45 protein-coding genes (2 of these 45 only partly in view) are annotated in these 57,671 nt (G+C 72.1%); 18 read left to right on the top strand and 27 right to left on the bottom strand.

Annotated elements, in window-relative coordinates:
• Positions 1 to 1,390 carry the 5' portion of an amidase gene (locus OG199_RS05970; RefSeq protein WP_405828395.1) on the bottom strand. The gene continues 62 nt to the left of window position 1, outside the view, so 1,390 of the gene's 1,452 nt are visible here — the first part of the coding sequence; the start codon lies at positions 1,388 to 1,390; its stop codon lies beyond the left edge, outside the window.
• A gap of 212 nt (positions 1,391 to 1,602) precedes the next feature.
• Between OG199_RS05970 and OG199_RS05965 the strand changes: the two genes are divergently transcribed.
• Positions 1,603 to 2,151 carry a flavoprotein gene (locus OG199_RS05965; protein WP_356800027.1) on the top strand — a complete coding sequence of 183 codons (549 nt, stop codon included), beginning with the start codon at positions 1,603 to 1,605 and terminating at the stop codon, positions 2,149 to 2,151.
• A gap of 32 nt (positions 2,152 to 2,183) precedes the next feature.
• On the opposite strand, the gene OG199_RS05960 is transcribed toward OG199_RS05965, so the two are convergent.
• From OG199_RS05960 to OG199_RS05930, 7 genes are all read right to left on the bottom strand, one after another.
• Positions 2,184 to 3,887, bottom strand: a complete 1,704-nt coding sequence (locus OG199_RS05960) for a glycosyltransferase family 39 protein (RefSeq protein WP_405828393.1) — start codon at positions 3,885 to 3,887, stop codon at positions 2,184 to 2,186.
• 113 nt (positions 3,888 to 4,000) lie between these two features.
• Positions 4,001 to 5,320 carry an alpha-glucosidase/alpha-galactosidase gene (locus tag OG199_RS05955; RefSeq protein ID WP_401808965.1) on the bottom strand — a complete coding sequence of 440 codons (1,320 nt, stop codon included), beginning with the start codon at positions 5,318 to 5,320 and terminating at the stop codon, positions 4,001 to 4,003.
• Positions 5,320 to 6,327: a carbohydrate kinase family protein gene (locus tag OG199_RS05950; RefSeq protein ID WP_405828392.1), complete on the bottom strand. Its 1,008-nt coding sequence runs from the start codon at positions 6,325 to 6,327 to the stop codon at positions 5,320 to 5,322. Before OG199_RS05950 ends, OG199_RS05955 begins: the two co-directional genes overlap by 1 nt.
• A 5-nt stretch (positions 6,328 to 6,332) precedes the next feature.
• Positions 6,333 to 7,151, bottom strand: coding sequence for a carbohydrate ABC transporter permease (locus OG199_RS05945; protein ID WP_356800021.1), 819 nt, complete (start codon positions 7,149 to 7,151; stop codon positions 6,333 to 6,335).
• The gene (locus OG199_RS05940) at positions 7,148 to 8,110 is read right to left on the bottom strand and encodes a carbohydrate ABC transporter permease (protein WP_405828390.1); all 963 of its coding nucleotides are present in this window, start codon (positions 8,108 to 8,110) and stop codon (positions 7,148 to 7,150) included. The genes OG199_RS05945 and OG199_RS05940 overlap by 4 nt, the downstream gene beginning before the upstream one ends.
• A gap of 117 nt (positions 8,111 to 8,227) precedes the next feature.
• Entirely contained in the window at positions 8,228 to 9,523 is a 1,296-nt protein-coding gene (locus tag OG199_RS05935) for an ABC transporter substrate-binding protein (protein ID WP_405828388.1), read from the bottom strand.
• 12 nt (positions 9,524 to 9,535) lie between these two features.
• Positions 9,536 to 10,390, bottom strand: a complete 855-nt coding sequence (locus OG199_RS05930) for an endo alpha-1,4 polygalactosaminidase (protein ID WP_401808972.1) — start codon at positions 10,388 to 10,390, stop codon at positions 9,536 to 9,538.
• Between the two features lie 253 nt (positions 10,391 to 10,643).
• Here OG199_RS05930 and OG199_RS05925 point away from each other — a divergent pair, with 253 nt between their 5' ends.
• A complete protein-coding gene (locus OG199_RS05925) occupies positions 10,644 to 11,594 on the top strand; it encodes an alpha/beta hydrolase (protein ID WP_356800015.1) in 951 nt (316 codons plus the stop codon).
• Between the two features lie 159 nt (positions 11,595 to 11,753).
• Positions 11,754 to 12,545: a class I SAM-dependent methyltransferase gene (locus tag OG199_RS05920; RefSeq protein WP_401809075.1), complete on the top strand. Its 792-nt coding sequence runs from the start codon at positions 11,754 to 11,756 to the stop codon at positions 12,543 to 12,545.
• A gap of 171 nt (positions 12,546 to 12,716) precedes the next feature.
• Here the strand turns inward: OG199_RS05920 and OG199_RS05915 are convergent, their stop codons facing one another.
• Positions 12,717 to 13,556 (bottom strand): phytanoyl-CoA dioxygenase family protein, encoded by an 840-nt coding sequence (locus tag OG199_RS05915; RefSeq protein ID WP_405828385.1) that lies wholly within the window; start codon positions 13,554 to 13,556, stop codon positions 12,717 to 12,719.
• 64 nt (positions 13,557 to 13,620) lie between these two features.
• Between OG199_RS05915 and OG199_RS05910 the strand changes: the two genes are divergently transcribed.
• Entirely contained in the window at positions 13,621 to 14,544 is a 924-nt protein-coding gene (locus tag OG199_RS05910; RefSeq protein WP_356800009.1) for a helix-turn-helix domain-containing protein, read from the top strand.
• Here OG199_RS05910 and OG199_RS05905 read toward each other — a convergent pair.
• Together OG199_RS05905 and OG199_RS05900 are read right to left on the bottom strand one after the other, a co-directional pair.
• A complete protein-coding gene (locus OG199_RS05905) occupies positions 14,507 to 14,998 on the bottom strand; it encodes a universal stress protein (protein ID WP_356800007.1) in 492 nt (163 codons plus the stop codon). The two genes, OG199_RS05910 and OG199_RS05905, sit on opposite strands and share 38 nt — an antisense overlap.
• A gap of 16 nt (positions 14,999 to 15,014) precedes the next feature.
• Positions 15,015 to 16,271, bottom strand: a complete 1,257-nt coding sequence (locus OG199_RS05900; RefSeq protein ID WP_356800083.1) for an arsenic transporter — start codon at positions 16,269 to 16,271, stop codon at positions 15,015 to 15,017.
• 965 nt (positions 16,272 to 17,236) lie between these two features.
• Between OG199_RS05900 and OG199_RS05895 the strand changes: the two genes are divergently transcribed.
• Positions 17,237 to 20,335: a glycoside hydrolase family 2 TIM barrel-domain containing protein gene (locus OG199_RS05895; RefSeq protein WP_405828382.1), complete on the top strand. Its 3,099-nt coding sequence runs from the start codon at positions 17,237 to 17,239 to the stop codon at positions 20,333 to 20,335.
• On the opposite strand, the gene OG199_RS05890 is transcribed toward OG199_RS05895, so the two are convergent.
• Positions 20,246 to 21,793, bottom strand: coding sequence for a cytochrome bc complex cytochrome b subunit (locus OG199_RS05890; protein ID WP_405828380.1), 1,548 nt, complete (start codon positions 21,791 to 21,793; stop codon positions 20,246 to 20,248). The genes OG199_RS05895 and OG199_RS05890 overlap by 90 nt on opposite strands.
• The gene (gene sigJ, locus OG199_RS05885) at positions 21,790 to 22,734 is read right to left on the bottom strand and encodes an RNA polymerase sigma factor SigJ (RefSeq protein WP_405828378.1); all 945 of its coding nucleotides are present in this window, start codon (positions 22,732 to 22,734) and stop codon (positions 21,790 to 21,792) included. The genes OG199_RS05890 and sigJ overlap by 4 nt, the downstream gene beginning before the upstream one ends.
• Positions 22,735 to 22,917: 183 nt before the next feature.
• Here sigJ and OG199_RS05880 point away from each other — a divergent pair, with 183 nt between their 5' ends.
• From OG199_RS05880 to OG199_RS05865, 4 genes are all read left to right on the top strand, one after another.
• Complete coding sequence (locus OG199_RS05880) at positions 22,918 to 24,531, top strand: MFS transporter (RefSeq protein WP_405828376.1); 1,614 nt, start codon at positions 22,918 to 22,920, stop codon at positions 24,529 to 24,531.
• Complete coding sequence (locus OG199_RS05875) at positions 24,528 to 24,938, top strand: hemerythrin domain-containing protein (protein ID WP_405828374.1); 411 nt, start codon at positions 24,528 to 24,530, stop codon at positions 24,936 to 24,938. The genes OG199_RS05880 and OG199_RS05875 overlap by 4 nt, the downstream gene beginning before the upstream one ends.
• Positions 24,854 to 25,144 (top strand): hypothetical protein, encoded by a 291-nt coding sequence (locus OG199_RS05870; RefSeq protein WP_405828372.1) that lies wholly within the window; start codon positions 24,854 to 24,856, stop codon positions 25,142 to 25,144. Before OG199_RS05875 ends, OG199_RS05870 begins: the two co-directional genes overlap by 85 nt.
• 562 nt (positions 25,145 to 25,706) lie before the next feature.
• Positions 25,707 to 27,686 carry a ricin-type beta-trefoil lectin domain protein gene (locus tag OG199_RS05865; protein ID WP_405828370.1) on the top strand — a complete coding sequence of 660 codons (1,980 nt, stop codon included), beginning with the start codon at positions 25,707 to 25,709 and terminating at the stop codon, positions 27,684 to 27,686.
• 721 nt (positions 27,687 to 28,407) lie between these two features.
• Here the strand turns inward: OG199_RS05865 and OG199_RS05860 are convergent.
• The gene (locus OG199_RS05860) at positions 28,408 to 29,376 is read right to left on the bottom strand and encodes an NAD(P)-dependent oxidoreductase (protein ID WP_356801134.1); all 969 of its coding nucleotides are present in this window, start codon (positions 29,374 to 29,376) and stop codon (positions 28,408 to 28,410) included.
• Positions 29,373 to 30,542, bottom strand: coding sequence for a lactate 2-monooxygenase (locus OG199_RS05855; RefSeq protein WP_401809080.1), 1,170 nt, complete (start codon positions 30,540 to 30,542; stop codon positions 29,373 to 29,375). The genes OG199_RS05860 and OG199_RS05855 overlap by 4 nt, the downstream gene beginning before the upstream one ends.
• A gap of 113 nt (positions 30,543 to 30,655) precedes the next feature.
• Here OG199_RS05855 and OG199_RS05850 point away from each other — a divergent pair, with 113 nt between their 5' ends.
• The gene (locus OG199_RS05850; protein WP_405828368.1) at positions 30,656 to 31,837 is read left to right on the top strand and encodes a PucR family transcriptional regulator; all 1,182 of its coding nucleotides are present in this window, start codon (positions 30,656 to 30,658) and stop codon (positions 31,835 to 31,837) included.
• A 43-nt stretch (positions 31,838 to 31,880) separates the two neighbouring features.
• Here the strand turns inward: OG199_RS05850 and OG199_RS05845 are convergent, their stop codons facing one another.
• From OG199_RS05845 to OG199_RS05835, 3 genes are all read right to left on the bottom strand, one after another.
• Positions 31,881 to 32,609: a cyclase family protein gene (locus tag OG199_RS05845; RefSeq protein WP_356801132.1), complete on the bottom strand. Its 729-nt coding sequence runs from the start codon at positions 32,607 to 32,609 to the stop codon at positions 31,881 to 31,883.
• Positions 32,610 to 34,205 carry a purine-cytosine permease family protein gene (locus OG199_RS05840; protein WP_405828366.1) on the bottom strand — a complete coding sequence of 532 codons (1,596 nt, stop codon included), beginning with the start codon at positions 34,203 to 34,205 and terminating at the stop codon, positions 32,610 to 32,612. It abuts the gene before it with no gap.
• Positions 34,206 to 34,487: 282 nt separating this feature from the next.
• Complete coding sequence (locus OG199_RS05835) at positions 34,488 to 35,060, bottom strand: hypothetical protein (protein WP_356801130.1); 573 nt, start codon at positions 35,058 to 35,060, stop codon at positions 34,488 to 34,490.
• A gap of 349 nt (positions 35,061 to 35,409) precedes the next feature.
• On the opposite strand from OG199_RS05835, the gene OG199_RS05830 reads away from it, so the two are divergent.
• The gene (locus tag OG199_RS05830; protein WP_405828364.1) at positions 35,410 to 35,856 is read left to right on the top strand and encodes a protease inhibitor; all 447 of its coding nucleotides are present in this window, start codon (positions 35,410 to 35,412) and stop codon (positions 35,854 to 35,856) included.
• A 459-nt stretch (positions 35,857 to 36,315) separates the two neighbouring features.
• Entirely contained in the window at positions 36,316 to 37,890 is a 1,575-nt protein-coding gene (locus OG199_RS05825) for a bifunctional phosphatase PAP2/diacylglycerol kinase family protein (RefSeq protein ID WP_405828362.1), read from the top strand.
• A gap of 11 nt (positions 37,891 to 37,901) precedes the next feature.
• Here the strand turns inward: OG199_RS05825 and OG199_RS05820 are convergent, their stop codons facing one another.
• Positions 37,902 to 39,401 (bottom strand): MFS transporter, encoded by a 1,500-nt coding sequence (locus OG199_RS05820; RefSeq protein WP_401809003.1) that lies wholly within the window; start codon positions 39,399 to 39,401, stop codon positions 37,902 to 37,904.
• Positions 39,402 to 39,613: 212 nt separating this feature from the next.
• Here OG199_RS05820 and OG199_RS05815 point away from each other — a divergent pair, with 212 nt between their 5' ends.
• Complete coding sequence (locus OG199_RS05815) at positions 39,614 to 39,967, top strand: metalloregulator ArsR/SmtB family transcription factor (protein ID WP_356801126.1); 354 nt, start codon at positions 39,614 to 39,616, stop codon at positions 39,965 to 39,967.
• 6 nt (positions 39,968 to 39,973) lie between these two features.
• A complete protein-coding gene (locus OG199_RS05810) occupies positions 39,974 to 40,510 on the top strand; it encodes an SRPBCC family protein (protein WP_356801125.1) in 537 nt (178 codons plus the stop codon).
• 25 nt (positions 40,511 to 40,535) lie between these two features.
• On the opposite strand, the gene OG199_RS05805 is transcribed toward OG199_RS05810, so the two are convergent.
• From OG199_RS05805 to OG199_RS05785, 5 genes are all read right to left on the bottom strand, one after another.
• Complete coding sequence (locus OG199_RS05805; RefSeq protein WP_405828359.1) at positions 40,536 to 43,349, bottom strand: NHLP bacteriocin export ABC transporter permease/ATPase subunit; 2,814 nt, start codon at positions 43,347 to 43,349, stop codon at positions 40,536 to 40,538.
• Position 43,350: 1 nt separating this feature from the next.
• Complete coding sequence (locus OG199_RS05800; RefSeq protein WP_356801123.1) at positions 43,351 to 45,573, bottom strand: NHLP family bacteriocin export ABC transporter peptidase/permease/ATPase subunit; 2,223 nt, start codon at positions 45,571 to 45,573, stop codon at positions 43,351 to 43,353.
• The gene (locus tag OG199_RS05795) at positions 45,570 to 46,379 is read right to left on the bottom strand and encodes a DUF2118 domain-containing protein (protein ID WP_356801122.1); all 810 of its coding nucleotides are present in this window, start codon (positions 46,377 to 46,379) and stop codon (positions 45,570 to 45,572) included. Before OG199_RS05795 ends, OG199_RS05800 begins: the two co-directional genes overlap by 4 nt.
• Before the next feature lie 90 nt (positions 46,380 to 46,469).
• On the bottom strand, positions 46,470 to 46,685 hold the full coding sequence (locus tag OG199_RS05790) for a type A2 lantipeptide (protein ID WP_356801121.1): 216 nt from the start codon (positions 46,683 to 46,685) through the stop codon (positions 46,470 to 46,472).
• Between the two features lie 478 nt (positions 46,686 to 47,163).
• Positions 47,164 to 47,577: a PaaI family thioesterase gene (locus OG199_RS05785; protein WP_356801120.1), complete on the bottom strand. Its 414-nt coding sequence runs from the start codon at positions 47,575 to 47,577 to the stop codon at positions 47,164 to 47,166.
• A gap of 195 nt (positions 47,578 to 47,772) precedes the next feature.
• Between OG199_RS05785 and OG199_RS05780 the strand changes: the two genes are divergently transcribed.
• Positions 47,773 to 49,110, top strand: coding sequence for a S1 family peptidase (locus OG199_RS05780; protein WP_401809011.1), 1,338 nt, complete (start codon positions 47,773 to 47,775; stop codon positions 49,108 to 49,110).
• A gap of 384 nt (positions 49,111 to 49,494) precedes the next feature.
• Here OG199_RS05780 and OG199_RS05775 read toward each other — a convergent pair whose 3' ends face one another.
• Entirely contained in the window at positions 49,495 to 51,666 is a 2,172-nt protein-coding gene (locus OG199_RS05775; RefSeq protein ID WP_356801118.1) for a SpoIIE family protein phosphatase, read from the bottom strand.
• Positions 51,667 to 51,978: 312 nt separating this feature from the next.
• Here OG199_RS05775 and OG199_RS05770 point away from each other — a divergent pair, with 312 nt between their 5' ends.
• A complete protein-coding gene (locus OG199_RS05770; protein WP_356801117.1) occupies positions 51,979 to 54,423 on the top strand; it encodes a SpoIIE family protein phosphatase in 2,445 nt (814 codons plus the stop codon).
• A 194-nt stretch (positions 54,424 to 54,617) separates the two neighbouring features.
• Here the strand turns inward: OG199_RS05770 and OG199_RS05765 are convergent, their stop codons facing one another.
• The gene (locus OG199_RS05765) at positions 54,618 to 55,235 is read right to left on the bottom strand and encodes a TetR/AcrR family transcriptional regulator (RefSeq protein ID WP_356801116.1); all 618 of its coding nucleotides are present in this window, start codon (positions 55,233 to 55,235) and stop codon (positions 54,618 to 54,620) included.
• Between the two features lie 155 nt (positions 55,236 to 55,390).
• Between OG199_RS05765 and OG199_RS05760 the strand changes: the two genes are divergently transcribed.
• Positions 55,391 to 56,251 (top strand): enoyl-CoA hydratase/isomerase family protein, encoded by an 861-nt coding sequence (locus tag OG199_RS05760; protein WP_401809016.1) that lies wholly within the window; start codon positions 55,391 to 55,393, stop codon positions 56,249 to 56,251.
• A gap of 345 nt (positions 56,252 to 56,596) precedes the next feature.
• Positions 56,597 to 57,124: a metallophosphoesterase gene (locus OG199_RS05755; RefSeq protein WP_356801114.1), complete on the top strand. Its 528-nt coding sequence runs from the start codon at positions 56,597 to 56,599 to the stop codon at positions 57,122 to 57,124.
• A gap of 34 nt (positions 57,125 to 57,158) precedes the next feature.
• Here the strand turns inward: OG199_RS05755 and OG199_RS05750 are convergent, their stop codons facing one another.
• A protein-coding gene (locus tag OG199_RS05750; RefSeq protein ID WP_405828355.1) for an XdhC family protein crosses the window boundary here: on the bottom strand, positions 57,159 to 57,671 show its 3' portion. It continues 660 nt past the right edge of the window; the window shows 513 of its 1,173 coding nt (coding positions 661-1,173); its start codon lies beyond the right edge, outside the window; its stop codon occupies positions 57,159 to 57,161.

Below are 57,671 nucleotides of genomic sequence, written 5' to 3'. Positions count from 1 at the left end.
TGCGGTCCTCGAACATCGGACCGATGAGCTGCACTCCCACCGGCAGACCCTCGGGGGAACGGCCCGCCGGCACGGCGGTGGCGGGCAGGCCGGGCATCGTGGCCTGACCGGCCCAGACGAGCTGGTCGAAGTACGGGTACTCGACGCCGTCGATGTCGATCCGGCGCTCCAGCAGATCGGGGTCGTGGTCGTGCGGGAACGCGGGAGTGGGCGTGATCGGACACACCACGGCGTCGAACTCGGCGAAGAGCCGCCGCCAGCCGTGACGGTGGAGCTCGCGACGGCCGTTCGCCTCGATCCAGTCGCGGTGGCTCAGCACCATGCCGCGCAGCCGCGCCGCGTCGAGACTCCGGTCGTCCGCGCTCAGTCCGGCGGCGCGGATCCGCAACTGCTCGTACGCCGCGACGGGAAAACGCGCAACGGAGCCCGAGAACAGCAACTGGGTGTAGATCACCGCGGCTTCGGCCGGGTCGGGCAGCAGCGGACTGTGCCGTGCGACGCGGGCGCCGCCGTCGACGAGCGCGTCGGCGACCCGGTTCACACCCGCCCGCACAGCGGACCCGGTCGGAATGAGCGGATGCTCGTCGAGGACCAGGACCCGGAAGTCGCGGAGCCGCTCGTGGCGCGCGGGCGGCAGCCTCAGGTCGTGCGCCACACCGAGCGTCAGCGGATCCGGTCCGGCCATCACGTCGAGCAGGAGCGTGAGGTCGCGCGCGGTGCGCGCCATCGGGCCGACGACCGCGAGGTCGGGGTCGCCCGGCAGGGCCGGCGCGGGCGGCGGGACCATCCCGCGGCTCGAAGCCAGCCCGAGTGTCGGCTTGTGCGCGTAGACACCGCAGAAATGTGCGGGGGTGCGCAACGAGCCGGCGATGTCGGAGCCGATGGACAGCGCGCCGAATCCGGACGCCAGGGCCGCCGCCGACCCGCCGGAGGATCCACCCGGCGTGCGACCGTGATCCCACGGGTTGTTGGTGGTGCCGTAGATCTCGTTGAAGCTCTGCATGTCCTGCAGCCCCAAGGGCACATTGGTCTTGCCGAGCACCACCGCGCCCGCGGCCTTGATCCTCGACACCTGCACCGCGTCCTCGTCCGGCAGGTGGTCCCGGTGTGACGGGATGCCCCAGGTCGTGGGCAGCCCGGCGATGTTGTAGGACTCCTTGACCGTCACCGGAATGCCGAGCAGCGGCCCGTCCTCACCGCGGGCGCGCGCCTGGTCGGCGGCGCGCGCGGCGGCCCGCGCACGGTCGAAGTCCGGCACGCAGATCGCGTTGACCGCCCCGTCGTCCCGCTCGATACGGGCGATCGCCTCGTCGGTCAATTCCGCCGAGGTCACTTCACCGGCGCGCAGGGAAGCCGCGAGTTCTTCGGCCGTCCGAAAGTTCCAGTCCATGAATTCGACCGTAGCGGCCTCTGCAACGGGCCACGAAATACCGCTTCGCACAACGGAACGGATGTCTCGATTCTGGTCTCCCAGGGCCAAGTCCGAACGCACAACACTCCTTGGGCGGCGTGCACCGGCGACGGGCTCCCGCTCCGCCGGCGTCGTCGGCCGAGCGGCGGCACGAAGAAGCCGTCAACGGGACAGCCCTTAGAGTTCCCGGGGTGACCGAACGCACCGGGCGGGCCCCCGCCGCAAAGCCCTTTCTCTACGTCGTCGTCTGCGCGGCGGGCATCGCGCAGGACGTCGGCAGACTGATCGCCGCCGCACAGGAGCGCGGCTGGGAAGTGGGCGTCATCGCCACCCCGCAGGGGCTCGGGTTCTTCGACGCGGAGGCCGTCGGGGCGCGGACCGGCCGCCCGATCCGGTCCGCGTGGCGGGCCCCGGGCGACCCGCGCCCCTTCCCGGCCCCCGACGCGGTGGCCGTCGCTCCGGCCACCTTCAACACCGTGAACAAGTGGGCGGCCGGGATATCGGACACCCTCGCCCTCGGGACCCTGTGCGAGGCGTACGGTCTCGGCGTCCCGATCGCCGTACTGCCCTGTGTGAGCGACGCGCTGGCGGCTCACCCCGCGTATCGCGCGAGCCTCGACCGGCTGCTCGGCATGGGCGTCCGGTTCGGCGACCGGTACTCGGGGGAGCCGGGTGCGGACGGACGGCGCGCGGAGTTCCGCTGGGAGCGGGTGCTGGACCTGCTCGCCGCCCGCACCTGACGGAGGACGGGGCGACGGGAGGCCCCCGTCGCCTACGGCCTCCGGAAGATCGTGATCGAGTGGCCGACGTCGTCCACGGCCGTACTGCCGTCGAGCAGGGCCGCGAGCCGGCCGTCCGCCTTCGCGACCGAGGAGTCCGAGACGACCAGCAGGCCGTGCACCTCGCCCGGTGGCGCCTTGCGCGGATCGGCCGCCTCGATCCCGTACGCGGAGGGCACGCCGCTGCCCTTGTAGACGAGCCAGACCCGCTCGTGCGGATACCGTGCGGCCAGGCGGTCGGCTAGCCGTCCCAGGTCCTGCCCCCAGTCGACGTTCGAGTCGTGCAGCCGCAGACGGGTCATCGACGGTCCGCCGAACGCCTCGTTCGAGTACGGCAGGTAGTACGGGAACGCGCGCAGCGAGCTGACCGCGACGAACAACACCAGCGCCGCCGCGGCGGGACGGGCCCGGCGGGCCCGCAGCGTGAGGACCCCGGCCGCCGCGACGGCCAGGAACACCGGCACGAACAGCGCGTAGCGGACCCCCAGATCGCGGGATCCCGTCATGGCCACGGAGAGCAGCACGGCCGGGGGGAGGAGGACGTACGGGGCGGCGGCGCGCAGCCGGGGCACACGGACCATCGCCGCCGCGCCGGCCAGCCAGAGCAGGAGCGTGCCGAGCGGTGTCTTCACCAGCAGTGCGGCCGGCAGGTAGTACCAGAGCGAACCGCGGTACACCCTGCCGAAGAGGAAACCGCCCCACGTCGCGTTCTCGAAGCCGAACTGCACCCGCATCCCGTCGCGGTACGGCCGGGGGACGGGCAGCCAGTGCAGGGCGAGCCCGCGCAGACCGTGCACCGCCGGGACGTCCGCGGGCGTGGCCCAGCGCAGTCGCGGGTCGACGACGAGGTAACTGGCCCACACCACGGCGAGGGCCAGCACCACCATGCCGACCGCCACCGCCACGCTCAGCGCGACGAGTCGCCGCTGGGCGTGCGGCCCGGGGCCGGAGGCGCGACGTGTGCCCCACAGGGAGAGGACCGCCAGGAGCAGCAGCACCGGCACCGCGGGCAGGGTGCTCATCTTGGTGGCGAGCGCCGCGCCGAGCGCCACCCCCGCGAGCGCGAGGTGCGGCAGCGGACGCCCGCGCCGGGCCCGCCACACCAGCCACGCCGACGTCAGCACGAATCCGGCCGCCGGCAGATCGAGGGTGGCCAGCGAGCCGTTCGCGATGACGTCGGGAGACAACGTGTACAGGGCGAGCGCCACCAACCCACCCACGGCACCCACGAGTTCACGGGCGAACGTGAGCACGACCAGGCCGAACAGCAGCGTCAGCACGATCACCGGCAGCCGCGCCCAGAACATCACCCGCCAGGGGTCGTTGCCCGACTCGTAGAGCAGGCGCCGTCCGAGCGCCGTCTGATCGTCGGTGGCGTGCGCGTCGAGGTGGGGGTGGGCGAAGACCAGCCCGGCGCCGATGATCAGTTTGCCCAGCGGTGGATGCTCCGGGTTGTAGCGCAGGCTGTGTTCCCGCGTGTAGACCACCGCCGTGCCCACGTACACCGGCTCGTCGATCGTCGGTGTCTGCCGCGCGGCGGCCGTGACCATCGCCACCGCCATCTGTGCCAGCAGGGCGGCCACGGCGAGCGCGAGCAGCCACCGCCGGTGCCGCCGCAGTCGTGCGAATCGTCGCGGCGGCTCGGTGGTGCGCGTCGGCAGGCGGCTTTCCCGCCTGTCCGCCATGGAGGTCGACATGCCTCTTGATACGTCCGCCCGGTGGCCCACCGCTCATCCGACACGGCCCGGTTTCGGCGCGGGTGCGCCTCGCGGTCCGTCCGGTGTCGGCGGAAGGGCGGCCGGGCGCGTGTTCAGTGGCCGAGTTCGGCCCGCAGTTCCGGCTGGAGCAGGGCTCCGTGGGCGCGTACGAGGTCGTCGCACAGGTCCCAGATCCGTTCGACGGGCAGCGCGGCGGCCGTGGCCGGGTCCACCATGGCGGCGTGCCGGATGTGGCGGGGGTCGTGGTCGGTGGCGGCCCGCACGACCAGGTCGTTGACGGCGACATAGGCACTGTTGAGGGCCGCGCACTGGGGCGGAAGCGAGCCGACGCGGGTCGGCTGCACGCCCAGCGCGTCGGTCAGGCAGGGGACCTCGACCACGCAGTCGGCGGGCAGGTTGTCGATCAGACCCCTGTTGGGGACATTCCCGTAGATCGTGCGCGGAGTGCCGGTGAGGGTGCTGTGGATGATCTGCGGGGCGTACTCCAATGTGCCCTCGACGGGCAGCGGCGCGTCCCTGGCCAGGGCGTCGCGGGTCTGCTCGTAGCTCGCCGTGTTCTCCTCGATGATCTGCAGATAGGCGCCCACCGGCAGCCGGAGGCGTTCGATCTCGCTGTCGTGGTGGAGGTACCAGGGCACGTACTCCGAGGAGTGCTCGCTGGTCTCGGTGGGGTAGTGGCCCAGCCTGCGGTACATGTCGACACGGACCCGTCGCAGCAGTCCGGGATCCCTGGCGATCGCCTCGTCCAGCAGCGGGTGGAGGTCCTGGCCGGCACGTTCGAAGCGCAGCACCCAGGCCTGGTGGTTGACCCCGGCCGCGAGATAGGACACCTCCTCGAAGGGCACGCCGACCAGCGCGGCGAGGTCGTGCATCGTCCAGTGCACCGAGTGGCACAGGCCCGTCACTCGCAGGTCCGGGGCGATGCGGCTGAGGTAGAGGACGTTCATCGCCATGGGGTTGGTGTAGTTCAGCAGCAGCGCGTCCGGGCACAGTTCGGCCATGTCCTCGGCCAGCGCGCGCAGGACCGGGAAGGTGCGCAGGGCGCGGAAGATGCCGCCGATGCCGAGCGTGTCCCCGATGGTCTGGCGCAGACCGTGGCGGGCCGGGATCTCGAAGTCGACGCGCGTCGCCTCGTTCATGCCGACCTGGATGATGTTGATGACGAAGTCGGCGTCGGCCAGGGCCGCCCGCCGGTCCAGGTGCGCGGTGATCACCGGCTTGGCCCCACGGGCGGCGGCGATGCGCAGGGCCGCGCCCTCCGCCGTGGCGAGCCGCTCCGGGTCGATGTCGTGCAACGCGATCCGGGCGCCCGCCAGTTCGGGGAAGGCGAACAGGTCCGCGAGCAGCCCCTGGGTGAACACCACGCTCCCGGCCCCGATGAAGGCGATCTTCGCGGCGGTGACGTCGTACATCAGTGACTCCCTCTGTCCGAGTGGTGCAGGGTGGCGGCGTGGGCCTCTTCCCACGTGGGCTGTGCCGCCGTACCGCCGTGGCCGCGGGTGGAGAGCGAACCGCAGGCCACGGCGAGGGCCAGGGCCGACGCGAGGTCCAGCCCCCGCAGCGTCGCGGCGACGAACCCGGCGTCGAAGCTGTCGCCGGCGCCCACGGTGTCGACGGGGTCGACGGGGAGGGCGGGCGCGTGCAGCGGTCGTGTCCCGCGCAGGGCGAGGGCGCCGTTGCCGCCGTCCTTGATGACGACGGTCGGTGGCTGTCGCGGGGGCCGGGCCGCCTCGTCGCCGCTCGCGACCTCGCCGCTGACCACCTCACCGCGCGGCGGGCCGGGGCGCTGCCCCTCGGCGGGGTACAGACCGAGGGCGCGTGCCTCGGCCGCGTTCGGCAGCAGGATGTCGGTGACCTCCAGGACCGGATCGAGGAGGCCGCGGTCCCAGCGTCCGGCCGGGTCGTCGTTGGTGTCGAGCGAGGTCGTCGCCCCCAGGGCCCGGGCCCGCGTGAACACCGCGCCCAGGGACCGCGCCAGACGGGGCATCAGGAAGAACGACGCCGCGTGCACGTGCCGGGCGGCGGCCAGCAACTCCCGCGGGACGTCCTCGGCGCCGGTCGCCGTCAGACAACCCGGCGCGGTGAGGATGGCCCGGTCCCCGTCCTCGGTGGTCACCACCACCGTGAGGGGCGTGGCCAGTTCGGGATCGGTGACCAGGAAACCCACGTCGACCCCGCGTCCCGCCAGCGCGTCGCGCACGAACACCCCCGCGGGATCGGCACCGACGCGGCCCGCGAAGGCGACCCGCAGCCCCAGGCGGGCGGCCCCGCACGCCATGATCGCCGCGGATCCGCCGAGCACCAACCCGGCGTGCGTGACGAGCTGTTCACGCTGCCCGAAGGCAAGGGGCCCGGACAGCGGACCGGTCACCACGTCCGGATTCGCGTCGCCGATCACCACAAGATCGAAAGCCCGCATCGCCGTCACCCCTTCAGACCGCTCGAGGTGAGCGACTGCACGAACGTCTTCTGCGCCAGCAGGAACGCCACCAGCACCGGCAGCACGGTGATCACGTTCCCCGCCATCACCGCCGACCACCGGGTGTGGTGCTGTCCCTGGAAGGTGGTCAGCCCCAGCTGGAGCGTGTACTGCGTGTCGTGGTTGAGCGCGATCAGCGGCCACGACAGGTCGTTCCAGGTCGACAGGAACGTCAGCACCGCGACGGTGGCCAGCGCGGGCCGGGCCAGCGGCAGCACGATCGAGAAGAGGACCCGCAGCCGCGAACACCCGTCGATCCAGGCGGCCTCCTCCATCTCCCGCGGCAGCGAGAGGAAGAACTGCCGGAAGAGGAAGACCGCGAACGGAGTGACCAGCGACGGCACGATCAGCGCGCCGAGCGTGTCGATCAGACCCAGGTCCTTCATCACCAGGAAAGTGGGGATCATGGTGAGCTGGAACGGGATCACCATGGTCGCCAGCATCAGCCCGAGCAGCAGCCGCGACCCGGCGAACCGCATCCGCGCGAACGCGTAGCCGCCCAGTGCCCCGAACAGCAGGTTCGATCCCACCGCGACCGAGGCGACCAGGAAGGAGTTGGCGAACCAACGGGGGAACAGGGCGTTTCCGAGCACGTACCGGTACCCGCCCAGGTCGATGCCCTTCGGCCACAGCGCGGGCGGGAACCGGTTGATCTCCGCGTTGGTCATCACGGAACTGAGCACCAGCCACACCAGCGGCAGCGCGAAGCACAGGGCCAGCGGCGCCAGCAGCAGATGCCAGCCGCTCACCTTTCGCGTCCTCATCGGACGACTCCTTCCGTACGGCTCTGGCGGCGCCGTACGACCCGCAGCGCCGCGCCCACCACCATCAGGGCCACCGCCAGGACGTACGCCGCCGCGGCCCCGTATCCGGCCGTGAACGTCTGGAAGGCCTGCTGCCAGACGAAGTAGACGACGACCGTGGTCGAGCCCAGGGGGCCGCCCTTGGTCGTCACATAGATCAGGTCGAAGACCTGGAGCGCCGTGATCACCTGCCACAGGAGCAGGAACACGGTGACCGGGGTGAGGGTCGGCAGCACGATGTGACGCAGGATCCGCGCGCGGCCCGCTCCGTCGATGCGGGCGGACTCGACGAGTTCGGGCGGCACGTCCTGGAGCGCGGCCATGTAGACGACGACGCAGAAGCCGACGCCGCTCCACAATGAGATGAGGACCAGCAGGTAGATCGCCTGGTCGGGGTCGGAGAGGAAACCCTGCGGCGAGATGCCGAGTTGGTGCAGCAGGGAGTTGGCGACCCCGAACTCCGGGTCGAGGATGAAGGAGAACAGCACGCCCTGGGCCGTCGCCGACACCACGAACGGGATGAAGACGAGCGTCCGGTACAGGCCGATGAGCCGCAGACGGCGGTTCAGGGCCAGGGCGAGCGCGAGGCCGCCGACCAGACTGAGCGGCACGTAGAGGGCCGTGTACAGCAGGGTGTTGCTCACCGCCGTGTGGAAGCCGGGGTCCTCGGTCAGGGCCCGGTAGTTGTCGAGGCCGACCCAACGGCCCGGCGTGACCAGGTCGTCGGCCCGGAAGGACAGCAGCAGCGACCACAGGACGGGGACGATGCCGAGGCCGAGGATCACGACGACCGCGGGGCCGATGAACCCCCAGGCGGTGGCCGTCTCACGGCGGGCGCGACGGCGTGCGGCGCGCCGTGCGGCGGCCGGGGGCACCGCGGCCTGCGGGGCGAGCGTGATGGCGCGGGGCAGAGTGGACAAGAGGGCCTCCCTCACCTGGAAGTCACCTGAGAGTCACCTGGACACGGACGACGGAACGCGCGGGACGCGTCGGAACGCGTCGGTGGATGCCGGAGGTTCTCGGCTGCCCGGCCCGGGTCAGCGGGGGATGAGCAGGGCGGCGTCGGACCGTTCCGCGCACCGGCGCAGGGCGCCGGCGGGGGAGTCCTTGCCGAGCAGCACGGAGACGATCGCCTCGCCGAGGGCCTGGGAGATCTGCGGATAGGCCGCGTGGACCGGGCGCACCCGGGCGGCGCCCAGCGCTTCGGTGAACACGTCGAGTCCTCTGGTCTGTTGGGAGTGCCGGCGCCACTCCGGCCGGTCGGCGGTGGCCGAGCTCAGCGGAAGGCTGCCTGCCGAGAGGTCCCAGCGGGCGTCCTGGGCGGGCCGCATCATCCAGCGCACGAACTCGACGGCCGCCCGGGAACGGGCCGAACCGTTGTCGAACACCGTCCAGGTGTCCGGGCCCGAGATGGTGACCGGCCGTCCGCTGTAGGTCGGCAGCGGCACGACGTCGTAGTCGACCCCGGCGCCGATGATGTCGGGGAGCTGCCAGGGCCCGGTCCCCACCATGGCCATCCGGCCGGCCATGAAGACCTGGTACATCTGCTCGCCGCCGGGCTTCGGATCGACGTACACGCTCTTGTCACGGCTCAGCCGGGCGAGGGTCTCCAGGGCCCGGACGCCCTGGTCGGCGAAGCCGATGTGCTTGCCGTCGGCGGCCACCACGTCACCGCCCAGGTCCCAGATCATCGGCCACAGCCGCCACACCGTGTCCTCGTCGCCGGTCCCGGGCCAGCCCGTACCGAAGACCCCCCGGCCCGGCGCGGTGAGTCTCCGTGCCGTGTCGGTGAACTCGTCCCAGGTCCAGCCGGCCCGCGGGAAGTCCACCCCGGCCTGCCGGAACAGCTTCCTGTTGTAGACGACGGCCAGGGAGTCGAGCAGCGCCGGGGCGGCCCGCACCCTGCCGTTGACGGTGACTCCCTCCCGTACCGGGGCCCAGAGCGACCGCCACGGGGTGGGTCCCGCGTGCAGCGCGGACGTCAGGTCGACGACGCGGGGACTGCGCGCGATGCTGGCCAGGTCCGAGCCGAAGATGTAGGCGATGTCGGGATAGGAGCCCGAGGCGAGCGCGGCCGTCACCTTCTGGAGCATCGCGTCGGACAGGACACCGCCGCCCGCGCTGTCGACGCGGATGCGCGGATGGGCGCGGTTGAACTCGGCGACGAGCGCCTCCACGGCCTTCCTGCCCGTGTCGCTCTGCCCGTGCCACAGCTCGACGGTCACGGTGCCGTCGGCGCCGACGCCGTCGGAGGCGCCACCACCGCAGGCGGCGAGGAACGGGGCGGCGGCCGCGCCGGCCAGCAGCCGGCGACGTGCGATCGAGGAGGTCATCACGGCCTCCCGTCAGTGCGTCCGGCGGACGTAGTCCGCGCTGCCCGGCGTCGAGACGTCCACGTCCCGGCGCACGATGCTCAGCCGATTCCCGTACCGCGCGCGGGCCTTGCGCAGTCCGCTGTCGGTGTACTCGATGACGACGACCCGGTCGTGGAACGCCTTCGCGTACGTCCCGCACTCGTCGTACTCCCCGCACTCCTCCGCCACCGCGAAGTCGAGGCCGGTCCGTGCCCTCACACCGGCCAGCTCCGCGGTGTTCTTCTGCCCGATGGCGAGGTGGCGGGCGTGCGCGCGGGCGGAGAGCAGCGTGATGAACGCGGTGGCGTCGTCGGCGCTCAGCAGGTGGTGGGAACGGGTGTAGCTGTCGTAGTTGTCCGGCTCCACCGCGTCGAAACCCTTGTCGGCGCACCCGTCGATCCACCGGCCGACCCGTGCGGCCACCCGCTCGCGCTTGTCCCGCGTACCGATGTCGAGCAGGGCCTCGTCCCAGTCGCGGTCGACGACGACCTTGCCGTGCGCGTCCCGCAGCAGCAGGTCGGCGGGCCACTGCCGCTCCTCGCCCGGCTGGACCTGGAAGGCGTTGACGTAACAGATGTTGTAGAGGCCGGGCGCGGGCGTCGCCGTACGGTCGCGGCTGACGATGCGGACACCCGACGGCGGCCGGTAGGCGCCGCCGATCTGGTAGTCGAAGCCCGCGTGGAGCGGGGGGAGCCGCACGGCCCGGGGGCTCGGTCCCGAGGCACCGTGCTTGCGTGGCGGCGTGCCCTTCGCCGGTCCGGAAGCACAGCTCACCAGTGCCATGAGCGCCACCAGGGCAGCGGCTGCCCCCGGACCGGCGACGCGGAGAACACGTTTGACGGGCATGTCCGCTCCATCAATCGCGAGTACGACCCCGCCTCGGACGCTCCCGCGATCCTGGCGACTTTGGCCGGACTTGAACCGTGTCCGTTACCGGCTGGGCGCACCTCTGGGTGCCCGGCTGCACGCCTCGGCACGCCAGGATCAAAGCGCTTCGACGCCGCCCGCGTCAAGGCCGCGCCCACCCGGGAGGGCCGCGGGGTGGCCACCGACACGCGATGTCCTCCGGGAGCCCCGGCCCGAGCCCTATTGTCAGGACATGACCGGAGACCGAATCGCACTGGCCGTCCACGACCACGGGGGCGACGGCCCGCCGCTGCTCCTGCTGCACGGAGCCGGCCGCACGCTGGCCGACTGGGCCGCCGTCGCCCCTCTCCTCACCCCTCGGCACCGGGTGCTCGCCGTCGACCTGCGCGGACACGGTCTCTCGCCCTCCGGGACCTGGAGCCTGCCCCGGGTGATCGACGACATCGAGGGGGTCCTGGAGGAGTACGGCCTCCCCGGCGCGCTCCCGGTCGGACACTCGCTCGGCGGGATGATCGCGGTGCGGTACGCGGTGGACCACCCGGAGGTCACACCCGGCGCGGCGAACCTGGACGGATTCGGGTGGGGCCGCCCCGACCAGTACGTGGGCCTCGACCCGGCGCATGTCGCCGAACGTCTCGTCCAGGTCAGGAAGTCGGCGACGGCCGCGCTGCCGGGCGGCCCGCTGCCCGTCGACGGCCTGCAGACCCTGCTCGCCCAGCAGCGCGCCCTGTCCGGACAACTCGGCGTCCCCTATGAGCTGTTGGAGACGGCACTGCTGCGGTCCGTGCGTCACACACCGGACGGGCGGCTGGAGTTGCGGCCGCGACGCGAGCACGCGCTCGAGATGCTGGCGGAGATCGACTCGCTCGACGTGTTCGGCCTCTTCCGGCGGATGGACCGCCCGCTGCTGCTCGGGCGCGCACTGCGTCCCGTGCCCCCGGTACCGGGCATGGAGTGGTTCGACGATCTGATGAGGGCCTACGGGATGGGGCTCGCCAGGGATCTCACGGCACTGGCCGCTCAGCGCCCCCACGTGCGCGCCGTCGGGATCGACGGTACGCACGCGATGCTCCTGGAGAGCCCCGGCGCGGTCGCGGCCGCGGTCCTCGCCTTCGCCGCCGAAGCGCTCACCGATCCCGCCTCGGTCCCCTTCCGGTACGCGCTGCCCGAACCGGAGGAGTGATGTCAGCGGGGGACGCGGCGGCGAACCGTTGACTGAACCAACTCGATCATTGTCGATGCCCGCTAATTTCGTTGAGCCCGCACCCCGCAATCGTGTTGGCTGGCGGCACCGAACCGTCAGGACCGCAGGTGTCCGGTCGGCTGTAGCAGGGAGTTGGACGTGCAGGACATGGGTGTCGACCCCGTTGCCCACAATCGGGCAGCCTGGGACAAGTATGTCCAGGAGGGCAACGAGTGGTCGCGGCCGGTGAGTGCTGAGGATGTCGAGCGCGCCCGCAGGGGCGACTGGTCGATCGTTCTCATCGGGCGTGAGCCGGTCGACCGCTCTTGGCTGCCCAGGGACCTGACCGGCAAGGACGTGTTGTGCCTGGCCTCCGGCGGCGGCCAGCAGGGTCCGATCCTCGCCGCCGCGGGGGCGAGGGTCACCGTATTCGACAACTCGCCCCGCCAGCTCGGCCAGGACCAGATGGTGGCGGCGCGCGACGGACTGGAGCTGCGCACCGTCCTGGGCGACATGCGCGACCTCAACGCCTTCGGCGACGCGACGTTCGACGTCGTATTCCATCCGGTCTCCAACCTGTTCGTACCGGACGTGGCGCCGGTGTGGCGTGAGTGCTTCCGCGTCCTGCGACCGGGCGGAACCCTGCTCGTGGGCTTCCTCAACCCTGATGTGTACTTGTTCGACCACGAGGCGCTCGACGAGCGCGGCGAGCTGATCGTCGTGCACAAGCTGCCCTACAGCGATGTCACGCAGTACTCCGCCGAGGAACGCGCCACGAAGTTCGGCGCGGATGCCGCGCTTGAATACAGCCACACCCTCACCGACCAGATCGGTGGGCAACTCGCCGCGGGGTTCGTCCTCACCGGCCTCGCGGAAGCGCCGCATCAATCCAACGCGTCCGCTCCCTACATGTCGCACTATTTTGCGACGCTGGCGGTCAAGCCGGGCTGACCCGGCCGTGGGGCCGGCCGAGACGGCCGTGTCCGCGAAGGGCCGAGTGGAGGGCTGTGCCGGCCCGCCCCCATCAACACCCGTCCGGGGCCGTGTCGATTCGGGCGCATCTTCGGATCACCGGTCACGAACGCACAAGCCATGAGGTCCGTCCACGAAACAGCGACTGGCTCACGGCAGCCGCCGTGCTGCGTCCGGTAGTTCGGAGAAGAACTCGTTGCCGCACGGGCCGGCGCCCTCGCTCTCCGGCAGGGCGACCGGCTCGCCGCTCATCGTCAGAGTGCGGTAGTGGCCGCCGATACGGGCGGTGGACCGCCCGACGTAGTGGCCGATGAAGCAGCGGCGGAAGCGGTCGGCGCTCTGGTTGGGGCCCGAGCCGTGCACCAGGCTGCCGTTGAAGAACAGCACGTCACCCGGTGCCATGTCGACCGGCACGGCCACCAGACCGGTCGGCGGCGGCACGTACTCGCGGACGAAGGACAGCTCCTCGTCCGCCTCCTGGGGACAGAACAGGTCCATCCGGTGGGTGCCCGGCACGACCTCCAGACCGCCGTTGTCCCGGTCGATCGTGTCGCAGGCGATCCAGGCGGCCACACAGGTGCCCGGCTCCACCCGCAGATAGAAGTTGTCCTGGTGCAGCGCCTGGCCACGGGCGCCGGGCGGCTTGAAGTAGAACATGCTCTGCGCGGCCAGGACCTCCTCGCCCAACAGGCCTTCGAGGACGACCCGCAGCCGGGGATCGAGCAGCGTGCTCCGGGACAGCGCGTTGATGCGGTGCGGATGGATCACCCGCGGGTGGCCGTGCAGTGGATCGGCCGGGCTCCCGGTCCTTGTCGCGCGGGGCTCGAAGTGCCCCGGCACCGGCCCGGCGGCGTGCAGCGCCGTGAACTCGGCGCACAGCTCGTCGATCTCGGCTCCGCTGAACAGCCCGCGGAGCACCACGAAGCCGTTCTCCGCGAACTCGTGCTCCCACGCGCCCGGGTGCCGCCCGCTCCTGTCCGTGACCGTCATCCGACCGTCCCTTCCGCTCGGGGTGCGAGGTGCTCAAAGCTAGGCCGACGACCCTTCCCGGAGGATGCCTGTGCGTGCTGACGTCCTGCCCGAGCCTGCTGTCCCGTCCCCGCCGCCGGACCTGGTGACCGTCGGACGCTACGACCAGCGGCCGGGATACCGCGTCCACCGGCCGCACGGCAGCGACAGCTGGCTGTTCACCTGGACCACGGCCGGACGGGGCAGCCTCCGGCAGGGCGCGACACGGACGACGGCCGGCCCGGGCGACCTGGTGGTCCTGGGACCCGGCGTACCGCACCGCTACGGCGTCGAACCGGGCGCCGGCCAGTGGGCGTTCTGGTGGGCCCACTGCCGCGCCAGGCCGTCCTGGGACCGGTGGCTGCGGCCGTACGCCCTCGACGACGGGGTGTACGCCGTGCGGCCCGCCCGGAGCCGGGAACGCATCGGGTCGGCGTTCCGGCGGATGCTCACCGACGCCCGCTGGACGGGGGACGGCGAGCCGCCCGGTGGCGCGGAACCGGCCGACGGCGCGGTCGCGGTCGCGCACGGCACCGCGGCCAGGGAACTGGCCCTCTGCTCCCTGGAGGAGATCGTGCTGCTCGGCACCGCCCGGGCGGAGGGCGACAGGCCCGGGGTGGACGCCCGTGTGCTGCGGGCGGAGGCGCTCATCGCCGCCGACCCGGGCGCCGCGCACACCGTCCGCTCGCTGGCCGGGGCGGTAGCGCTCTCGCCGTCGCGGTTCGCGCACCTCTTCACCGAGCAGCTCGGCCGCTCCCCGATGCGGGCGCTGCGCGAGGCCCGGCTGCTGCACGCGGCCCGGCTTCTGGAGGCCACCGAACTCCCGGTGGAACGGGTGGCCGCGGTCTCCGGGTTCACCAGCGCCCCCCACTTCCACCGGGCCTTCCGGCAGCGCTACGGGACCCCGCCGGGCGCCTACCGCCGTGGTACCGCTAGGGGTGGTGCGGGGGAGGCGGCGGCAACGTCGTGACGTCCGGAGCCGACTCCGGCCAGACGAGCAGGACGGGACAGGGCGCGTGGTCGACGACGAACCGTCCGGCCGGGCCCAGACTGTGCGGGCCGAGGCGGGCCCGGTCGCCGTCGCGGGCGAGTACGAGCAGATCGGCGCCGTCGGAGGCGGCGACCACCTCCCGTTCGGCGCGGCCGGCGCGCTCCAGACGGTCGCAGGGGCGCCCCAGGCGCTCGGCCGCCGCGTCGAGCAGCTGCACGGCCGAGGAGGCGCTGAGGTCTTCCAGCAGAACCTCGGGGTCGCGCTCCCGATGCCCCCGGCCGAGCAGTCCGGCGAAGGCGCCGTGCGCCAGACCGGGCACCCCCGGCTCGCTGACGTGCAGCAGCACGACCTCCGTCGCCCGCGGCGCGTGCTCGCGCACCGCGTCCACACAAGCCGGCCAGGTCCCTTCGACGAGCCAGGCGATCACCCGCATGGGCAGCGTCCTCCGTTCAGCCTCCGATGACGTGGAGCGAGGTCCACAGTGCCAGTACGGCGGGGACCAGCGCGGCCGGCACGGCGATCAGGCCGAGCCGGGTGAACTCCTTGAGGTCGACGCCGTGTTCGTGCTGGTGGACGATACGCCGCCACAGCAGGGTCGCCAGGGAACCCGCGTAGGTGAGGTTGGGGCCGATGTTGACGCCGAGCAGGACGGCCAGCACCGCGCCGGAGCCGGACGTGGCGGCCAGCGGCAGCAGCACCAGCACCGCGGGCAGGTTGTTGATCAGATTGGCGAGCACGGCGGCGAGCGCCGCGATCCCGAGCAGCGCGGGCAGCCCGCTGCCGTCCGGCAGGATCCGGCCGAGGGCGTCGGAGAGTCCGTTGTCGACCACCGCGCGGACGACGACGCCCAGGGCGAGGACGAAGGCCAGGAAGGCCGGAGCGGTGGCCCGGACGACGGTGAGCACGCTGGCGCGCCCACGCACCGTCGCCCGGACGGCGAGCACCAGCGCCCCGGCCGCCGCCGACCACGCCGGATCGATCCCGACCGCGGAGGCGACGACGAAACCGGCGAGTGTGCACCCCACCGTGACCAGCGCGAACAGCGGGAGCTCCGGCGGCTCGTCGAGGGCGGGCCGGGGAGCGGCGGCGGCCAGGTCGCGGGCGAAGAAGCGCCGGAAGACCACGTACTCGGCGCCGATCGCGACCAGCCACGGAAGGACCATCAGCGCGGCGAACCGGGTGAAGCTCAGGCCGCTCGCGGTGAACGCCAGCAGGTTGGTGAGGTTGGAGACCGGGAGCAGCAGCGAGGCCGTGTTCGACAGGTGCGTGCAGGCGTACACGTGCGGTTTGGGGCGCGCGCCCATCCGGGCCGCGGTGGCGAAGACGACGGGCGTGAGCAGCACGATGGTGGCGTCGAGGCTGAGCACCGCGGTGATCGCTGAGGCGAGCGCGAAGACCGCGGTGAGCAGGCGCCGGGGCCGCCCCGCGGCCCAGCGCGCCATCCAGGCGCCGCACGCGTGGAAGAGGCCTTCGTCGTCACAGAACCGGGCGAGCACCAGTACGGCCGCGAGGAAACCGATCACCGGCCCCAGGTGTGCGGCCTCCTCGCGCGCGTGGTCCCAGGAGATCGCGCCGGTGGCCATCACCAGCAGCGCGGCCGGGACCGCGACGACCGCCTCGGGCCAGCCGAACGGCCGCACCACCGCGCAGACGAGCACGGCGGCGAGCAGCACGACGGAGAGTGTTTCGGCGAACGGGGTGTTCAGGGTTCGGTCCTCCAGGGCACGATCGGGTGCCCGTCCATCACATCAGATGCCGCACCACCTGCCCCGACGGGACGCGGTCAGACCTCCGGGAGCGCGTCGGAACTCCCGCGGCGGGCCGGACCCCGGTGGGCCGGTCAGACTTCCGGGAGCAGGCTCAGCTCCGCCCGGATCGTCTGCTGGGAACTGAGCCGGGCGACGTTCACGGCCGGACTCGTGGTGAGCGAGCCGGTCACCTACGCGAGCCGGTACGGCTCCAGCAGATCGACGCTGACGAAGTCGGCCAGGACGGGCACGCGGACGTCGGCGAGTTCCTCGGCCGTTCGGGTGACGTCGAGTGAGGTGCCGATGCGCATGCCGGCCTCGTTGACCGGTTGCAGGCGATCCCGGCGAGGTGGTGCTCGCTGGAGTCGTGCGCGGCCGGACACACCCCCACGACCTTGCCTCCAAAGGTCAGCGGGGCGATCCGGGCCGGCCAGGCGCGCGCGTCGTACGCGCCGCCCGTCCGCAGCTACGTCTCGACGTCGCGTCCGACTCCGGAGGCGAGGACGTCGCGCAGGTGGGTCCCCTTGTGACCACCAGCCAGCTGACCGGGCCGCCGTCCGGCGACTGTCTGCGGTGGGCCAACAGCCGTACGGGGAGGGTGTGCCCGTCGCGGTGGCGCAGGGCGACGGTGCAAGCCCGCGTACTGGACGTACTCGGGTTTTTCGCCCGGTGCGGCGAGACGACGTGCCCGGCGTCGCGAGGCGGGCGGGTCTTTGGCAACACGCCCTGGTGCGCGGGCGCGTCGCGCACCCCGCTCACGGGCCGGCCGAGGAGCGCGACGGCGCGACACGTTCCGGACGATGGGGCACCCGGGACGGAAGTGGGTGCCCGCCCCTTGACGGGCCCGTGTGTCACCCAGTCAGAATCTGTTTGTTCACGATCAGTTGTGATGAGTTATGAGCCCTTGATGAGGGAGAGCCGCTTTGACGGTCACTCGGAGATCCGTATTGATCGCAGGAACCGCCGCCCCCACGGCCGGAGCGTTCGTGGGCGCCACCGACGCCCGGGCGGCCTCGGCCGGGCACGCGACGGGCCGCAGCACCGTCGAGCTCCACGACGGCTGGCGCTTCGCCCTGGTCGATCCGGGCGGGGTCACCGACCCGACCGGGGCGTACGAGGGCGCGGCACAGCCCGGCTACGACGACTCGGCCTGGCGCGAGGTGGCCGTCCCGCACGACTGGAGCATCGAGCAGACCCCCACCACGGAGCACGGCACCACCAGCGGAACCGGCTTCTTCCCGGGCGGCCTCGGCTGGTACCGCATCGCCTTCACCCTGCCGCCCGCCCTCGCCGGCAAGCGGATATCGGTGGAGTTCGACGGCGTCTACATGGACGCGTACGTCTACTGCAACGGCACCGAAGCCGGCCGCCACCCCTACGGATACACGGGGTTCGCCCTCGACCTCACCGAGCTGCTGCACACGGACGGCAGCACCGCCAACGTCATCGCGGTCAAGGTCCAGAACCAACTCCCCAGCAGCCGCTGGTACTCGGGCAGCGGCATCTACCGCGAGGCCCGTCTCGTGGTCACCGAACCGGTGCACGTCGAGCGCTGGGGCACCCACGTCACGACGCCGGACATCACCGCGCGGCGGGCGGTCGTCAGGGCGCGGACGAGCGTGGTCAACCAGACCGGTGCCGCGGCCGAGGTCCAGGTGATCTCACGGATCGTCGACCCCGACGGCCGCACCGCGGCCCGCACGTCCACCACCACGACGGTCGGCGACCGGACCGACGAGACCCATGAACTCGTCGTCGAACGGCCGAGGTTGTGGGACTTCGCGACCCCGGGCCACCGCTACACCCTGGAGACCGAACTGCGCGTCGGCGGCACCACCGTCGACACCTGCCGCACGTCCTTCGGTATCCGCTCGTTCCGCTTCGACCCGGACGAGGGCTTCCACCTCAACGGCGCCCACGCCAAGATCAAGGGCGTCGACCTCCACCACGACCAGGGCGCCCTCGGCGCCGCGATCAGCATCGACGCCGTCCGCCGGCAGATGACCGTCATGAAGTCGATGGGCGTCAACGCCTTCCGCACCTCCCACAACCCGCCCTCTCCGCAGATGATCCAGGTCTGTGAGGAGCTGGGCATCGTGATGATGGTGGAGGCCTTCGACTGCTGGCGGACCGGCAAGACGAAGTACGACTACGGCCGCTTCTTCGACGAGTGGTGCGAGAAGGACGCCACCGAGATGGTCCTCGCCGCCCGCAACTCGCCCGCCGTGGTCCTGTGGTCCATCGGCAACGAGATCCCCGACTCCACCTCCACCGCCGGACTGGCCATGGCCGACCGGATCATCGGCGCCGTCAGAGCGGCCGACGACACCCGCCCCCTGGTCATCGGCTCCGACAAGTACCGCCGCGTGCCCGCCAAGGGCTCCGCGGCCGACCTCATGCTCGCCAAGCTCGACGGGCTCGGCCTCAACTACAACACCGCGCAGTCGGTCGACGCGCTGCACGCCGCCTACCCCCACCTCTTCCTCTTCGAGTCGGAGTCCTCCTCCGAGACCTCCACCCGCGGCACCTACCAGGAGCCGGAGCACCTCAACACCGGCGAGAACCACACACCGGGCCGGCGCGCGACCTCCTCGTACGACAACAACCTCGCCTCCTGGACCATGAGCGGCGAGTACGGCCACAAGAAGGACCGGGACCGGAAGTGGTTCGCGGGCCAGTTCCTCTGGTCGGGGATCGACTACATCGGCGAACCCACGCCGTACGACGTCTTCCCGGTCAAGGCGTCCTTCTTCGGCGCGGTCGACACCGCGGGCTTCCCCAAGGACATGTACCACCTGTTCCGGAGCCAGTGGGTGAGCGAGCCCATGGTCCACCTGGTGCCCATGACCTGGAACCACGACAGGGGCGACACGGTCGAGGTGTGGGCGTACGCGAACGTCGACACCGTGGAGCTCTTCCTCAACGGAAAGTCCCTCGGCACACGGAAGTTCGACACGAAGAGGACCGTCGACGGCCGTACGTACCTGGAGACCACCGAGGCGACCGGCGACGACAAGACGTTCACCACCGGCCCCTACCCGGGCAGCTACACCAGTCCCAACGGCAGCGCGGGCAGACTCCACCTCACCTGGAACGTGCCGTACGCGCCCGGTGAGTTGAAGGCGGTGGCCCGCCGCGACGGCCGAGCCGTCGCCACCGACGTGCTGCGCACCGCCGGCCCACCGCACGAGGTCCGTCTCACCGCCGACCGCACGTCCCTGCCCGCCGACGGTCGTTCACTGGTGTTCGTGACGGCGGAAGTGGTCGACGCCAGGGGAGTGGTGGTGCCCGACGCCCAGCACCTGATCGCGTTCGAGGCCCACGGCGGGTCGCTCGCCGGTCTCGACAACGGCCGGGAGGAGAGCGCCGAGCGCTATCAGGCGAGCACCCGGACCGCCTTCCACGGCAAGGCCCTCGCGATCGTCCGCAGCGGCACGCGCCCGGGAACACTGCGCGTGACGGCCCGCTCCGAGGGCCTGCGGAGCGCCACCGTCGCCGTGGCCGCCACCGCGGCGCGCACGAAGGCGACCACCCCGGCCGCCCGCTTCGAACCCGACCCGGGACCCGGCTCCCCCGCCTACCCGTTCGCGGACGCCGGCTACTCGGGGCGCCCGGACTCCCTGCCGGCCGCCATGCTCGACGGTGACGCGGCCACCGGCTGGTCCAACGCCTTCTACAAGTCGGCCACGGCCCTGCTGCCCGACTTCAGCGGGGCCCGCCCCGAGGACTGGGTCTCGGTCACCTGGGCGCGCCCCCGTGCCGTCGACCGCGTCGAGGTCTCCTTCACCGTCGACGCGACGCACACCCTGCCCGCCTCGGCCGAGGTCTCGGTGTGGGACGGCGAGCGCTATGTGCCGGTGAGGGGAACGGCAGTCGACTGGGCCACCGCGTCCGACGCCCCGACCGTGATCACCTTCGACCGGGCCCGCGGGTCACGGCTGCGGATCCTCCTGACCAGCGGGCACCCTGGAGCCGCCGACGGCGGGCTGCGCATCAGCAGGCTGGAGGTCCCGGTGGTCTGAGCGCCCGCGATGCTCGTGCTCGGTCAGCGTGTGGAGTTCGGCCGGGCCCAGCGGGCGGTGCGCCTCGACGTACTCGCCGTGCGGCAGGCGTGTGATCACGCCGGTCGCACGGCCGTGCGCCACCAGCTCGCTGTCCCGCTGCTGCAGCCCCAGACACAGGCGGCGCGTCACCACGAGGACGAGGACCGGGACGACGAACAGGGAGACCCGCACGGCCCAGGTCACGCTGTTGATGGACAGATGCAGTCGGGTCGCCACGATGTCGTTGCCGCCGCCCGCGAGCAGGATCAGATACACACTGATCCACGCCGCCCCGATCGCCGTACGCACCGGCCGGTTGCGCGGACGGTCCAGGAGATGATGCTCGCGCCGGTCCCCCGTGAACCGGGCCTCCAGGAACGGGTAGACGCCGATGGCGACCAGGAGCAGCGGAAAGACGACCACGGGGATGAGCACGCCGAGCACCAGCGTGTGCCCCGCGACATCGACCTCCCAGCCCGGCATGACACGCACCAGGCCCTCGGCGAAGCCCAGGTACCAGTCCGGCTGGGCGCCCGTCGACACCTGGTCGGCGCGATAGGGGCCGTACGCCCAGACCGGGTTGACGGTCGCGACCGCCGCGACCAGCGTGATCACGCCGGACACCAGGAAGAAGAAGCCGCCCGCCTTCGCCAGGTACACCGGCAGGAACGGCGTCCCCACGACGTTGCGTTCGGTCTTTCCCGGTCCCGGGAACTGGGTGTGCTTGTGGTACACGACGAGGACCAGATGCGCGACGACGAGCGCCGCCATGATCCCCGGGATCAGCAGGACGTGCAGCGAGTAGAAGCGGGACACGATGTCATGGCCGGGGAACTCCCCGCCGAACAGGAAGAACGACAGATACGTGCCGACGACCGGCACCGACAGCAGCGCCCCGTCCACGAACCGCAGTCCCGTCCCGGACAGCAGGTCGTCGGGGAGCGAGTAGCCGAACAGGCCCTCGAACATGCCGAGGAGCAGCAGCGTCCAGCCGAACACCCAGTTCAGCTCGCGGGGTTTGCGGAACGAACCCGTGAAGAAGTGCCGCATCATGTGCGTCAGCATCGCCGCCAGGAAGATCAGCGCTGCCCAGTGGTGGATCTGCCGGATCAGCAGCCCGCCGCGCACGTCGAAACTGATGGCGAGCGTGGACGCGTACGCCTCCGACATGCGGATGCCGTTCAACGGGACGTAACCGCCGTGGTATGTCACCTCGTTCATGGACGGATGGAAGAACAGCGTCAGGTACACGCCGGTGAGGACCAGCACCACGAAGCTGTACAGGCAGATCTCGCCGAGCAGGAAGGACCAGTGGTCCGGGAAGACCTTGCGCAGATACCGCCTGCCGAGGGTGTGGAGGCCGAGACGGCCGTCGAACCAGTCGGCGAGGCGCTCGCCGGAGGACGTCTTCCCCGATGTGCTCCCGGTGTCCGTCATGCGTGCTCCTCCTCGGTCGCGTCGGTCGCGTCGGTCTCGTCGGCCCGCCGTACGCGCGCCAGCTTCTCGGGGTTGGTGACGATGTAGACGTCGGACACCCGCTCGCCGTCCGGAGTGAGGTCCATGACCATGACCGCGTACGGCGACTCGCCCGCGAAGATCACCGCGGAGTCGTCGCCGTTGACCCGCCGGTAGCGGATGTCGAGGCCGGCGCCGCGCCGGGCGGCGTAACCGGCGAACAGCCGGGCCGCCTTGTCCCGGCCACGCACCGGCCGCAGCCCCGCCGGCGCGTTGCCACCGCCGTCCGTCCACACGGTCACGTCCGGCGCGAGGATCTCCATCAGCGCGGCGATGTCCCCGCCGAGCGCCGCCTCGACGAAGCGCTCGGTCGCCTGGCGGCGGACACGGGGATGGGCCCGGTAGAGCGGCCGGCGGGCGTGCACGTGCTCCCGCGCCCGGTGCGCGAGCTGACGCACGGCCGCCGGACTGCGGTCGATGACCTCCGCGATCTCGGTGTGCGCGTACCCGAACACCTCGTTGAGGACGAAGACCGCCCGCTCCAGCGGGGTGAGCGACTCGAGGACCACCAGCATCGCCAGCGACACCGACTCCGTGCGCAGGGTGCGGTCGGTCGAGTCGTCGGGGGCCGCTTCGTCGAGCAGCGGCTCCGGCAGCCAGGGCCCCACGTACGTCTCGCGGCGCCGGGTGATCGCGGCGCGGCGCGCGAGCGCGTGGTTCACGGCGATCCGTACGAGGTAGGCGCGCGGGTTGGTGATCGTGTCCAGCGGTGCTCGCCGGGCGCGGCCCGTCCACGACAGCCAGGCCTCCTGGAGGACGTCCTCGGTGTCGGCGACGCTGCCGAGGATGTTGTAGACGATCGCGAAGAGCAGCTCGCGATGGTCGACGAACACCTGCGTGGCGCTTTCGGTCCGCTCGGACATGCCATTCCTCCCTGGGTGCGCTCACCACTGCGAGCCCCCCAGGAGGTCCGAATGTGACATCCGGAGGCCAAAGAGTGACGTACGTCTCACGGCGTCACGCGGTTCCGGCGCCGTGCCCTCTTGAACGCGAGTCCGATGCCCCGGTGCACCCGGCACCCAACTCGGCACTAGGAGACAGACATCGTGTTCAAGAAATGGCACGGCAATCCCTGGGCGATCCTCATCACGCTCTCCCTGGGCTTCTTCATGACCCTGCTCGACCTGACCATCGTCAACATCGCGATCCCGGACATGGGACAGGATCTCGGCGCCTCACTGGACGAGATCCTCTGGGTCGTCAACGCCTACACGCTCGCGCTGGCCGTGCTGCTCATCACCGCGGGCCGCCTCGGCGACCTGCGCGGCAAACGCGCCCTCTTCCTGGCCGGCGTCGCCCTGTTCACACTCGCCAGCCTCGCCTGCGGCCTCGCACGGGACCCGGCCCAGCTGATCGCGTTCCGGGCGGTCCAGGGACTGGGCGCGGCGCTGCTCATGCCCCAGACCCTCTCGATCATCGCGGAGGTGTTCCCGGCCGACCGGCGTGGTGCCGCGATGGGTGTCTGGGGCGCGGTCGCGGGAATCTCCGGCGCGCTCGGCCCGATCGTCGGCGGCGCGCTGATCACGCACCTGGACTGGCGGTGGATCTTCTTCGTGAACCTGCCGCTCGGGGCGCTGGTACTGGTGCTCGCCGTGGCGATCATCCCGGCCTCGCGCCGCACGGTCCGCCACCGCTTCGACACCCCCGGCGTCCTGCTCGCCTCAAGTGCCCTGTTCTGCCTGGCCTTCGGGCTGACGGAGGGGCAGCGCTACGACTGGAACGGCTGGATCCTGGCCCTGTTCGGTGCCGCGGCGCTGCTCTTCGCCGGTTTCCTCGGCCACGAGCGCGGCCGGCAGGGCGACGATCCGCTCGTCCCGTTCTCGCTCTTCAGGGACCGCAACTTCACCCTCATCAACTTCGTCGGCGTCACGGTGTCCTTCGGCGTGATCGGGATGTTCCTGCCACTGACGATCTACCTGCAGTCCGTGCTGGGCTTCAGCGCCCTCAAGTCCGGGCTCGTCCTGCTGCCGCTCGCGCTGGGCTCGTTCGTGACGGCGGGGCCGGCCGGAGTCCTCGCGGACAAGGTCGGCGGCAAGTTCATCCTGATGACCGGGCTGCTCGCCTGGGCCGCGGCCCTGGTGTGGATCGTGGCCGTGGTGGACGTGGGGTCGAGCTGGACGGCGGTCGCCTTCCCGCTCCTGCTCGCGGGCCTGGGAGCCGGGTTCACCTTCGCGCCGATGGCGACCGAGGTCATGCGCAACGTGCCGGCGACGCTCTCCGGAGCCGCGTCCGGCCTCAACAACGCGCTGCGGCAGGTCGGTTCGGTGCTCGCGGGTGCCGTTGTCGGCGCGGTGCTCCAGGCCCGGCTGGCCTCCTCGCTCTCCGAGCAGGCCCAGCGGCGCGCCGGCCGGCTGCCCGCGGCGTACCGCGACGGTTTCGTCGGCGCCTTCTCCACGGGGGAGGCCGACGTCAATGCCGGGCAGTCGGCGCGGGTGCCGGACGGCGTTCCGCACGATGTCGCCGACCGCATGCGCGCACTGGGCGGCCAGGTCTTCGGCCATGGCTTCGTGCAGGCGATGGGGCCCGCCGTCCTGGTCGCCGCCGCCGTGCTGCTGACCGGGGCGCTCGCCTGTCTCGCCGTACGCCGTCACCGCGGCCCGTCGGCCAACCCGCACGCTCTGCCCGTGTACGAACCCCAGTTGGAGGAAGCGGCCTCATGACCACCGACACCATCGACCTCACCGTCATGTACGCGGCCCACGACGCCTTCCGGCGCGACCTGGAGCGCCTGGCCAAGGCCGCGGTGGACGGCACCGCGGCCTCCCCCGGAGTCCGCGCGGGCTGGGACAACTTCAAGCACCAGCTGCACATCCACCACACCGCGGAGGACAGCGACCTGTGGCCGCGTGTGGAGCGCGGGGCCACGGGCCGGCCCAGGGACGTCGCCCTGCTGGCCGCGATGGAGGCGGAGCACGCCGGCCTCGGCGCGCTGCTGGCCGCCGTCGACACCGCCCTTCGTGACCGGTCGGCCGAACTCCCCGCATGCGTACACGCGTGGCCGCCGCCCTCGACGACCACCTCACGCACGAGGAGGACAGCGCCCTTCCGCTCGTCCAGGAGGTACTGACGCCGGCGGACTGGGGCGCCTTCACCGGACGGATCCGCGAGGTGCAGGGGCTGCGCGGGGCCGCGGTCTTCGTGCCGTGGCTCGTCGACGGAGCGCCGGCCGCCGACCGGGCCCGGTTCCTCGGTGCGCTGCCGCCTCCCGTGCGGGTCCTCAACCGGCTTTTCTGGGAGGCGGGTTACCGCAGGCGCGGTGTGTGGCGGGCCTGAACCCGAGGAGCGCCCGGACGGGGCCACGGCTCCGTCCGGCCGCGCGGACCGCGCCCCGGGGCCGCCGGCCGAGGGCGGGAGGATCGGGGCCGGCGGCCGGTTTCGCGCGGGAGAGCCGCCGTCCTGCGCGGGGCCTCCGAGAAGGGCCGGGTTCCAGTGGACCACCGGGTTCCGTGCGCCGGGAGCGTGCGACGGGCTCCGGCGCGAGCGCGCGGTTCACACGGGGCGCAAAGAAATTTCGAAAGCCGGTGCGAATAGGTCGAGTTGCCAGAGCATTTGACCATCTTTCAAAGATGCGGATGTTGCTCAGGCGCCTTGTTGGCCATGAGTGTGTTGTGCGAGGGTGAACTTACTGCGCGTGGTCAATGGCCGGGTAGGAAATACGTGTTCGTCATTCCGGACCGCCGACGAGCTGAAAGGCTCCGGACGAAGGTCTTCGCCGACCTTCCCGCCCGGCTGTTCTCCCGGCGCATCGCCAAAAAGGTACGCACCGGGCAGGGCTGCTTTTCGGCGGCCGGAAATGGCCTGTGTGCCACCTTGCACCGTGGAAGGAACCCGCTTCGTGCCCACCCCCCACCCCCCTCGTCCCGCCTATCCTCCCGGCGGCGCTTCCGGTGAATGCGACGAGAGTCTCGCCGCCCGGCTCAGAGGCCGACCGGAGGGCGGGGCCACACAGTCCGTCGCCCTGCTGATGGCCCGCCACTGGCAGTCGACGTACGACTACTCGGTCATCTGCCTCGCCTCTTCGTCGCACGTCGCCTCGATGGTCGCCGCGACCTCCTTCCACTACGCGCTCGACTGCCTGATGCGCGGCGAGTCCGGAGCTGCCCTGCGGCCCCGGCTCCTGGTGACGGTGCGGGACACCGTCAAGGAATGGTCCGCCGAGGACCGGATATCCGGTGTTCTGCCGGACTTGGGGAAACCCGCCGGTGGCCGCGGTATGCGGGTGGCGGGATCCATGACGGCCGAAAATCGAAAGCTCGCCGAGCGTTCCTTCCAGGCGCTCCCGGGTTCCGCCCAGTGTCTGCTGTGGCACACCGAGGTCGAGGCCGAGCCGATATCCGTACCAGCCGGTCTGTCGGGCATGGACATCCCGACCGCGACGGCCGCTCGGGAGCAGGCCCGCGAGCAATTCCGGCGGGGTTGTCTACGCGCCCATCGGGAACTCGCGCCGAGTGAGGAATGCGGTTTCTACAATCGGCTGCTGGATGTCCTGACGCGTCGCGGCGGTGCGCTGTCGTCGGACGTCCGGCACCATCTCGCGGGGTGCGCCCACTGCCGACATGCTGCGGAGCAACTTGACCACTGCGAGGGCGAGTTGGGTGTCCTGCTCGCCGAAGCGGTGCTCGGCTGGGGCGCGCGGCGCTATCTCGACACCCGCTCGGGGGGCGCGCGGCAAGGAGTGCGCCCCCCGAGCGGGCCGGCGTTCGGGGGGCGCCCTTCGGGTGATCCCGCCGTTCCAGGCGGCCCAAGAGGTGGTGGCGGCGGTTTCGGTGGTGCGGGAGGTGGTGGTGGTCCGGGCGACGACGGCGGTCACGCGGGTGGCGGGGGGCCCGGGAGCGGGGGGCGCCATCGACTGCTGGCCAGGATCCCCGCGCCGGGCCGCCGGATCGCGACCGGCCAGGCACGGTCCAAGGCCCTGCTCACGGGGGCGGGTACGGCCTCGGCGCTGCTGCTCGCGACCGTCATCGCCGTGAGCGTGTCGTCCTCTGGCGGCGGCGACCCGGCCGCCTCCACGGGCGTCGGCAGCAGTCACACCGTGCCGGCCGCCCCGCGTTCCTCGCCCCCGACCTCGGCCGGACTGCCCACCGGTACCGAGCGGACACGGCTGCGCAACCTCGCCGCCGACCTGTGCCTCGACATCCGGGGCGGCAGGACGACGTCCGGTGCGGAGACCGAGCTCGCCGTCTGTTCCGCCGCCCGGACCCAGCAGTGGTCGTACGAGGACGACGGGCTGCTGCGCAGTGTCGCCGACCCCGGAATGTGCCTGGACTCCGGGGCGGTCGACGGTGTCGTCGCGCTGAACCGCTGTGTCGGTCCGGGGGACGCGCACGGCGACGAGGTCCGCTACGACCTCACCGTGCGGGGCGAGTTGCTGCCCCGCGCGCGGAGCGGGCTCGCGGTCGCGCCCGGTTCCACCGGCCCGGACGCCGTCGTCGTCGTCAAGGACCGGAGCGCTTCCGACGCGCAGCGCTGGCGCACCGACTCCTCGTCCGCCGCACCCCGGTCGTTGTCGATCGCGGGCGCGGTGGGCACGGTGGGCACGGCGGGCGCGGTGGGCACGGCGGGTGCGTCGGGTGCGGCGAGGAGTCCCGTCACCGAGCCGGCGCGCGTCGATGGCACGACGGGAGGACAGCGAGACGGACAGCCGGGCGCCCCGTACGGCGAGCAGCCGACGGGCGGACCCGACACCCCGGACACGACGGCGCCGGACGCCCCAGAGGAACCCCGCGCGGTGAGCACCGACGACCGCACGCACCCGGAGTCCGTGCCGCCGCTGCCCGCAGGACTTCCTCCCGCGGCGGCCGGGACGGCCCTCTGAAGGAACGGTCCCCGGCGCCCGGGCTCCCCCGGCGCGCACGAGCCGCCGGGGGAGCCCGGCCCCGACGGGATCGCCCCGTCCGACGGGATCGGCCCGTGCGGGGGGATGGTCTCGCGCGAGGGGACCGAGTGGGCCGATGGTGGCGGGTCGCCTTGTGGAGGCGGTGTATTCGATGGGGTCGGGTGACCCGGCCGGGGGCGGTGTACCTGTGGGGCCGGGTTCCCGAGGGGGCCGGGGCCGGCCTGCCGGACTGGATCGGCTCGTCTGATGGGATCGGTCCGTGCGGGGGGATGGTCTCGCGCGACGGGACCGAGTCGGCCGACCGTAGCGGGCCGCCCTGCGGATGCGGTGCGCCCCGCCCGCTGGGGCCGGGGTACCCCGCTGGGGCGGTGCGCCGACGAGACCAGGCGCACCAGGGACACCGGGCGCACCAAGGCACCCGGCGCACCAAGGCACCGGGCGCACCAAGGCACCGGGCACACCAGGAACGCCCATCGGCCCCGCAGGACGGTGCGCTCGCTGGCCGGGTCGCCCCAGGGCGACCCGGCGGCCCCGCGGGTCGGTGCGCCCGGTGGGGGCGGGCCGCCCCGCGGGACCGGGACCTTGCGAACCGGGCGGCCCCGCGACACCAGGCTCCGTCGCGGGACCGGGACCGGGACCGGTCCCGCGACGGGGACCGGGCGTGGGACGGGGGATGGGGCGTGGGGGCGGGCCGAGCCCCCTACGACACCACATCCCGTGGCGGCTTGCCCGCCACGAAGTCGGCGGCGTTCTGGACCGCGGCCAGCGCGATCCGTACGAGGGTCTCGCGCGTGACGCCCGCGACGTGCGGCGAGAGCACGACGTTCGGGGCCTTGAGCAACCGCAGCGCCGCCGTGGGCGGTTCGGGGTCGAAGACGTCGAGACCCGCGCCGGCCAGCGCACCCGCGTCGAGCGCGTCCGCGAGGGCGTCCTGGTCGATCAGGGCGCCCCGCGAGGTGTTGACGACGAACGCGGTGGGCCTCAGGAGCGCGAGCCGTTCGGCGTTCAGCAGATGCCGGGTCGCCTCGGTGAGCGGCGCGTGCAGCGTGATGTAGTCCGACGTCCGCAGCAGTTCGTCGAGTTCGACATGGCGGGCGCCGCCGAGCCGGGCCTCCGCCTCCGCGCCGACGGACTGCGGACCGGCGTACACGATGGACATGTCGAACGCGACCGCGCGGCGGGCGACCTCCTCGCCGATGTGACCGAGCCCGATGATGCCGAGGGTCTTGCCGGACAGCTCGGTGATGGACCGCTGCAGCCGCGGCAGCGCCCAGTCCGCGTCGACGAGCGCGGTGTGCGCCGGGATCAGCTGCTTGGCGAGGGCGAGCATGAGGGCGAAGGTCTGCTCGGCCACATTCTGCTTCTCGGCGCCGCTGGAGCCGATGTTGCACACCGGCACCCCCTTGGCGCGGGCGGCGTCCAGATCCACGTAGTCGAAGCCGTGGCTGGCGCACTGCACCAGTTCGAGGTCCGGTGCGGCGGCCAGGTGCCCGGCGGTCACCGGGGCGAGGCCGGTGATGATGACGTGGGCCTCGCGCAGCGCGCCGGGGTCCTCGTCGGTCGTCTCGACGACGGTGACGCGGGCCTCGCCGGGGAAGACGCCGGCGAGCGCGGCTCCGGCGGTGCGACCGCCCACATGCGCGGAGACCACGGCGAGTACGTTCTTCACGGTGTTTCCTCGATCAGGTCGTCGGGGCCGAGGCCGGCGGGGCGGGAGTGTCCGGACAGGGCGAGCGTGAGGTCGAACTCCGCGAGCAGGCAGCGGATCACGTGCTCGACGCCCGCCTGTCCGTCGAGGCCGAGCCCGTAGGCGTACGGCCGTCCGACGAGTACGGCCCGTGCGCCGAGGGCGAGCGCCTTGAAGATGTCGTCGCCGGTGCGGATGCCGCTGTCGAACAGGACGGTCAGCCGGTCGCCGACCGCCTCGACCACGCGGGGCAGCGCGTCGGCGGCAGCCACCGAACCCGCCACCTGCCGGCCGCCGTGGTTGGAGACCACCACGCCGTCCATCCCCGCGTCGGCCGCGCGCCGGGCGTCGTCCGGGTGCAGGATGCCCTTGAGGACGATGGGCCCGTCCCAGTTCTCCCGCAGGAAGGCCAGGTCCGGCCAGGTCTTCCCGGGGTCGGCGAACATCCCCACGAAGTGCATCACCGCCGCGTTCGGGTCCTCGTGCACCGGCTTGGCCAGACCCGCCTGGAACGCGGGGTCGGAGAAGTGGTTCGCGGTGCCGATGCCGTGCAGGAACGGCAGATACGCCTGGTCGAGGTCGCGGGGACGCCAGGCCAGCAGGGGAGTGTCCAGCGTGACGAACAGGGCCGTGTACCCGGCGGCCTTCGCCCGGGCCAGGAAGCTCCGGGTGACCTCGCGGTCCTTCGCCCAGTACAGCTGGAACCAGCGCTCCGCGTCACCCATCGTCTCCGCGACCTGCTCCATCGGCGTGCTGGACGCCGAGGACAGGATGTACGGGACACCCTGCGCGGCGGCGGCCCGCGCGGCGGCGGACTCCGCGTCCGGATGCATGATCGAGAGCACGCCCACGGGCGCGAGCGCCAGCGGCGCGGGCAGGGCGCGCCCCAGCACCTCGACGGACAGGTCGCGTTCGTGCACGTCCCGCAGCATGCGCGGCACGATCCGGCGGCGGTCGAGCGCCTCCCGGTTCGCCCGCGCGGTGCTGCCGTTGCCCGCGCTTCCCGCCACGTAGCCGACCGGACCGGGGCCGAGCCGCTGCTCGGTGAGCTCCTCCAGCCGGGTCAGATCGGTGGGCAGCCGCGGCACGGCGCCCGTCATTCCGTTCAGATAGATCTCGTACTGGAAGTCGGCCCAGTGCTTCGCCATCCGTACGTCCCGCCTCTCGTCCCTGAGATCGCGCTGTACGCCGTCGATCCTGGCCACTGTGACAAGGTCCGTCCACTGTGGTGCGCACATCGCGTGGCTGGGATCATCACCTCGTGACAAACAGGCCCGTGGACGTCAGGGAACGTGTCCGGCAGGAGATGGTCGGCGACCCGCGTGTCGTGGAGGCGGTCGTCGCCGCCGTGCACGAACAGGTGCCGGTCTACGCCGCGCTCGACGACAGCCGGCTGCCCGAGGTACGGGCCATCGCGGCCTGGGGGCTGGAGCGCCTGCTCCACCTGTGGGCCACCGACGCCACCCTGGAGCCGTCGGACCTGCGGCGCTTCCGGGGCATCGCGGCGGCCCGCGCGGCCGACGGGCGCCCCGTCCAGGCGGTGCTGCGCGCCTACCGGGTCGCGGCGACGGTCCTCACGGACGAGATCGCCGCCCGCGCGCCACGGCTGACCGCGACGGACGCCCTGGCGCTCACCAGGATGCTGCTGACCGCGCTCGACACCCTCTCCGAGGAGATGGCCACCGCGTACGCCGCGACCAGCGAGGACCTCGCCGCGAACCGTGACCGGGCGCTGCGGCTGCTCCTGGACGACCTGATCGCGGGGCGGCACGCCTCGGTCGGCGCGCTGACCGACCGCTCGGCCCGGCTGGGCATCCAGCTACCCGACCCCGCGTGCCTGCTGGTGACCGAACCGGCCGGCCCGGACCGCCCCGACATGACGCACGACGTGGTGACGGCCCTGCTGGACACGCTCGACACCACCGGCACCCCCGACGTCATCTCGCCGACGACCGTACGGGGCCCCCGCGCCGTCCTGCTGCTGCCCGCCGCTGCCCTCGCGGGGGCCGGGGCGGCACTCCGCTCGCTGGAGCTGCGCGGCTGCGCGATCACGGCGGAGAGTCTGGACCGGATCGCCGTCGCCCACCGGCTGGCCGCCGACGCCCTCGACACGGCACCCGCCCACGCGTACCGGGGAGGCCGCCTCCTCACCGACGCCGACGCCCATGTCCTCGCGCTCCTCGCCGGGCACCCGGCCGCGCCGCCGGACCACATCGCCCGTCTGGTGCTGGGACCGCTCACCGATCCGGGGCAGGGACACCTGCTCGCGGCGCTCACCGCGTACCTCGACACGGGTACGGCGAACGCCGCCGCACGTGAACTCCATCTCCACGCCCAGTCCCTGCGCTACCGCCTGCGCCGCATCCGCGAACTGACCGACCGCGACCCGCGCGACCCCTGGCAACGGCTGACCCTGGACATCGCCCGCACGATCAGGGCCTGAGCCGGGTCCCTCAGCTCAGACCCGTCCGGGCCGGCCGGGTCCCTCAGCTCAGACCCGTCCGGCCCGGCTCGGGAGAGGGGCCGCCCCGTGGCGGGGTGTCCTGGCCCGGGTCGCCGACGCGGGCCGTGGCCCGGATCGGTGCGCCGTCCGCTCCCGCCAGGCGCAGGGGAAACAGGAAGACCTCGACCGACCGGCCCGCGGCCTGTGCCTCGGCGAGCCGGTCGAGGCCGGTCAGGTTCTCGGCGATGACCCCTCCCGCGCCGCACAGCACACGGTGGGCCGGCAACTCCGCTCCACCCGTGGGGTCCACGCTCAGCGCGTCGACGGCCACCGTGCGCACCCCCGCGGTGACGAGGGCCTGCGCGGCCTCCGGTGTGAGCCAGGGGTGCGCCGCGTAGTGGTCGGTACCCCAGTGCGCCGACCATCCGGTGGCCAGCAGGAGGATGCCGGCCGGTCGCGGCCCGAGGAGGCCGAGCGCCGGCGCGAGATGATCCGGGGTGATCGGCTCCCGGGCCGGCAGACCCCGGACGTCGGCCACCACGGCCGCCCCCGCGAACCGTTCCAGCGGCAGATCGTCCAGCGTGGGCCACGCCTCGTCCACGTGGTACGGGGCGTCGACGTGCGTCCCCGACTGCGAACCCATGTGCAGTTGCAGGACGTTGACGCCGTGCTCGGCGACCTTCAGCGCCCTGGTCACCTCGACCCGAGGGTCACCGGGATAGACGGGCATCCCGGTGACCACGGGGACGGACAGATCGATCCAGGGTCCCATTCAGCTGCCCTCGGTGGCGAGGGCCGGCGTCGAGCCGTCCGTCCGCGAGCCGTCCGTCTCCGCGCCCGGCCCGGTGATCGCCGGGACCGGGACGTCGACCGTACGGGCCAGCCGTGCGCCCTGCGGCCCGTATACGGCCCGGGGCTCGGGGAAGACCCGCAGCAGCGTCAGGAACAGCACCGCGGCGACGGCCAGCGACAGCGGCAGACTGATGTCGATGCCGTTGGCCAGGTCGCCCAGGGGCCCGACGAACTGGCCGGGGATGTCGGTGAACAGCACACCGACCATCGCGGCCACCCACCACGCCGTCATGCCCCGCCAGTTCCAGCCGTGCGAGAACCAGTAGCGGCCGCCGCGCTGGCGGCGGTTGAAGACCTGCAGCGCGTCCGGGTCGTACCAGCCGCGCCGGGTGTAGAAGCCCAGCATCATCACGACCATCCACGGAGTGGTGCACGTGATGATCATCGTGGCGAACGTGGAGATGGACTGGACGAGGTTCAGACCGAAACGGCCGATGAAGATGAAGGCGATCGACAGGACACCCACCACCAGCGTCGCCTGGACCCGCGACAGCCGCGGGAACACCGACGAGAAGTCGAGCCCGGTCCCGTACAGCGAGGTCGTGCCCGTCGACATGCCGCCGATCAGCGCGAGCAGACACACCGGCAGGAAGAACCAGCTCGGGGAGATGGCCAGCAGCCCGCCCACGAAGTCGGGGGCGCCCGGATCGACGTACTTCGGAGCCTTCGTCGCGATGATGCTCGCGGTGGCCAGACCGAAGACGAACGGCAGCAGGGTCGCGATCTGCGACAGGAACGCGGCGCCGACGACCCTGCGGCGCGGCGCGTCGGCCGGGATGTAGCGCGACCAGTCGCCGAGGAACGCGCCGAAGGACACGGGGTTCGACAGCACGATCAGCGCGGATCCGATGAAGGACGGCCAGAACAGCGACTGGGTCGCGGAGTCCGCCGAAGCCGTGAAGACACCCGCGTACGAGGGGTCGAAGTCACCGGCGAACGCGATCGCGCCGAGCAGGAAGAGCACGGTCGCCGAGGTCACCGCGATCTTGTTGACGAAGAGCATGAACCGGAAGCCGTAGACGCACACGGCGAGCACCAGACCGGCGAACAGCGCGTACGCGACGACGTACGACAGATTGCTGCGCTCCAGGCCGAAGAGCCGGTGCGCGCCGCCGACCAGGGCGTCGCCGGAGCTCCACACCGAGATGGAGAAGAAGGCGATCGCGGTGAGCAGGGAGAGGAAGGAGCCGACCACACGGCCGTGCACTCCGAGGTGCGCCGACGAGGAGACGGCGTTGTTCGTGCCGTTGACCGGCCCGAACACCGCCATCGGGCAGAGGATCAGCGCGCCCGCCACCACGCCGAGGAGCGTGGCCGCGAGCCCTTGCCAGAAGGAGAGCCCGAAGAGGATGGGGAAGGCTCCGAGAACACAGGTGGAGAAGGTGTTGGCGCCGCCGAAGGCGACCCGGAACAGGTCGAGCGGGGACGCGCTGCGGTCCGCGTCGGGGATCCGCTCGACGCCATAGGTCTCGACCTCGGTGAGGGAGGGAGAGGTGGTCGGGGAGTTGTCGGACAAGAGTGCTCCAGCGAAGTGCCTGTACCCGGACGGGCGGTGGAACGCGTGGTGGCGCCGGGGGAGGGATGGCCGGTTGTCGCCGCTGGGGTGTGCGGCGTGAGCGGAAGCCGTCCTCGTGGGGTCTGCCGACGTTAAGGCGTGGCGGAGCACGGGCACCAGAGGACGGATCATCCACCGTCCGAGCCACCGCAGGACGATTCCTCCATAGTGCGGGCGGTCCCTCGCTACGGCGTCATCTCGCGTTCACTCCTTCCGCTCCTCCTCGTGCCCTTCCCGTTCCCCCTACTTCTCTTCTTGTTCTCCCTCGGTGTCGGCGGCGGCAGCGTCCTGGGGCCCGGCGTCCGGTCCCTGGGCCCGGACCCGCTCCACGTGTGCGAGCGAGTCGCGCAGCTCCGTCAGCCAGTCGTCGGTGTGGCGCTGCACGAGGCGGACGCACCAGGCGAGCGCGTCGCTGCGGCTGCGGGCCACGCCGGCGGCGATGAGGGTGTCGAGGACCTGGCGCTCGGGCTGGCGCAGCCGGGTCATGACAGGTGCCGCGACGTGGGTGAACAGCGCGCGTTCACCCCCGCACTCGACGCCCCAGGACACCTTCCGGCGGAAGCGGTGCTCCGCCTCGCGCGCGACCGCGACCCGGTCGTCGCGGGTGCGCTCCCTGAACTCCTGGACGCGTGCCTGGACGGCCGCCTCCCGCTCGGCGTCCGAGGCGCCCTCGGCGAGCCTGGGTTCCGGAACGCGGCCGACGACGGTGATCTCCTCGCGGTCGACGGTCACCTCCGCCAGGCTCTCGAAGAGATCGTCCGGAAGGCGGCCGGCGAACCAGCCCCGTATCTGCTCGCGGTGCTCTGTCGTAATCATGTAATGACGATTACTCCATTGCAGGGGATGCGCAAGGGTCGCGGGCGATGTCCGCCGTGGGCGGAAAGGGGGTCCCGCGGGGTCGGGGGTGCGCTGAGCGGAATGTTTCAGGCCTATTGCGGAGCCGGGGGAAACCGGCCAGGAAGATGCCCCGGGCGATCAACGGCCGTGCCGTTGTGGGGCTCGAACGTTCGACTTTCGTTACTTCGCGCCAGTGATTCAATACTCAAAGTTACCGAAACGCGTGGGGTCGATGTGTGTTTCCGGTGTGGACTCGGCAGACTCGCGCTCGCCGCACCGACACACACCGAGCCGGTGCCGCATTCAACCGAGCGGAAGGATGCACACAATGCCGAACACCGCGCGCTGGGCAGCGACTCTCACCCTCGCGGCCACCGCCGTCTGCGGGCCCCTCGGAGGGTCCGCCCTCGCCGCCCCCGCCCCCGCCCCCGCGCTCGCCCCGTCCGGGCTCTACGCCCCCTCGGCCCTGGTGCTCACCACGGGCCACGGAGAGAGCGCCGGCACCGCGACCCCGGAACGCGCCGTCACGCTGAACTGCGCGCCGACCGCCTCCGGCACCCACCCCGCGGCCGTCCAGGCCTGCGCCGAACTCCGTGGGGCCGGCGGCGACTTCGATGCCCTGTCGGTCAGAGACGGCGCCTTGTGTACGAAGCAGTTCGATCCCGTGGTCGTCACGGTCGCCGGTGTCTGGCAGGGCAAGCGGGTCGCGTACGAACGGACCTTCGCCAACGAGTGCGTGAAGAACTCCTACGGGACGACCGTCTTCACGTTCTGAGAGACCGGGATCGCGCGCTTTTCGTGAGCATCGATCGAGGCGCGTAACTGGGGAGTGCGAGCCCCGTCGCGGAGCGCAGCGCGATCTCGCACCGAGGGTCGGCCGGGCGGAGTGGGGCCTCCGGTCGGCCCTCGGCATGTTCCGGGCCCGCCCACGAGGACACAAGTCGCGTTGTCCCAGGAGGGTTTGGCCCCGCGGGGAAGCACGCCGAAGGCTGGAAACCCCGGGCACGGCACCCGCGGGCCCGAGCGCCCGGGGAAGCGGACCCGACGCGCACCTGCCGGAGCACCGGAGCACCGGAGCACCGGAGCACCGACACATCGGTATCTCGGCACCTCGGCACCTCGGGCCCGGTCGGAGCTGCGGCGACCCGCGCGGGAGGCTCCGCGCGGAGCAGTGGCGTCACCGGTCCGAGTCTCCGGGGATGCCGGGTCCGTCCCGGTGCCGTAGCCCTGGATCATGAGTGTTCTGGCTGACGCGGACCGACGGTTGTTCCGACGTGTGGCGGCGGCGCGGCTGCCCGCTGCGGATCCGGCGCTGCGACGGCTGAGCCACTACGCCGATCACGGACGGCTGTGGCTGGGTGCGGCGGCGGGCCTGGCGCTCGCCGGAAGCGGCACCGGCCGCCGGGCGGCGTTGCGGGGTCTGGGCTCGCTGGCGCTGGCCTCGCTGACCGTCAACACCGTGGCCAAGTGGAGCACCCGGCGGCCCCGCCCGCTGCTGGAGACGGTCCCGCCCATCCGCCACCTCGCCCGGCAGCCGCACACCACCTCCTTCCCCTCCGGGCACTCCGCCTCGGCCGCGGCCTTCGCCACCGGAGTCGCCCTGGAGTCGGCCGGACCCGGCGCACTGGTCGCGCCCATCGCCGCGGCGGTCGCCTTCTCGCGGGTGTACGTAGGGGTGCACTACCCCGGTGACGTGCTGGCCGGCGTGGCGATCGGAGTCGGCGCGGCCGTCCTCACCGCCCGCTGGTGGCCACCGCGCCCGGTGCTCCCGGAGCGGGAACGGCCCTCGGTCCCCGCACCGGCGCTGCCCGGCGGCGCGGGGCTCGTCGTGCTCGTCAACGGCGAGGCGGGGACGGCGGAGCCCGGGGCGTCGTCCCCGGTCGCGCGGTTGCGCGCGCTGCTGCCCGCGGCCGAGCTGATCGAACGCGGCCCGGACGACGACTTCGCCGCGCTGCTCGACCGGGCGGCCGCGAGGGCCGTGGAGGCGGGCGGTGCGCTCGGGGTGTGCGGGGGTGACGGCAGCGTCAACGCCGCGGCGCGGGTTGCGGCCGAACGCGGGCTCGCGCTCGCCGTGTTCCCCGGCGGCACCTTGAACCACTTCGCCCAGGACGTGGGCGTACCCGGCCTGGAGGACACCGCCACGGCGATCCGCCGCGGTGAGGCGGTGAGGGTGGATCTGGGCGTGGCGAGGCCGCCGGGGACCGGGCACGAGGTGCGGTTCCTCAACACCTTCAGCATCGGCCTGTATCCCGAACTCGTGGGGATCCGCGAGCGCTTGGAGCACCACTGGGGCAAGAGGGCCGCCTCGGTGGTCGCCCTGGTGTGGGTCCTGCGCGACGCGGCCCCCGTCGAACTGCGCGTCAACGGCCGTGACCGACGCCTGTGGCTGCTCTTCGCGGGCAACGGGCGCTACGAGCCGGAGGGGTTCGCCCCGGTCTCCCGGCCTCGCCTGGACGACGGACTCCTCGATCTGCGGCTGATCGACGGCGCCCACCGCTTCGCCCGTACCCGGGTCGTGGTCTCCGCCCTCGTCGGCGCGCTCGGCCGCTCCCGTGTGTACCGCGCCGAAGCGGTGCCCTGGGTCGAACTGGAGGGTCTGGGCGGCACGGAGACCCTCGCGTACGACGGTGAGATCGCGCCCGCACCGGCCGGGGTGAGGCTGGAGAAGGAGCGGCGGGCGCTCGTCGTGTACCGGCCCGCCGCGGCGCGGAACGCGAACACGGGGCGGGCCGCTCGGGCCGACGGGCGGCGCAACGGGAGGAGGGGCCGCCGTCTCCCTGCAGACGGCGGCCCCTCGGTTCCGGGGTGATCACACGGGTCCTACATGTGGACGGCGCGCACGGCGTCCGGGTCCTGCTCCTGGGCGCCACGGCGGTACAGGAGGAAGGCGATGACCGCGCCCGCGGCGAAGAAGCCGGCCGACCACCAGAAGGCGGTGGTGTAGCTCTCGATCGTCGACTGCGCCCGGACCAGCTTGTTCGTCGCGTCCTTGCCGGCCAGGTAGCTGGTGGCGGCGCTCGCGGCGAGCGTGTTCAGCAGCGCGGTACCGATCGAACCGCCCACCTGCTGCATCGTGTTGACCGTGGCGGACGCGACGCCCGCGTCCTCGGCGGCGATCCCGCTGGTGGCCAGCGACATGGCGGGCGGCATCACGATGCCGAGGCCCGCGCCGATCAGGAGCAGCTGCGGCAGCACGGCGGTGGAGAAGTCCGAGGCGACCCCGATACCGGTCAGCCAGGCCATGCCGGCGACGGCGATCGCGAAGCCCGCCGGGATGACGATCTTCGGGCCGATGCGCGGTACCAGGACGGTGGTGGACACCTGGGCCATGATCATCAGGGCCGCCATCATCGGCAGGAAGGCGACGCCGGTCCTGGTCGGGCTGAATCCCAGGTTCAGCTGCAGGTAGTAGGTGAGGAAGAGGAAGACGCCGAACATGCCCGCACCGGTGATCAGCACGGTGACGAACGACGCGGCGCGGTCGCGGTCGAGCAGGACGCGCATCGGCAGCAACGGGTGCTCGGCGCGGGTCTGCCACCGGGCGAAGGCGCTGAGCAGGATGCCACCGGCGGTCAGGAAGCCCCAGGTCAGCGGCGAACTCCAGTCGTGCGTCTCGGCGTTGGAGAAGCCGTAGACCACGGCGAAGAGGCCGGCGGAGACCAGCAGGGTGCCCGGCAGGTCGAGCCGGGAGTTCGCGGCGTCCCGGTGGTTGCCCAGCAGCACCCAGCCGCCGGCGAAGGCGACGACCGCGAAGACGAGGTTGACGAACAGCGTCCAGCGCCAGTCGAGCGCGTCGGTCAGCACACCGCCGAGCAGCAGACCGACCGCGCCGCCGGCACCGGCGATCGCGCCGTAGACGCTGAACGCCTTGGCGCGTTCCTTCGCGTCGGTGAACGTCGTGTTCAGCAGCGAGAGCGCGGCGGGAGCGAGCAGCGCGCCGAAGACACCCTGCAGGGCACGCGCGGTGACCAGCATGCCGAAGCTCGTGGAGGCGCCGCCGAGCACGGAGGCGCCGGCGAATCCGGCGACACCGATGAGGAAGGCGGGCTTGCGCCCGAAGAGGTCGGCGATGCGTCCGCCGAGCAGCAGCAGGGAGGCGAAGGCCAGCGAGTAGGCCGTGACGATCCACTGCCGGTTGCCGTCGGAGAAACCGAGGTCCGCCTGCGCGGACGGGAGGGCGATGTTCACGATGGTGGCGTCGAGGACCACCATCAGCTGCGCGATGCCGATGATCGCGAGGATCCACCACCGCCTCGACGACGGCGCGGACGAGGAGTCCACGGAGCCCTTGCGGGCACCTTCGGTCAGGGTCTGGGACATGGGAGAACCACTCCAGGGAAGTCGCTCAGGGTAACGGAGACGTAAACGAAACTGTTTCGTACACATCGACAGTAGAGCACCGCCCTGCGAAACGGCAACGTTTCGCTAGAGGTGTCGAGTGAGGCGACCGTCACATCGCGCATCTCGCGGCGAGGTGCACGTATCCCTGTATGCCTTGACCGGCATATAACCGACGCGGCATATTGGGGCGCATGCCCGACGTCACTCCCTGGACCGCGCTCGCGGACCCGCACCGCCGCGCGATCGTCGCGCTGCTGCGGGAGCGCCCGCGCCCCGTCGGAGAGATCGTGGCGGCATGCGGACTGAGCCAGCCGAGCACCTCGAAGCACCTGCGGGTGCTGCGGGACGCGGGCCTGGTCCGGGTCAGCCAGGACGCGCAGCGCCGCGTCTACGCGCTGGATCCGGCCCCGATCGCCGCACTCGACGCCTGGCTCGCCCCGTACCGCACGCTGTGGAACGACAGCCTCGACACTCTCGGACGCCGTCTGGACAAGACGGCGGGGGAGCCGTCGGACGACCCCGAAGCCCCCTCCGCGAAGGACTGAGCCACCATGTCGGCCGAACGCACCGCCCTCACCGGCACCTACCTCACCCTCGACGACGGCCGCCCCGCGGTCCGCTTCAGCCGTACCTACGACCACCCGATCGACCGCGTCTGGCAGTTCGTGACCGACCCGGAGGAACTGGCCGGCTGGTTCCCGTCCCGCGCGGAGATCGAGCTGCGCCCCGGCGGCACGATCAGGTTCAGCGGTGACCCGAACACCCCGGACTCCACAGGTCGCGTCATCGCCGTGGACCCGCCCCGGCACCTCTCCTTCGACTGGGGCGGCGACGAACTGCACTTCGACCTCGAGGCCCTCGACGAGAAGCGCACGCACCTCACGCTCACCGACGTGCTCGCGGCCGAGGACACCGCCGCCCGCAACGGCGCCGGCTGGGAGGTGTGCCTCGCCGCCCTCGACGCCAAGGCCCTCGGCCGGCACTCGCCGGGCCCGCACGCCGGTGCCGGAGCGCCCTGGCGGGAGATCTACGGCGCCTACCTCGCCGCCGGTGTCCCCTCCGGCGCCCGGGTACCGGGGATGGACTGACCTCCCAGCGGGATGGACCGACCCCTCACGCCAACTGCCGCCGCACCAGCTCGTGCAGCCGCCCGCCCGTGTCCGCGAGCAGCCGCGCGGGAGGCCCCTGCTGGGCGACCCGGCCGTCCTCCATCACGATCACCCGGTCCGCGTCCATGACCGTGGACAGCCGGTGCGCGATCACGACCCGGGTGGCGTTGAGCGCCCGGGTGCTCTCGATGACCGTGCGCTGGGTCTCGTTGTCCAGGGCGCTGGTGGCCTCGTCGAAGAAGAGGATGCGCGGGCGGCGGATCAGCGCCTGGGCGATCATCAGGCGCTGGCGCTGGCCGCCCGAGACCGCGCCGCTGCCGGAGACGATCGTGTGCAGCCCCATCGGCATCCGCCTGATGTCCTCGGCCAGGCCCGCCATCTCGGCCGCCGCCATCGCCTCTTCGGGGGTGTACGGCTCGGTGCCGCAGATGCAGTCCAGGACGGAGCCGGTGAACGGCTGCGCGTGCTGGAGCACGACACCGCACTGACGGCGCACGGCGGACTGGTCGAGGGCCGCGAGGTCCTGACCGTCGTACAGCACACTGCCCGAGACCGGTTTGTCGAAGCCGATGAGCAGCCTCAGCAGCGTGGACTTGCCGCAGCCGCTGGGACCGACGATCGCCACGAACTCGCCCGCCCGGATGTCGAACGACACGTCGTCGAGGACGAGCGGGCCGTCGTCGGAGTACCGGAAGGAGAGCCTGCGGGCCTCGATGGCCCCGGACAGCACGCCGGGGCGGGTGCTCGCCACCCGGACCTCCGGGGTGGCGTCGAGCACCGGCTTGATCTCCTCGAACATCGGGAGCGCTGCCGCCGCCGAGACGAAGGCGCCGGTCAGCTGGGTGACCGAGGTCAGCAGCATGGTCACGGAGGTGTTGAAGGTGAGGAAGTCCGCGGCCGACAGGGATCCGCTCGCGGGCCCGGCGAGCAGCATGAACATCAGCAGGGAGCAGAGCGGCAGATAGACCGCCCCCAGCACCGCGGTGAGGTTCTTGATGCGGCCGACCTTCCGCTGGAGTTCACGGCTGCGCGCGAACTCGCCCGCCCAGGCGGCGTACGCGTAGTTCTCCGCCGCCGCGACCCGCAGCTTGGGCAGTCCGCGCAGGGTCTGGAACGCCTGGTTGTTCAGCTTGTTGCCGAGCACGACCAGCCGGCGCTGCCATCGCACCTGCCACAGACCGAGCCCCAGGAACACGGCCGCGATGACGACGAGCATGGCAACGGCGGCCAGCGCCATGGGCACGCTGTACCAGAGCAGCAGACCCAGGTTCATCGCGCCGACCGTGCCGGCCTGCGCGAGTGTGGGCCCGACGCCCGCGAGAAGACGTCGGATCGCGCTGATACCCATGGCGGCACTGGCCAGTTCACCGGTCGAGCGCGAGGTGAAGAACTTCGTCGGCAGCCGCAGCAGCCGGTCCCACACGGCCGGTTGCAGCGTCGCCTCGATCCGTCCCTCCATCCGCAGCAGCGTGAGGTTCTGCAACAGCATGAACGCCGCCGACACCACACTGGTGATCATGATCGCCAGGCAGACCTGCACGATGAGACCGTGCTGTGCCTTCGGCACGTACTCGCCGAGCACCTTGCCGGTCGCGATCGGCACCAGGGCACCGATCGCCACGGTGACGAGACCGCTGACCGCGAGGTTGCGCAGATCGCTGCCCGTGCCCTGGAGACAGAACCGCGCCAGCCGCAACGGGCTCAGCCGGCGCTCGGGCAGCGGCCGGTAGAACATCACGGCCCGCGGCTCGAACTCGGCCGCGTTGGCCTTCTCGACCGGCGTCTCCCGCCCGGACGACGGCTGTACCGCCACATAGCCGCCGCGCCGCCACAGCAGCGCGACCGGGCTGCCCGACACCGCACGCCGGCCCACCAGCGGGCCGATGTCGTCCCGCCACCAGGGCCCGTCCAGGCGCACCGCACGACTGCGGACGCGCGAGGCCAGTGCGATCCGCTCCACCGGGTCGAGCCGGTCGCTCTCCGTGCCGCTCTGCGCCGGTTCGGCGAGCGTGATCCCGGAAGCGCGGGCGACCAGCGCGCAGGCCGCGTAGGTGGCGTCCGTGTCGGCCGACGTAGGACGCTTCGAGGGCGTCCCCATGGATGCCAGCAGGGTCCGGTCGGCCTGGGCGCGGACGGCCTCGCCCGCCTTGATGCCCGCCGCCGTCCGGTCCTCGTGACGGGCCTCCAGCTGCTCGATCCAGCGGTCCAGCGTGGCCAGCAGCCGGTACTGCTGGTCGACCATGCCCTGCCAGACACCCGAGTCCATCAGCAGGTCCGCCGCGGCCTCCGCCCCGTACAACGAGCCGTACTGCACACTTCCCGGCGGCACCTGCATCCAGAAGACGTCGTCGTCCGTGAGCGCGGCCGCGTTCTCCGTGGCCGTGGGAGCCTGGAAGAGGATGGAGAGGCTGCGGCCGACGCCGAGGGCGAGGGCGTACTCCAGCGGGCTCGATGTCGGCGGCACGTACTGGGGGTTGCCGTACTCGTCGTAGGACCAGGTCTCGGTGGGGACCGGCTGGTACAGCTCGCGCAGCACGATCCGGCGTACCGCGCAGTCCCGCAACGGCCGTCCCACCAGCGTGTGCTGGGGACCCGCGACCGGGCCGAGCAGCAGCGAGCCCGCTTCGAGGCGGCCGAGGTGGTGCCAATGGCCCTGCTGGGCCGCGTCGACCGCGAACAGGTCCAGGGCGCCCGCGACCACCAGCCACAGGACCTGCGGCCCTTCCAGGTCGAGGCGGTTGAGTCCGGCGCAGTCGACCGGCGTGCCCATCGTGCCGAGCGCGCCGAGGACGACGTCGCCCTCGTGAACCGTCGTCATCTCATCGCTCCCTGACCAGCTCGGCGTACGGACCGCCGGCCGCCACCAGGGCGTCGTGCCGCCCGCGTTCCACGATCGTGCCGTGCTGGAGCACCACGATCTCGTCGCTGTCGCGCACGGTGCTGAGCCGGTGCGCGATCACCACACAGGCGCAGCCGCGCTTGCGCAGGTTGTCGATGACGGTCTGCTCGGTCTCCGCGTCCAGCGCGCTGGTCACCTCGTCCAGGACCAGGATGCTGGGCCTGCGCACCAACGCCCTTGCGATCTCCAGCCGTTGGCGCTGACCGCCGGAGAAGTTGCGGCCGTCCTGCTCGACCCGGCTGTGGATGCCACCGGGACGGCGCACCACGACGTCGTACAGGGCGGCGTCCCGCAGCGCGGCGACGACGGCGTCGTCCGGGATCGACGGATCCCACAGCGCCACGTTGTCGCGGACCGTGCCCTCGAAGAGGAAGACGTCCTGGTCGACGAAGGAGACGGAGGCCGCGAGCGCGCCGCGCGGGATGTCCTCCAGCAGCTGCCCGTCGATGCGGATCGTGCCCTCCCAAGGGGTGTACAGGCCGGAGATCAGCCGGGACACCGTGGACTTGCCGCTCCCCGAGCCGCCCACCAGCGCCACCTGCCGCCCCGGGCCCACGGTCAGCGAGAAGCCGGTGAGCAGCGGCTTGTCGAGCGGGCTGTAGCCGAACGTGATGTTCTCCAGCTCGACATGACCGTGCAGCCTGCGGGTGGAGTCGCCGGTGCCGGAGCGGGCGTACAGCGGGTCGGCCTGGAAGTTCTCGACGTCCTTGAGGCGTGCCACGTCGGCCGCGAAGTCCTGGATGCGTCCCGCGACACCGTTGAGCCGGGTGAGGGGCGCGGTGAAGCGGGTGACGAGCGCCTGGAAGGCCACGAGCAGACCGACCGAGATGTGGCCCTCCATGGCCCGCAGGCCGCCGATCCAGAGGATCAGCGCGCTGTTGAGGGTGGCGAGCGTCGGCGCGACCACTCCCAGCCAGGCGCTCGGCACTCCGAGGCGCTGCTGTTCCTCGAGGGTGGTGGCGTGCTGCCCGGCCCACTTGCGGAAGTAGCCGTCCTCGCCGCCGGTCGCCTTCATGGTCTCGATCAACTGCAACCCGGTGTAGGCCGTGTTGGTGAGCCGGGCGCTGTCCGCGCGCAGTTTCGCCGTACGGGTCGCGCGCAGCCGGATCACCACCCGCATCGCGACCACGTTGAGCAGTGCGACACCGATACCGACCGCCGTGAGCTGCGGATCGTAGGTGTAGAGGAGGACGGCGTAGAGCACCACGACGACCGCGTCCACGCCCGCCGCCGCGAGGTCGCGGGCCAGCGTCTCGGCCACCGCGTCGTTCGACTGCAGCCGCTGCACCAGGTCGGCCGGGCTGCGCTGGGAGAAGAAGGTGACCGGCAGCCGCAGCAGATGGCGCAGGAAGCGTGCGCTGCTGAGCGTCGAGGAGATGATCCGGCCGTGCAGCAGGTTCGCCTGCTGGAGCCAGGTCAGCAGCACGGTCAGCAGGACACAGGCACCCATCGACGCGAAGAGCACGCCGAGCAGCGAGGTCTGACCGCCGATCAGGTAGGTGTCGATGTACGTCCTGCTGAGCGCGGGCACCGCCGCGCCGACCGCGACCAGCAGCAGGCTGGCCAGTACGGCCGCGGGCATCGTGCCCGACGTGCCGCGCAGCCTGGCCGGCATGGCACCGAGGATCCCGGGCCTGCGGCCGCCCTCGCGGAAGTCGGGGCCCGGCTCCATGACCAGCACCACGCCGGTGAAGCTGGTGTCGAAGTCCTCCATCGGCACGAAACGGCGGCCCTTGCCCGGGTCGTTGATGTGCACCCCGCGCCGTCCGAAACGGCGGCCCATTCCGTCGTAGACGACGTAGTGGTTGAACTCCCAGAACAGGATCGCGGGCGCCTGCACCTCGGCGAGCGCGGCCGTGTCCATCTGCATGCCCTTGGCCGTGAGGCCGTAACCGCGCGCCGCCTTGAGGAGATTGCTGGCGCGCGAGCCGTCCCGGGAGACGCCGCAGGCGATGCGCAGCTCTTCGAGGGGGATGTACCGGCCGTGGTGGCCGAGCACCATGGCGAGGGAGGCCGCGCCGCACTCCACGGCCTCCATCTGGAGCACCGTCGGCGTGCGGACGGTCCTGCGGGTGCTCTTGGGGACCGTGCGCTTCGGCGGTGCGGCGCGCCGTCTGCCCCGGGTGTCCTGCGCGGTGGTCACGGAAGCAGCCAATCGACGGGACGCTGATCGGCCAGCCGGATCGAACCCGTGGCCAGGGTCATGGAGGTCAGCGGGTACGGAGGGCCGTCCGCCGAGGACCACTTGAGTCCGCTCTTCGTACGGGACGAACGGTCGAGGGAGACCAGGACGGCCACCGGCCTGCCCTTCTTGGTGAACTGCTCGCCGAGCTGGCTGTCGCCGAGGGAGGAAGTGATCTGCTGCTGGGTCTGCACACTCCGGCCGACCGCCTTCACATGGCCGCGCAGCACCCCGTACCGCTGGGTCGGCACCGATTGGACGGTGAGGTCGACGGCGGCGTCCGCGGGAATGGTGGAGGCGCTCTCGGCGGGCACGTACACCGTCGCGTAGAGCGGATCGCGGGCGTGCGCGACCTTTTCGACCGCGGCGACGTTCGCGCCGGTGGAGATGATGGCCCCGATGGTGGCGGCGAGGGCGGTGACGCGGCCGGCGGCCACGGTACGGACGACGGACGTCTCGCCCTGGGCCGTACGGACCTTCAGCACCGGGGCGTCGGCCGCGAGCCGATCGCCCTCCTTGGCGAGGACCGCGGTGACCTGACCGGCCACGGGGCTCTGCAGGACGTAACTGCCCTGCGCGTGTGTGAGGACGGCGGGGGCACCGACCGTCGAGGCCACCGTGCCCGTCACGGCCCAGACCGACGCGGCCGCCATGACGACGACCGTCACGGACAGGACGAGCCAGCCCTGGGGGCGGGCGAAGCGCACCGGCAGGTCGAGTTCTTCGGCTGACTGCAGCTTGGCGAGGGCCTGTTGGCGGAACTGCACGGGACTTCCCTCACCTGTCGGAGAGATCTACGGCATCCGAGAGCCCCGGAACCGGGGAGTGGTTCCGGGACTCAGCGGGATGAGGCGCGATCAGAGACCGGCGACCAGGCCGGTGACCGGGGCGGTGTTCAGGCCGGTCACACCCTCGACGGTGCCGATGGCCGTGCCCACGAGGCCGGAAACCGGGGCAACGCCGTCGACCAGGCCGGTGACGGTGCCAACGGCGTTCAGCGACAGGCCGCCGGAGACGTTGTCGAGGTCCGCGTCCGAGATCTCGGCGGTGGCAACCTGGGGGGTGGAGTTCATGGGGGAACTTCCCTTCGTATGGATATTCATAAGGGGGGAGCGGCCCCCTCTGGGGACAGATGACGGCCGCCACCGCGGGGGTGCGGACCCCGTGTCCGGGAGCCCTGCGGCTCCCGTCTCCGGAAGTGTGCCGCGACCTCCGCGGTGCACGGATCAAAGCACGGTCGCGGGGCACGTATCCAATCAACCAGGGCTCCCACCTGGGAACTTGAGCGCTGCTTCGGCTCAACCGTGCAGGCTTGCGCACGTCTTTGCGGCCACTTCTTCACATGCTGCACGGCATTGTTTCGGTGCTGCCCTTGCCGCTCGGCGCGCCAATGGGACAGTCCCGTCCCAATGGCGCGCGGGGGGCGCGCGACTGTGCAGATCCGTCGCGCGCCGTGACGCGCGTGCGCATTCGATGTGCAGATTCGCTGAAGCAAGGATTCCGGCCCCGTTGGCGGACGGAGTGTCACCGGCCGTTCGCGGACGGTGGCGTTCAGCCCAGCAGGGCGTACACCGTGCTCGCGCGCGCCGCGACGTCCCGGGCGTCCCCGGCGGTCATCGTGACGTCGGCGAAGGCCATGCGGCGGCCGAGCTTGGTGAGGACCGCCTCGATCAGCACGTCCGCGTCCGTGACCGCGCGCTGGAAGCTGGTGGACTGCTGGACCGTCGTCATCGGGACGAAGGCGCCGCGCGCCGCCGACACCGCGATCACGGTCGCCGTGTCGGCGGCGGCCATCAGGGCCTGCCCCGACAGCGAACCGCCCGCGCGGGCGAGCCGGGCGGACCAGGGCAGCCGCAGCACCGCGCGGCCCTCGCCCAACTCCGTCACCGACAGGCCCAGGTCCAGCACCCAGGGAGCGAAGTGGGCGGAGAGGATCCTGTCGGCTTCGGCGAGGTTCAGTGTCATACGGGGCAGTGTTCCCCGGTCGACCGGAGGAGAGACGCGGTCACCTCGTAATCCATGCCTCTGGCCGGGCTGACTCCTGCCTTTCTCAGAGGGAGTTGAACAACCCCTGCGACTCACACGTATCAACAGGCATCCAGGCGCCCCCCAGTCAGCCGCCGGACGGTGGCATCGACCCCGTCCCCAGGAGGTCAAGAGTTGAGTCACAAAAGGATTCCCAAGCGCAAGGCCGCCATCGCCGCGGGAAGCGTCGCGGCGCTCGGAGCGGCAGCGCTGCTGCTGCCCAACGCCAACGCCTCGCAGACCGACGCGAAGGACGCCGCTCCCAAGACGCTGAAGGCCGCGGACGCCTCGGACCTCACCTCGCTTCTCGCCACCCAGCTCGGTGAGGCGTACGGAGGCGCGTACTACAACGCCGCCAAGCAGCAGGTCGTCGTCAACGTCGTCGGCGGCGACAGCAAGGTGGTCGACGCGGTCAAGAAGGCCGGCGCTGTTCCCCGCAGCGTCGACAACAGCCTCGCCGCCCTCAAGTCCGCCGCCCGGACGCTGAGGACCGACGCGACCATCCCCGGCACCGCCTGGTCCGTCGACCCGAAGACGAACCAGCTCCGGGTCACCGCCGACAGCACGGTCACAGGTGCGAACTGGAACAAGCTGACGTCGACGGTCGACTCGCTGGGTTCCGGCATGGCCACCGTCAAGAAGTCCGCGGGCACCTTCAAGACGTTCGTGGACGGCGGCGACGCCATCTTCGGCGGCGGAGCCCGCTGTTCGCTGGGCTTCAACGTCACCGCCGGCGACGGCAGTCCCGCCTTCCTGACCGCCGGTCACTGCGGGGTCGCGGCCAAGCAGTGGTCGGACGCGCAGGACGGCGCGCCGATCGCCACCGTCGACCAGGCCACCTTCCCCGGTGACGGCGACTTCTCGCTCGTCAAGTACGACGACCCGAACACCCAGGCCAACAGTGTGGTCAACGTGGGCAACGGTCAGACCGTCGCCATCAACCAGGCCGCCGACGCCGCGGTGGGCCAGCAGGTCTTCCGGATGGGCAGCACCACCGGTCTCAACGACGGCAACGTCACCGGACTCGACGCCACCGTGAACTATCCCGAGGGCACGGTCACCGGACTCATCCAGACCGACGTGTGCGCCGAGCCCGGCGACAGCGGCGGTTCGCTCTTCACCCAGGACGGCAGCGCGATAGGCCTGACCTCGGGCGGCAGCGGCGACTGCACCGCCGGCGGCGAGACCTTCTTCCAGCCGGTGACGACCGCGCTCACGGCCACCGGCGCGACGCTCGGAGCGGGTGCCGGCGCGGGTGCCGGCGGGGCGGGCGACGCGAGCGCCACCGCCGGTGCCGAGCCCAGCGACCCCGCGGCGAGCGACCCGGCGGCCGGTGACCAGTCCGGGGCCGGTGACCAGTCCGGGATGGGTGACCAGTCGGGGGCCGGCGGCGACCAGTCGGGGGCCGCGGGCGACAACCAGTCCGGCACCGGTGCGGACGACGGTTCCGGACTGGTGAGCTCGAACGGGTGACACCGCTGACGCAGAGCCACTGACCCGGCCGCGGAACAGCCGTCCCGGCCGACGGTGGGAGGTCCGGCCCTCCGGCGGGAGGGCCGGACCGCTCCGCGTCCGGGGACCGGCAGCCCCATCGGTGTGCGCCGGATGACAGCCCGTCGGTTTGTGCGCCGGATGACAGCCGGTCGGCGTGGATCGTAGGACGCCTCGGTCGGTACGGACCGTATGACGTCACGGCCGGTATGGACCGTATGACGTCACGGTCGACATGGTTCGGGTGATGCCCCGGACGGTGTGCCGCTGACACCGGTTCGGCGTGCGTCGTGTGCCGCCAGCTCGGTGCGTCGCGCGGCTCCCGGCCAGTGTCCGCCGTATGACGGATCCGGGCCCAGGGTGCTGTCACGCGTGCGTTCGCGCCCGCAGCAGGAGCAGCGCCACGTCGTCGAGCCGCTCCTGTGCCAGCGCCCCGCTCTGCCGCACCAGGCTGTCGGCCAGCTCGTCGAGCGGTTGCTCGGGGGCGTCGCCGAGCCGCTGCCCGAGGCCGGCCAGGGCGTCCTCGATGTCCACACCGGGGGACTCGATCAGCCCGTCGGTATAGAGGGCGAGCAGCGAACCGGGCAGCAGCGGGACCTCGGTCGTCTGGTACGTGGCGTCCGCGTCGATCCCCAGCAGCGGCCCGCCGGCCAGGTCGAGCACCCGCACCCGCCCGTCCGGCCGCCGCAGCAGCGGGGGCGGATGACCCGCGCGCGCCATGACCGCGACCTCACGGGCGGGATCCAGGCGCAGATAGAGGCAGCTCGCGAACAGGTCGGTGCCCAGGTCGATCAGCAGCCGGTTGGTGCTGCGCATCACCTCCTCCGGCGGCTGGCCCACGGTCGTGTACGCGCGGACTGCGGTGCGGACCTGTCCCATCAGGGCCGCCGCGGTCACGTTGTGCCCCTGGACGTCGCCGATGACCGCCGCGGCCAGGCCGTGCGAGGGCATCAGGTCGTAGAAGTCACCGCCGATCTCCATGCCCTGAGTGGCCGGCAGATAGCGTGCTGCCGCCTCGATGAAGGGCAGCGACGGCAGGGTGCGCGGCAGCAGAGCGGCCTGCAGACCGTGCGCCAGCTGGAGCTTGGTGTCGTAGAGCAGCGCCCGTTCCAGCGCCTGCGCGACGAGCCCGCTCAGACTCGTCAGCACGGCCCGTTCGTCGGTCGGGAAGGAGTGCGGCTCCGCGTAGGCGAGGACGCAGGTGCCCAGCGGACGTCCGGACGCGATCAGCGGCAGGTACGCCCATGCGGCCATGCCGTCCGACGTCGCGTTCCGGGGCGGATACAGGTGCTCCAGCTGCGCGCGTGAGTCGAAGAAGGCGGGCACCCCGCTGTTGTGGGCGTGCGTGCAGGGGGACGGCGCGCTCAGCGACAGCCCGTCGAGGTGCTCCGCGACGTGTGTGTCCGGATAACCGCGGTGGCCGAGCACGTGCAGTCGGCCGGCCCGCGAGCCGAGCAGGATCAGGGCCCTGCTCCCGACGGCGGGCGCGATCTCGTCGGCGACCAGCTGCACCACGTCCTGCACGCTCGCGGCCTGCGTGAGCGCGCCGGCGAGGCTGAGCACATGGGAGATGGTCACCAGGCGCGGGGCGTCCTCGTGCTGCGGCCCGACGCGGTTCATCTCCGCGACCGCCCTGGCCCGGGAGATGCGCACACTCAATCCGGTCGTACTCGGATAGAGCCGGAACGACAGCCAGTCACCGGGCGGCCGCAGCGCCACGAACGACGTCACGTGCTGGCTGATCAGCGCGGCGCGGTAACGGTCCTCGTAGACGGGATCGTTGAGCCAGGGCACCGACGCCCACAGCTGGGTGCCCAGCAGAGCGCTGACCGGCAGGCCGAGCATCTCGGCCGTCGCCGGGTTGGCGTAGCTGACCCGACCGTGCAGATCCAGCGCGCACAGCCCGTACGGCAGGCGCGAGACCATCCGCGCCGCCTCCACCGTGCCGAGCGTGCCGGGAACCGAGGTGGCGGACGGCGTGAGCAGATCGGGTTCCCTGCGGACCGGGCGGTGCTCCTCCGAGGCCCGCTCCAGGCGCAGCGCGAGCCGGTCGCAGGCCGCGGTGAGGTGGTCGCGCTCCCGGTCGGCGAGTTCCAGGGGGTGCGAGCCGGGCCACGTCACGAAGACGGCCCCGTACGTGGTCCGCGAGGTCGCCACGGGAAGGGCGGCGAGCGCGAACGGGTACGGCAGGACCACGGCGATCCGCGGAAAGCGGCGGGCCATCTCCTCGCCGCCGCTGACCCAGACCAGTCGCCGCTCGCGCACCGCCACGGCCACCGGGATCGGAGCGTTGAGCCCCACCCGCTCCCAGGGCGCCGCGAACGCCCGCGGCATACCGGCCATCACCGCCATCTCCAGCACGGGTTCGCCGCTCGCCAGCAGGTACACCGCGCCGGAGTGGGCATGCACCTCCTCCACCAGCGAGGCCAGCGTCAGCGAGAGCAGGGGCCGCCCGACCTGCGTCGTACGGCCGGCCGGTGCCTGCACGGACCCCCGCCAGTCGGACACGCCGACCACCTCCTCGCAGGGCCACGCCATGGCTCCCGGGGCCAGGGCGTGTGTGGCCCGTCCCGTCGGGCGGCCGGCGCCCGGCACGGCACCTCGCCGCGTGGCCGGATCACCCGGATGCGTCCCGTCCGCGGGGGGCCCTCCGCCGTGCCACGCACGGCGCCGGACACCGCCCGCCGATCCGGCACCAGGGGTCGGCCATGACCTAAGGCTCCCTCCTGGCGGCTCGCGCCGCACGGCGAGCGCCACGCGCGGCACCGCGTGCGGCTTCGGGGCTCCACCGCAGGACCGCGGGTGCCGGAACGGTCACAGGGGCTGCGCGGGGGCTCCGGAAGCGCTGTAATGACGGACGTGGTCAGTGAGCGCGCTGCGGAACGCGGAACGCGGACGTTGCGTGCCGAAATCTCCCTGAAGACCCCCACGCCGGACCTCGATCCGCGCGAACGGCTGCGTCGCGTCCTCGAACAGGCGCTCGTTTTCGCCGGTGCGACCGTCGTCGCGGTGTACTCGCCCACGAAGAGGGGCGGCGAACTGCACCTGACCGAATCGGCGGGTGTCCCCAGAACGCTCTACGGGCTGCGCGACAGCTATCTCCTCACCGGCAGTTCCCCCACGGTGGACGCGCACCGCTCGGGCCGCCCGCTGTGGCTCGGTCCGGAGGAGATCGGCCGCTGTGCCGAAGCCCGTCGGCTGCCGTCCCAGGACTTCTGGCTGGCCGTGCTGCCGCTGAAGGACGCCGGGTGCCTGGTCGCGGTCAGCGAACGCCCGGGCGGCTTCGACGGCGAGGACAGGGAATGTCTCGCCCTGATCGCCGAGGCCGCGGTCTGCCCGACGCCCGGCTCGGCGACCGCCCCCGGCGCCCTGGCCACCAGCGCCTTCGACCTCGCCATGGACACCGGGCACGTCGAGGTCGACGACGAGATGCTGGAGCTGTTCGGCCTGGACCGTGCCGAGTTCGACGGCAAGGTCGAGACCCTGCTGTCACTCACCGTCCCCGAGGACCTGCCCACCCTGATGTCCGTGGTCGAGGCGGATCACATGTCCATCGGGGAACGCGAGCTGGAGTTCCGCATCACACAGCCCTCCGGCAAGCCGAGGTGGCTGCGGCTGCGCGGCCGCATGGTGCCGGGAGGGGACGGCCGCCCGGCACGCCTGGTCGGTACCGTCGCCGACGCCTCGAAGCTCCGCTCCGGCGTCAGCGACGTGGCCCGCGTACAGCGTCTGGCCGCCGCCCTCGCCACCGCGGGCACCGTCCGGGACGTGGGCCGGGCCGTCGTGGCCGCGCTGCGGCGGCCCCTGCGGGCCGACCGGATCGCGCTCGCCGAGGTGGAGGGCGACCGCCTCGTCGTCACCGTCCTCGATCCGCCCGAACCGGCCGCGTGGCCGGAACTGTGGCGCTCCGAATGGCGCTCGGAATGGCCCGACGCGCCCGTACGCGCGATGCCGACACTCGCGGCGGCCCTCAGCGAGGGGCGTCCGGCCGTCTGGCCCGCCGGATCCCCGCTGGAACCCGCGCTCGCCGAGGTCGGCCCCGGCGGCCTCGCCATCCTGCCGCTGCCCGCCGGCGGACACATGGCCGGCGCCTGTCTGATCGGCTGGGACGCCCCGCACGACTTCGGCCCCGACGAGCGCGCCCTGCTCACCGCGTCCGCGGGCCTCGCGGGCCAGGCACTCACCCGCGCCCGCTCCTTCGACGCCGAACACGAGCTGGTCACCACGCTCCAGCGCTCCCTGCTCCCGCGCCGGCTGCCCAGGCTTCCCGGCGCGGTCGCCGTCGCCCGCTACCTGCCCACCACGGCGGGACTCGAGGTCGGCGGCGACTGGTACGACGTGATCCCGCTGCCCGACAACCACGTCGCCCTCGTCATCGGCGACGTCCAGGGCCACAACGCCCAGGCCGCCACCCTCATGGGCCAGATGCGCACGGCCCTGCGCGCCTACGCCGTCGAGGGCCACCCGCCCGACGTCGTCGTCTCGCGCGCCAACCGGCTCCTCATGGACCTGGAGACCGACCTCTTCGTCACCTGCTGCTACGTCGACCTGGACATGGAGGAGGGGTCCGCCTGGTGCGTACGTGCCGGACACCATCCGCCGGTCCTGCGTCACCCGGACGGCAGTACGGAGGTCCCCGACTCGGACGGCGGACCGCCGCTCGGCGTCGTCACGCAGGCCGAGTTCCCGATGACCCCGCTGCGGCTGCGGCTGGGCACGGTCGTCGCCCTGACCACGGACGGTCTCGTCGAGTCCGCCGAGGTCGACATCGAGGACGGCCTGAACCGGCTCGCCGGGGTGCTGGCCGCCTCCGACCCCGCGCACCTCGGGATGGTCGCCGACGGGCTGCTCACCGGCGCCAACCGCAGCGACGACGTCGCCCTTCTCCTGATGCGCTACGACGGCATGTCGCTGCGCCCGCTCCGGGAGAGCTGGACGATCTGGCGCGTCCCCGAGGCGGTCCGGCACGCCCGCCGCTTCACCCGGCGCACGCTGCGGTCCTGGGGCGTGACCGACGACAGCATGGACACCGCGCTCCTGGTCGTCTCCGAACTCGTCACCAACGCCCTCGTGCACACCGGCGGCCAGGTCAGACTCGACCTCACCCTCATCAACCGGCTGCTGCGGATCGCCGTCGCCGACTCCTCGCCCCGTACGCCCATCAAGCCCACCAGCATCGGCTGGGAGGCCACCGGCGGCCGCGGCATCCTCCTCGTCGAGGCCACGTCGGCGGCCTGGGGGAGCCTGCCGGTCAGCGGCGGCAAGCAGGTGTGGAGCGAGGTCCTCCTCGACTGAGAGGTCGCGCGGACAGGTGCTGTGGGGGCCTCGTCGGCTCCGCATGGCGCGCGTGGCACCGTCCGCTTCGGCCGGATCGACACCCCACTCCTGCATTCACGGCCGGGGCTGGCCGACGACGTGATCACCGTCGCCGGGTCGACCACTCCTTTCGGCTGCTTCGGCACCGCCTAGGAAGCCGCCGCCTCGGCCCTTTACGACGGTGCGTCCGTCTGCCGGCCTGTCGGGGTCGCGAAGGCGGCGAACGCGGCGTCCAGCAGTTTGCCGAGGTCCTCTTCGCCGTCGCTCGCACTCCATTGCCCGAGGACGATCCACAGGCATTCGAGCGCCGCGGCTACCCGAACGGTGGCGATGACCGATGAGCCGACGGTCGAGGCGGCCGTCTTCTGCAGTCGGGCGACGATCTCTGGTCGCCATTCGGCCTGCTTCTCGCGGAGGCGTGCGCACAGGGCCGGGGTCTGCTCGATGAGGCCGAGGATCGTCACGAGTTCCTGGACGTCGCGTACTAGGAACGTCACGGCTGACTCCAGGGCGTTGCGCAGCCTGCGCCAATCGTCCAGGTCGGCCCGCTCGGCATCGAGCGCGTCGGTGATGACGTCACCGACGGGGTCGAAGACGAACAGGACCACGTCCTCCTTGGTGCCGAAGTAGCGCAGGAAGGTGCTCCGCGACACCCCGGCGGCTTCGGAGAGGTCGGCGAAGGTGACCTGGTTGAAGCCCGTGAGGCAGAACTGGTTGAACGCGACGCGGGCCAGCTCTGCTCGCACCGCGTGGCGGCTGATCTCACGGGTACCGACGGGCGCTGCGCTCATGGGGACGAGTGTACTCGGACACACTCGTTTGCTTATTCGAGCACAAGTTTCTAACTTGATACTCGGTGTCAGTCGCGACGCTGAGATTCGCGACGCTGTCCCCAGCCGGCGGCCCGGTGACGTGGCCGTCCCCTACCGCGATATGGAGCCACCTCATGAGCTACGAAGACCTTCCCGCCCTGACGATCGACGTCTCGGACGGGGTCGCGACGGTGACAATCGATCACCCGCCGCTCAATCTGATGGACGCGGTCCTCCTGCCGTCACTCCGGGCATTCGTCGCGCGGGTGCGGGACGACGCCGACGTCCGCGTCATCGTCTTCGAGAGTGCTGACCCGGAGTTCTTCGTTGCGCACGGTGACATGGCCTACCTCACCGACCCTGACGCGCTGCCCGCAGCCACTCGCGCCGCGATCGCGGCTGCACCGGGCTCGGCCATCCCCGAGGGCCTGAACATCCTCCAGGCGATGAGCGAGGAGGTCCGCTCGCTGCCGCAGATCACCATCGGCAAGCTGGCGGGCTTCGCGCGCGGCGCGGGCAACGAGTTCTTCATGTACCTGGACATGCGATTCGCGGCGATCGGCAAGTCGGGGCAGGGGCAGCCGGAGTCCTTGATGGGGATCCTCCCCGGAGGCGGCGGCACGGTGAACATGACGCGCCTGGCAGGAAGGGCCCGAGCGCTGGAGCTCATCCTCGGCGCCGAACTCGTGGGCGCGGAGCTCGCGGAACGGTACGGTCTGATCAACCGGGCCCTGCCCGCTGCAGAACTCGATTCCTTCGTCGACACCCTCGCCCGACGGATCGCCGGCCTGCGGCCAGAGGTGATCCCCCTTACCAAGGCCGCGGTCGACGCGGTCGCGCAGCCGATTCCGCGTGCGGCGTACGCCGTCGAGAACGAGGGCCTGTTCGCGGCGTTCGGCGAAGAGGTCACCGAGCTCGCCCACAAGCTGCTCGCCGCTGGTATCCAGACCCGCGAGGGCGAACGGGACCACGAGCGCATCGCCAACAGCATCTGAGTGGCCAAGCGCTCGGCATCCGTGCGCAGAGGCTCCGTGGGAAGAGTTCCTCAAGCCATGGCCGGCACGCGCGTTGTCGAGTGGTCAGGTCGACCACCCTGTTTCGCCGGGCCTGTCGGGAACACGACCGGTCGAAGCGCCGGCAAGGGCGGGCAGGGGAGTGGATGGCGCAAGCAGTCGTGAGCGTGACCGCACCCCTTCCCGCGCCACCTCTGAGTCCGACCGGACCGCACCGGACCGAGGCGGGCCGGGCCGAACCCGGACTGAGCCGCACCGGGCCGAGGCGGGCCGGAGAGCCGCCCGGACGCGGCCTCGGCGCGGGGTCCGGAACGTAGGGTGGACGCCGTGCGTCTGCTCCTGATGTCCGACACCCATCTCCCCTCACGGGCCAGGGAACTGCCCCCGCGGCTGATGGCCGAACTCCCGCTGGCCGACGTCGTCGTCCACGCGGGCGACTGGGTCGACACCGCCACCCTCGACCTTCTGGAGGAACGGGCACCCAGGCTCGTCGCGGTCCACGGCAACAACGACGGCCCGGAGCTGCGCGCCCGCCTCCCCGAGGTCGCCCGTGCGGAGCTGGACGGTCTGCGCCTCGGGGTCGTGCACGAGACCGGCTCCGCCCAAGGCCGCGAGCGGCGCTGCGCCGAGCGCTACCCCGACCTCGACGTCCTGGTCTTCGGCCACAGCCACATCCCCTGGGACACCACCACCGGGACCGGTCTGCGCCTGCTGAACCCGGGCTCCCCGACGGACCGCCGGCGCCAGCCGTACTGCACCTACATGACCGCGACCGTGGCCGACGGCCGGCTCACCGACCTGACACTGCACCGGCTGCCGCCCCGGACGGGGAACCGAGCGGACGGAATCGCCTGACGGGACGGTGCGGACCGGGACAGGAGCGGTGCGCTCAAGGCGCGGCCGCCTCTCTTTCCGCAGGCGTTCCCCCCGGCGTTCCTCCCGGCGTTCCTCCCGGCGGATCGAGGCGCCTCGGATGGATCGCCCCGCCGGTCGCCGTCAGGGGTGCTCCGCTGCCGCCCCAGCGCAGAGCGACGATCTCCGCGGCGACGGACACGGCCACCTCCTCGGGCGTCCGCGCCCCGAGATCGAGACCGACCGGCGAGCGGAGCCGGGACAGCTCGTCCCGCGACACCCCGGCCTCGACGAGCCGCTTCGTCCGGTCGTCGTGGGTACGGCGGCTGCCCATCGCGCCGATGTACGCGGCCGGGCGGCGCAGCGCCTCCTCCAGCAGGGGCACGTCGAACTTCGGGTCGTGGGTGAGGACACAGATCACCGTGCGCGCGTCGGTCGCCGTCCCACGCAGATAGCGGTGCGGCCAGTCCACGACGACCTCCACGCCCGCCGGGAACCGCTTGGCCGTCGCGAAGACGGGCCGGGCGTCGCACACCGTGACGCGGTAGCC

Source organism: Streptomyces sp. NBC_01176 (genome assembly GCF_045039825.1).
Classification (GTDB): domain Bacteria; phylum Actinomycetota; class Actinomycetes; order Streptomycetales; family Streptomycetaceae; genus Streptomyces.
Note: the sequence above shows the minus strand (reverse complement) of the source record. Positions and strands in the feature narration are given on the sequence as shown.

What these genes read in the sequence shown, in the direction of transcription:
- OG199_RS05960 (WP_405828393.1), bottom strand. Translation starts at nt 3,887, where the DNA reads ATGTCGACCTCCATGGCGGACAGGCGGGAAAGCCGCCTGCCGACGCGC.
- OG199_RS05930 (WP_401808972.1), bottom strand. Translation starts at nt 10,390, where the DNA reads ATGCCCGTCAAACGTGTTCTCCGCGTCGCCGGTCCGGGGGCAGCCGCT.
- OG199_RS05915 (WP_405828385.1), bottom strand. Translation starts at nt 13,556, where the DNA reads ATGACGGTCACGGACAGGAGCGGGCGGCACCCGGGCGCGTGGGAGCAC.
- OG199_RS05815 (WP_356801126.1), top strand. Translation starts at nt 39,614, where the DNA reads ATGCCCGACGTCACTCCCTGGACCGCGCTCGCGGACCCGCACCGCCGC.
- OG199_RS05830 (WP_405828364.1), top strand. Translation starts at nt 35,410, where the DNA reads ATGCCGAACACCGCGCGCTGGGCAGCGACTCTCACCCTCGCGGCCACC.
- OG199_RS05760 (WP_401809016.1), top strand. Translation starts at nt 55,391, where the DNA reads ATGAGCTACGAAGACCTTCCCGCCCTGACGATCGACGTCTCGGACGGG.
- OG199_RS05810 (WP_356801125.1), top strand. Translation starts at nt 39,974, where the DNA reads ATGTCGGCCGAACGCACCGCCCTCACCGGCACCTACCTCACCCTCGAC.
- OG199_RS05950 (WP_405828392.1), bottom strand. Translation starts at nt 6,327, where the DNA reads ATGCGGGCTTTCGATCTTGTGGTGATCGGCGACGCGAATCCGGACGTG.
- OG199_RS05905 (WP_356800007.1), bottom strand. Translation starts at nt 14,998, where the DNA reads ATGCGGGTGATCGCCTGGCTCGTCGAAGGGACCTGGCCGGCTTGTGTG.
- OG199_RS05835 (WP_356801130.1), bottom strand. Translation starts at nt 35,060, where the DNA reads ATGATTACGACAGAGCACCGCGAGCAGATACGGGGCTGGTTCGCCGGC.
- OG199_RS05955 (WP_401808965.1), bottom strand. Translation starts at nt 5,320, where the DNA reads ATGTACGACGTCACCGCCGCGAAGATCGCCTTCATCGGGGCCGGGAGC.
- OG199_RS05805 (WP_405828359.1), bottom strand. Translation starts at nt 43,349, where the DNA reads ATGACGACGGTTCACGAGGGCGACGTCGTCCTCGGCGCGCTCGGCACG.
- OG199_RS05870 (WP_405828372.1), top strand. Translation starts at nt 24,854, where the DNA reads ATGCGTACACGCGTGGCCGCCGCCCTCGACGACCACCTCACGCACGAG.
- OG199_RS05945 (WP_356800021.1), bottom strand. Translation starts at nt 7,151, where the DNA reads ATGAGGACGCGAAAGGTGAGCGGCTGGCATCTGCTGCTGGCGCCGCTG.
- OG199_RS05820 (WP_401809003.1), bottom strand. Translation starts at nt 39,401, where the DNA reads ATGTCCCAGACCCTGACCGAAGGTGCCCGCAAGGGCTCCGTGGACTCC.
- OG199_RS05855 (WP_401809080.1), bottom strand. Translation starts at nt 30,542, where the DNA reads ATGGCGAAGCACTGGGCCGACTTCCAGTACGAGATCTATCTGAACGGA.
- OG199_RS05785 (WP_356801120.1), bottom strand. Translation starts at nt 47,577, where the DNA reads ATGACACTGAACCTCGCCGAAGCCGACAGGATCCTCTCCGCCCACTTC.
- OG199_RS05875 (WP_405828374.1), top strand. Translation starts at nt 24,528, where the DNA reads ATGACCACCGACACCATCGACCTCACCGTCATGTACGCGGCCCACGAC.
- OG199_RS05925 (WP_356800015.1), top strand. Translation starts at nt 10,644, where the DNA reads ATGACCGGAGACCGAATCGCACTGGCCGTCCACGACCACGGGGGCGAC.
- sigJ (WP_405828378.1), bottom strand. Translation starts at nt 22,734, where the DNA reads ATGTCCGAGCGGACCGAAAGCGCCACGCAGGTGTTCGTCGACCATCGC.
- OG199_RS05775 (WP_356801118.1), bottom strand. Translation starts at nt 51,666, where the DNA reads ATGGCGTGGCCCTGCGAGGAGGTGGTCGGCGTGTCCGACTGGCGGGGG.
- OG199_RS05935 (WP_405828388.1), bottom strand. Translation starts at nt 9,523, where the DNA reads ATGACCTCCTCGATCGCACGTCGCCGGCTGCTGGCCGGCGCGGCCGCC.
- OG199_RS05790 (WP_356801121.1), bottom strand. Translation starts at nt 46,685, where the DNA reads ATGAACTCCACCCCCCAGGTTGCCACCGCCGAGATCTCGGACGCGGAC.
- OG199_RS05765 (WP_356801116.1), bottom strand. Translation starts at nt 55,235, where the DNA reads ATGAGCGCAGCGCCCGTCGGTACCCGTGAGATCAGCCGCCACGCGGTG.
- OG199_RS05845 (WP_356801132.1), bottom strand. Translation starts at nt 32,609, where the DNA reads ATGGGACCCTGGATCGATCTGTCCGTCCCCGTGGTCACCGGGATGCCC.
- OG199_RS05890 (WP_405828380.1), bottom strand. Translation starts at nt 21,793, where the DNA reads ATGACGGACACCGGGAGCACATCGGGGAAGACGTCCTCCGGCGAGCGC.
- OG199_RS05910 (WP_356800009.1), top strand. Translation starts at nt 13,621, where the DNA reads ATGCCTGTGCGTGCTGACGTCCTGCCCGAGCCTGCTGTCCCGTCCCCG.
- OG199_RS05770 (WP_356801117.1), top strand. Translation starts at nt 51,979, where the DNA reads ATGACGGACGTGGTCAGTGAGCGCGCTGCGGAACGCGGAACGCGGACG.
- OG199_RS05825 (WP_405828362.1), top strand. Translation starts at nt 36,316, where the DNA reads ATGAGTGTTCTGGCTGACGCGGACCGACGGTTGTTCCGACGTGTGGCG.